53 protein-coding genes, 1 tRNA gene, 1 other RNA gene and 1 riboswitch (2 of these 56 only partly in view) are annotated in these 55,738 nt (G+C 63.9%); of the genes, 28 read left to right on the forward strand and 27 right to left on the reverse strand.

Features of this window, described 5'->3' with window-relative positions; translation table 11 throughout:
• Positions 1-125 carry the final stretch of an HlyU family transcriptional regulator gene (locus ABD906_RS08985; RefSeq protein ID WP_345099242.1) on the forward strand. Its footprint begins 169 nt before the window's first position, so 125 of the gene's 294 nt are visible here — the last part of the coding sequence; its start codon lies off the left edge, out of view; it ends in the stop codon at positions 123-125.
• 137 nt (positions 126-262) lie between these two features.
• On the opposite strand, the gene ABD906_RS08990 is transcribed toward ABD906_RS08985, so the two are convergent.
• From ABD906_RS08990 to ABD906_RS09005, 4 genes are all read right to left on the reverse strand, one after another.
• On the reverse strand, positions 263-721 hold the full coding sequence (locus tag ABD906_RS08990) for an FKBP-type peptidyl-prolyl cis-trans isomerase (RefSeq protein WP_165278597.1): 459 nt from the start codon (positions 719-721) through the stop codon (positions 263-265).
• Between the two features lie 364 nt (positions 722-1,085).
• Positions 1,086-1,499, reverse strand: coding sequence for a VOC family protein (locus ABD906_RS08995; protein ID WP_345099154.1), 414 nt, complete (start codon positions 1,497-1,499; stop codon positions 1,086-1,088).
• Positions 1,500-1,568: 69 nt separating this feature from the next.
• Positions 1,569-2,837 (reverse strand): RNA polymerase sigma factor, encoded by a 1,269-nt coding sequence (locus ABD906_RS09000; protein WP_345099155.1) that lies wholly within the window; start codon positions 2,835-2,837, stop codon positions 1,569-1,571.
• Positions 2,834-3,220, reverse strand: a complete 387-nt coding sequence (locus tag ABD906_RS09005) for a YciI family protein (RefSeq protein ID WP_165278594.1) — start codon at positions 3,218-3,220, stop codon at positions 2,834-2,836. Before ABD906_RS09005 ends, ABD906_RS09000 begins: the two co-directional genes overlap by 4 nt.
• A 136-nt stretch (positions 3,221-3,356) precedes the next feature.
• On the opposite strand from ABD906_RS09005, the gene pyrC reads away from it, so the two are divergent.
• A complete protein-coding gene (gene pyrC, locus ABD906_RS09010) occupies positions 3,357-4,400 on the forward strand; it encodes a dihydroorotase (protein ID WP_165278593.1) in 1,044 nt (347 codons plus the stop codon).
• 124 nt (positions 4,401-4,524) lie between these two features.
• Entirely contained in the window at positions 4,525-5,229 is a 705-nt protein-coding gene (locus tag ABD906_RS09015; protein ID WP_165278592.1) for an orotate phosphoribosyltransferase, read from the forward strand.
• Positions 5,230-5,693: 464 nt separating this feature from the next.
• Here the strand turns inward: ABD906_RS09015 and ABD906_RS09020 are convergent, their stop codons facing one another.
• Positions 5,694-5,936 carry an SMc00767 family acetate metabolism repressor gene (locus ABD906_RS09020; protein WP_165278591.1) on the reverse strand — a complete coding sequence of 81 codons (243 nt, stop codon included), beginning with the start codon at positions 5,934-5,936 and terminating at the stop codon, positions 5,694-5,696.
• 30 nt (positions 5,937-5,966) lie between these two features.
• A complete protein-coding gene (gene aceA / locus ABD906_RS09025; RefSeq protein WP_165278590.1) occupies positions 5,967-7,256 on the reverse strand; it encodes an isocitrate lyase in 1,290 nt (429 codons plus the stop codon).
• Between the two features lie 193 nt (positions 7,257-7,449).
• Between aceA and ABD906_RS09030 the strand changes: the two genes are divergently transcribed.
• Complete coding sequence (locus ABD906_RS09030; RefSeq protein ID WP_345099156.1) at positions 7,450-8,874, forward strand: helix-turn-helix domain-containing protein; 1,425 nt, start codon at positions 7,450-7,452, stop codon at positions 8,872-8,874.
• Between the two features lie 82 nt (positions 8,875-8,956).
• Here the strand turns inward: ABD906_RS09030 and ABD906_RS09035 are convergent, their stop codons facing one another.
• Positions 8,957-9,991 (reverse strand): polysaccharide deacetylase family protein, encoded by a 1,035-nt coding sequence (locus ABD906_RS09035; protein WP_165278652.1) that lies wholly within the window; start codon positions 9,989-9,991, stop codon positions 8,957-8,959.
• A 474-nt stretch (positions 9,992-10,465) separates the two neighbouring features.
• Between ABD906_RS09035 and ABD906_RS09040 the strand changes: the two genes are divergently transcribed.
• The gene (locus ABD906_RS09040; RefSeq protein ID WP_165278588.1) at positions 10,466-12,913 is read left to right on the forward strand and encodes a glycosyltransferase; all 2,448 of its coding nucleotides are present in this window, start codon (positions 10,466-10,468) and stop codon (positions 12,911-12,913) included.
• 142 nt (positions 12,914-13,055) lie between these two features.
• On the opposite strand, the gene ABD906_RS09045 is transcribed toward ABD906_RS09040, so the two are convergent.
• Together ABD906_RS09045 and ABD906_RS09050 are read right to left on the reverse strand one after the other, a co-directional pair.
• Positions 13,056-13,526, reverse strand: coding sequence for a hypothetical protein (locus ABD906_RS09045; RefSeq protein WP_345099157.1), 471 nt, complete (start codon positions 13,524-13,526; stop codon positions 13,056-13,058).
• 203 nt (positions 13,527-13,729) lie between these two features.
• A tRNA-Ile gene (locus ABD906_RS09050) sits at positions 13,730-13,805 on the reverse strand.
• A 121-nt stretch (positions 13,806-13,926) separates the two neighbouring features.
• Here ABD906_RS09050 and ABD906_RS09055 point away from each other — a divergent pair.
• A complete protein-coding gene (locus ABD906_RS09055) occupies positions 13,927-14,652 on the forward strand; it encodes an SIMPL domain-containing protein (protein WP_165278586.1) in 726 nt (241 codons plus the stop codon).
• A gap of 116 nt (positions 14,653-14,768) precedes the next feature.
• Here ABD906_RS09055 and ABD906_RS09060 read toward each other — a convergent pair whose 3' ends face one another.
• The 3 genes from ABD906_RS09060 to ABD906_RS09070 all read right to left on the reverse strand — a co-directional run bounded on the left by ABD906_RS09060 (position 14,769) and on the right by ABD906_RS09070 (position 16,071).
• Entirely contained in the window at positions 14,769-15,122 is a 354-nt protein-coding gene (locus tag ABD906_RS09060) for a hypothetical protein (RefSeq protein ID WP_165278585.1), read from the reverse strand.
• Positions 15,123-15,262: 140 nt separating this feature from the next.
• Positions 15,263-15,628, reverse strand: a complete 366-nt coding sequence (locus ABD906_RS09065) for a nuclear transport factor 2 family protein (RefSeq protein ID WP_345099158.1) — start codon at positions 15,626-15,628, stop codon at positions 15,263-15,265.
• The gene (locus ABD906_RS09070) at positions 15,625-16,071 is read right to left on the reverse strand and encodes a YcgN family cysteine cluster protein (protein ID WP_165278583.1); all 447 of its coding nucleotides are present in this window, start codon (positions 16,069-16,071) and stop codon (positions 15,625-15,627) included. Before ABD906_RS09070 ends, ABD906_RS09065 begins: the two co-directional genes overlap by 4 nt.
• Positions 16,072-16,190: 119 nt before the next feature.
• On the opposite strand from ABD906_RS09070, the gene ABD906_RS09075 reads away from it, so the two are divergent.
• Both ABD906_RS09075 and ABD906_RS09080 read left to right on the forward strand, forming a co-directional pair.
• Entirely contained in the window at positions 16,191-18,206 is a 2,016-nt protein-coding gene (locus ABD906_RS09075; RefSeq protein ID WP_345099159.1) for an OmpA family protein, read from the forward strand.
• A gap of 266 nt (positions 18,207-18,472) precedes the next feature.
• Positions 18,473-19,069, forward strand: a complete 597-nt coding sequence (locus ABD906_RS09080) for a hypothetical protein (protein ID WP_345099160.1) — start codon at positions 18,473-18,475, stop codon at positions 19,067-19,069.
• A gap of 2 nt (positions 19,070-19,071) precedes the next feature.
• On the opposite strand, the gene ABD906_RS09085 is transcribed toward ABD906_RS09080, so the two are convergent.
• The 9 genes from ABD906_RS09085 to pobA all read right to left on the reverse strand — a co-directional run bounded on the left by ABD906_RS09085 (position 19,072) and on the right by pobA (position 28,257).
• Positions 19,072-19,896 (reverse strand): ATP-binding cassette domain-containing protein, encoded by an 825-nt coding sequence (locus ABD906_RS09085; protein WP_165278580.1) that lies wholly within the window; start codon positions 19,894-19,896, stop codon positions 19,072-19,074.
• Complete coding sequence (locus tag ABD906_RS09090; protein ID WP_345099161.1) at positions 19,893-20,882, reverse strand: FecCD family ABC transporter permease; 990 nt, start codon at positions 20,880-20,882, stop codon at positions 19,893-19,895. Before ABD906_RS09090 ends, ABD906_RS09085 begins: the two co-directional genes overlap by 4 nt.
• Positions 20,879-21,760 (reverse strand): ABC transporter substrate-binding protein, encoded by an 882-nt coding sequence (locus ABD906_RS09095; RefSeq protein ID WP_165278578.1) that lies wholly within the window; start codon positions 21,758-21,760, stop codon positions 20,879-20,881. Before ABD906_RS09095 ends, ABD906_RS09090 begins: the two co-directional genes overlap by 4 nt.
• 1 nt (position 21,761) lies before the next feature.
• Complete coding sequence (locus ABD906_RS09100; protein WP_165278577.1) at positions 21,762-23,657, reverse strand: TonB-dependent receptor domain-containing protein; 1,896 nt, start codon at positions 23,655-23,657, stop codon at positions 21,762-21,764.
• A gap of 121 nt (positions 23,658-23,778) precedes the next feature.
• Positions 23,779-23,979, reverse strand: a riboswitch (cobalamin riboswitch).
• Positions 23,980-24,142: 163 nt separating this feature from the next.
• Positions 24,143-25,201: a 3-carboxy-cis,cis-muconate cycloisomerase gene (locus ABD906_RS09105; RefSeq protein WP_345099162.1), complete on the reverse strand. Its 1,059-nt coding sequence runs from the start codon at positions 25,199-25,201 to the stop codon at positions 24,143-24,145.
• Between the two features lie 39 nt (positions 25,202-25,240).
• A complete protein-coding gene (gene pcaG / locus ABD906_RS09110) occupies positions 25,241-25,855 on the reverse strand; it encodes a protocatechuate 3,4-dioxygenase subunit alpha (RefSeq protein WP_165278575.1) in 615 nt (204 codons plus the stop codon).
• A gap of 2 nt (positions 25,856-25,857) precedes the next feature.
• Positions 25,858-26,598, reverse strand: a complete 741-nt coding sequence (gene pcaH, locus ABD906_RS09115; protein WP_165278574.1) for a protocatechuate 3,4-dioxygenase subunit beta — start codon at positions 26,596-26,598, stop codon at positions 25,858-25,860.
• Between the two features lie 28 nt (positions 26,599-26,626).
• Positions 26,627-27,040: a 4-carboxymuconolactone decarboxylase gene (gene pcaC, locus ABD906_RS09120; protein ID WP_165278573.1), complete on the reverse strand. Its 414-nt coding sequence runs from the start codon at positions 27,038-27,040 to the stop codon at positions 26,627-26,629.
• A gap of 44 nt (positions 27,041-27,084) precedes the next feature.
• Complete coding sequence (gene pobA, locus ABD906_RS09125) at positions 27,085-28,257, reverse strand: 4-hydroxybenzoate 3-monooxygenase (protein ID WP_345099163.1); 1,173 nt, start codon at positions 28,255-28,257, stop codon at positions 27,085-27,087.
• Positions 28,258-28,359: 102 nt separating this feature from the next.
• Between pobA and ABD906_RS09130 the strand changes: the two genes are divergently transcribed.
• Complete coding sequence (locus ABD906_RS09130) at positions 28,360-29,295, forward strand: helix-turn-helix domain-containing protein (RefSeq protein WP_345099164.1); 936 nt, start codon at positions 28,360-28,362, stop codon at positions 29,293-29,295.
• Positions 29,296-30,137: 842 nt separating this feature from the next.
• On the opposite strand, the gene aptA is transcribed toward ABD906_RS09130, so the two are convergent.
• Complete coding sequence (aptA, locus tag ABD906_RS09135) at positions 30,138-31,466, reverse strand: omega-aminotransferase AptA (RefSeq protein WP_345099165.1); 1,329 nt, start codon at positions 31,464-31,466, stop codon at positions 30,138-30,140.
• Between the two features lie 62 nt (positions 31,467-31,528).
• A complete protein-coding gene (locus ABD906_RS09140) occupies positions 31,529-32,044 on the reverse strand; it encodes a hypothetical protein (protein WP_345099166.1) in 516 nt (171 codons plus the stop codon).
• 395 nt (positions 32,045-32,439) lie between these two features.
• On the opposite strand from ABD906_RS09140, the gene ettA reads away from it, so the two are divergent.
• Positions 32,440-34,089 (forward strand): energy-dependent translational throttle protein EttA, encoded by a 1,650-nt coding sequence (gene ettA / locus ABD906_RS09145; protein WP_345099167.1) that lies wholly within the window; start codon positions 32,440-32,442, stop codon positions 34,087-34,089.
• 155 nt (positions 34,090-34,244) lie between these two features.
• Positions 34,245-34,634: a response regulator gene (locus ABD906_RS09150; RefSeq protein WP_345099168.1), complete on the forward strand. Its 390-nt coding sequence runs from the start codon at positions 34,245-34,247 to the stop codon at positions 34,632-34,634.
• Positions 34,635-34,857: 223 nt separating this feature from the next.
• Here the strand turns inward: ABD906_RS09150 and ABD906_RS09155 are convergent, their stop codons facing one another.
• A complete protein-coding gene (locus ABD906_RS09155; protein WP_165278568.1) occupies positions 34,858-35,184 on the reverse strand; it encodes a DUF2293 domain-containing protein in 327 nt (108 codons plus the stop codon).
• 129 nt (positions 35,185-35,313) lie between these two features.
• Between ABD906_RS09155 and ABD906_RS09160 the strand changes: the two genes are divergently transcribed.
• Both ABD906_RS09160 and metF read left to right on the forward strand, forming a co-directional pair.
• Complete coding sequence (locus tag ABD906_RS09160; RefSeq protein ID WP_165278649.1) at positions 35,314-36,300, forward strand: metalloregulator ArsR/SmtB family transcription factor; 987 nt, start codon at positions 35,314-35,316, stop codon at positions 36,298-36,300.
• Positions 36,300-37,220, forward strand: coding sequence for a methylenetetrahydrofolate reductase [NAD(P)H] (metF, locus tag ABD906_RS09165; protein WP_345099169.1), 921 nt, complete (start codon positions 36,300-36,302; stop codon positions 37,218-37,220). The genes ABD906_RS09160 and metF overlap by 1 nt, the downstream gene beginning before the upstream one ends.
• 361 nt (positions 37,221-37,581) lie before the next feature.
• Here metF and ABD906_RS09170 read toward each other — a convergent pair whose 3' ends face one another.
• Both ABD906_RS09170 and ABD906_RS09175 read right to left on the reverse strand, forming a co-directional pair.
• Positions 37,582-38,511 (reverse strand): EamA family transporter, encoded by a 930-nt coding sequence (locus ABD906_RS09170; protein ID WP_165278566.1) that lies wholly within the window; start codon positions 38,509-38,511, stop codon positions 37,582-37,584.
• A gap of 181 nt (positions 38,512-38,692) precedes the next feature.
• Positions 38,693-39,490 carry a GH25 family lysozyme gene (locus ABD906_RS09175; RefSeq protein WP_165278565.1) on the reverse strand — a complete coding sequence of 266 codons (798 nt, stop codon included), beginning with the start codon at positions 39,488-39,490 and terminating at the stop codon, positions 38,693-38,695.
• 64 nt (positions 39,491-39,554) lie between these two features.
• On the opposite strand from ABD906_RS09175, the gene ABD906_RS09180 reads away from it, so the two are divergent.
• From ABD906_RS09180 to ABD906_RS09200, 5 genes are all read left to right on the forward strand, one after another.
• Complete coding sequence (locus tag ABD906_RS09180; RefSeq protein ID WP_345099170.1) at positions 39,555-40,931, forward strand: serine hydrolase domain-containing protein; 1,377 nt, start codon at positions 39,555-39,557, stop codon at positions 40,929-40,931.
• Between the two features lie 158 nt (positions 40,932-41,089).
• A complete protein-coding gene (locus tag ABD906_RS09185; RefSeq protein ID WP_345099171.1) occupies positions 41,090-43,414 on the forward strand; it encodes a Tex family protein in 2,325 nt (774 codons plus the stop codon).
• Between the two features lie 318 nt (positions 43,415-43,732).
• A complete protein-coding gene (locus ABD906_RS09190; RefSeq protein ID WP_345099172.1) occupies positions 43,733-43,942 on the forward strand; it encodes a hypothetical protein in 210 nt (69 codons plus the stop codon).
• Between the two features lie 120 nt (positions 43,943-44,062).
• Positions 44,063-44,785, forward strand: a complete 723-nt coding sequence (locus ABD906_RS09195; RefSeq protein ID WP_165278562.1) for a TerB family tellurite resistance protein — start codon at positions 44,063-44,065, stop codon at positions 44,783-44,785.
• A complete protein-coding gene (locus ABD906_RS09200; RefSeq protein ID WP_345099173.1) occupies positions 44,769-45,524 on the forward strand; it encodes a peptidoglycan recognition protein family protein in 756 nt (251 codons plus the stop codon). The genes ABD906_RS09195 and ABD906_RS09200 overlap by 17 nt, the downstream gene beginning before the upstream one ends.
• 103 nt (positions 45,525-45,627) lie before the next feature.
• On the opposite strand, the gene ABD906_RS09205 is transcribed toward ABD906_RS09200, so the two are convergent.
• Entirely contained in the window at positions 45,628-45,825 is a 198-nt protein-coding gene (locus ABD906_RS09205; RefSeq protein ID WP_345099175.1) for a hypothetical protein, read from the reverse strand.
• 22 nt (positions 45,826-45,847) lie between these two features.
• Here ABD906_RS09205 and ABD906_RS09210 point away from each other — a divergent pair, with 22 nt between their 5' ends.
• The 10 genes from ABD906_RS09210 to murD form a co-directional block, all read left to right on the forward strand.
• A complete protein-coding gene (locus ABD906_RS09210; protein WP_378188542.1) occupies positions 45,848-46,375 on the forward strand; it encodes a lytic transglycosylase domain-containing protein in 528 nt (175 codons plus the stop codon).
• A 76-nt stretch (positions 46,376-46,451) separates the two neighbouring features.
• Positions 46,452-46,835, forward strand: an RNA gene (rnpB, locus tag ABD906_RS09215) — RNase P RNA component class A.
• Between the two features lie 467 nt (positions 46,836-47,302).
• Entirely contained in the window at positions 47,303-47,767 is a 465-nt protein-coding gene (gene mraZ / locus ABD906_RS09220; RefSeq protein WP_165278560.1) for a division/cell wall cluster transcriptional repressor MraZ, read from the forward strand.
• Entirely contained in the window at positions 47,764-48,780 is a 1,017-nt protein-coding gene (gene rsmH, locus ABD906_RS09225) for a 16S rRNA (cytosine(1402)-N(4))-methyltransferase RsmH (protein WP_165278559.1), read from the forward strand. The genes mraZ and rsmH overlap by 4 nt, the downstream gene beginning before the upstream one ends.
• Before the next feature lies 1 nt (position 48,781).
• Positions 48,782-49,141 (forward strand): cell division protein FtsL, encoded by a 360-nt coding sequence (ftsL, locus tag ABD906_RS09230; protein ID WP_345099178.1) that lies wholly within the window; start codon positions 48,782-48,784, stop codon positions 49,139-49,141.
• Positions 49,138-50,850: a penicillin-binding transpeptidase domain-containing protein gene (locus ABD906_RS09235; protein ID WP_165278558.1), complete on the forward strand. Its 1,713-nt coding sequence runs from the start codon at positions 49,138-49,140 to the stop codon at positions 50,848-50,850. The genes ftsL and ABD906_RS09235 overlap by 4 nt, the downstream gene beginning before the upstream one ends.
• A 47-nt stretch (positions 50,851-50,897) precedes the next feature.
• Positions 50,898-52,352, forward strand: a complete 1,455-nt coding sequence (locus ABD906_RS09240) for a UDP-N-acetylmuramoyl-L-alanyl-D-glutamate--2,6-diaminopimelate ligase (protein WP_345099243.1) — start codon at positions 50,898-50,900, stop codon at positions 52,350-52,352.
• Positions 52,349-53,782, forward strand: a complete 1,434-nt coding sequence (locus tag ABD906_RS09245; protein ID WP_345099179.1) for a UDP-N-acetylmuramoylalanyl-D-glutamyl-2,6-diaminopimelate--D-alanyl-D-alanine ligase — start codon at positions 52,349-52,351, stop codon at positions 53,780-53,782. The genes ABD906_RS09240 and ABD906_RS09245 overlap by 4 nt, the downstream gene beginning before the upstream one ends.
• Positions 53,783-53,809: 27 nt before the next feature.
• Complete coding sequence (gene mraY / locus ABD906_RS09250; protein WP_345099180.1) at positions 53,810-54,892, forward strand: phospho-N-acetylmuramoyl-pentapeptide-transferase; 1,083 nt, start codon at positions 53,810-53,812, stop codon at positions 54,890-54,892.
• 28 nt (positions 54,893-54,920) lie between these two features.
• Positions 54,921-55,738, forward strand: the 5' portion of a protein-coding gene (murD, locus tag ABD906_RS09255) for a UDP-N-acetylmuramoyl-L-alanine--D-glutamate ligase (protein ID WP_345099181.1). It continues 586 nt past the right edge of the window; only the first 818 of its 1,404 coding nucleotides appear in the window; its start codon is at positions 54,921-54,923; its stop codon lies beyond the right edge, outside the window.

The raw sequence follows: 55,738 nt of genomic DNA on the forward strand, positions 1-55,738 counted from the left end.
GGGTCCGCAAGGAGCACCGCTTCATTCGCGCCGACCGTTTCCCGTCGATCGATCTCGCCGCCGATCACGCGATCCGCAAAGGGCGCCAGATCATCGACGAGATGGGCGAACACATCTTCAATTGAGCGAGGCGCCCGCTTCACCGTGAGGCCAGCGCCGGGCGCGCATCGAAAACGCCCCGCGCGGTGAGCATATCTCACGCCAGCGGGGCGCAAATTTCACGCAGAAGGATGGACGCGCGGCTTGTGCCGTCCGTTCTGCATCAGAACCCGAAACCGGACTTCCCGGGTGACTCGACGATCTCGACCAGCTCCAGCTCGAACGTCAGGTCGCGCCCTGCGAGCGGGTGGTTGCCGTCGACGGTCACGGTCTCGTCCGTAAGTGCGATCACGGTGAGGGGGATTTCCCTGCCGTCCCGTGTGGTGGCCGTCAGGCCAGTGCCGATTTCCAGAGTCAGTTCCGGCGGCAGGGCGCTGCGCGGAATCTCCTGCACCTGGCGCTCGTCCCGCGGACCGTAGGCTTCGTCCGCCGGGATGGTTACGACGGTGGTCTCCCCAACCGACATGCCCTCGACCTGCCGCTCAAAGCCGGGAATTACCTGACCGCTGCCGATCTGGAATTCCAGAGGCTCGCGGCCGCGGGAAGAGTCGAATTCCGTTCCGTCCGCGAGCGTGCCGCGATAGTGGACGCGAACGATGTCGCCCGTTTGTGCCTGTGCCATGAATTGTCTCCCTTCGATGTACCGGACTTCTTGCTGGCATCAAGCCGCGCAAATTCCGCGCCTCACGCGACGCAGACATGAGAGAGGATAGGGCATCGGTTCCCGACGTAAAGGTCGGCGGGTGAATTTATTTTGCCGGGAGGGGGATGAGACCCTCTGATACAGACCGTGCAGGCGCAATCAAAAGACTCTGTCATGCACGGCTGGTTGAAACAATCGGCGTAGTTGCGCCTAATAGCCGCCTGCGCACCTATGTGCCCGTGAGAGGGTGAAACTTAAAACAGGAAAAAGGCGGAGCCACCTTTGCGCTCCGCCCAAATTTGATGGGACGATTCGGGGATGCGAGGCGCAGGCGAAAACCTTCCTATCCCGTGATCGCCCAGCGGAAACCGAACGGGTCGCGGATCTGGCCGTACTTGTCGCCCCAGAACATCACCTGCAGGGGCACTTCGATCTCGAAGCCCTCCACCTTTGTCGCGCGTTCCCACCAAGCTTCCGGATCGTCCACCTTCAGTGTGAGGGTCACCGCGGCAGGCTTTTCAGCGGGATGTCCGTGCTCGGGAAAGGCATCGCAGAGCATGAGCGACCCGCCGTTGATGTAGAGGTGCAGGTGCATCGTGCGGCCCTTGTCGTCGAGCGGAGCGCGGGCTACCTCCCTGGCGCCGAAGGCACGCTTGAAGATCTCCGCGGCCCTCACCGCGCCATCCAGTTCCAGATAGGCGATGATGCCGCCGCGGACCTCCGCAGTCTCACCTGGAGCAACTTCGATTTCCGGCATGGATTCCTCCTCAGGTTTTCCTGAAGGAACGACGAATGGGGATCGCCTGATCCGACAACCACCTTTCGGTCATGGACGGGCGGGCGTCAGGAACTTCCGGCCTGCTTCCAATGCGTCAAGCTGCTGGCGGATGTGTGCTGCTTCCGCCGGCGTGCGGGCAAGCGCAATGGCGCGGCTGAATACCTGCCGCGCCTCCTCGACCCGTCCCAGTTCCTTGAGCAGTGCGCCGCGCACACCGTGGAAGTAGAAATAGCCGTCGAGCTTGACCTTGAGCGGCTCAACGAGGTTGAGCGCCTGCTCCGCTCCGGATGCCTTGAACACCGCGACCGCCCTGTTGAGCGTGATGACGGGGGAGGGGGTCATGCGTTCCAGCGTAAGATAAAGCAGGCTGATCTGGGTCCAGTCGGTCTCTTCCGGACGTTCCGCCTGCGCGTGCAGCGCGGCGATGGCAGCCTGCAGCTGATAGGGACCCGGCCGTCGGTGCCGCACCGCCTTTTCCACCAGCGCAAGCCCCTCCGCGATCATTTCCCGGTTCCAGAGGGTCCGGTCCTGGTTTTCGAGCAGGATGATGTTGCCGTCCGCGTCGAGCCGGGCGGGGGTGCGTGCATGCTGGAGCAGCATCAGCGCCAGCAGCCCCATGATCTCGGGCTCCGAGGGATACAGACGCAGCAGCAGCCGGCCGAGCCGGATCGCCTCGTCGCAGAGCGGTGCGCGCAGGTGTGCCTCGCCGCCGCTTGCGGCATAGCCTTCGTTGAAGATGAGGTAGATCATCGCCGCGACTGCCCCCACGCGCTCGGCACGCTCCGCCGGTCCGGGCGCCTCGAAGGGCACGTCCGCAGCCATGATCCGTCGCTTGGCGCGGGTGATGCGCTGTTCCATCGCCTTCTCGTTGACGAGGAAGGCGGACGCGATCTCCTTCACCGTCAGGCCGGAGACGATCCTGAGCGCCAGCGCGATCTGCTGGGTCGCGGGCAAGTCCGGATGACAGCAGATGAACATGAGCCTCAGGATGTCGTCGCGGTAATGCGAATTGTCGAGCCGCTCCGACATCTCCGCCTCGGCGTCGTCGAGGTTGGAGATCAACCGGTCCTCGGGCAGCTCTGTGGTGCGACTGTCGCGCCGCACGCTGTCGAGCGCCGCGTTGCGCCCGACGAAGATGAGCCACGCGGCAGGGTCGCGCGGCGGTCCCTTCTCGGGCCAGGTCTTGAGCGCCCTGAGGCAGGCTTCCTGGAAGGCTTCCTCCGCCCGGTCGAGATCGCGGAAGTAGCGCAGCAGAGCGCTGACGACCTGCGGCCGCGCCCCAACCAGTGCTTTCTCGATCCAGGCGAGGTCGCTCATGCCGTCTCTGCCGCCTTTGCCTCGACGACGCCCTTCTTGAAGATGCTGATGGGCCGGATCTCGAAGGTGCAGGTTTCGCCCTTCTTGATCGCCTTGGCCGCCTCGATCACCTCCTCGAGGCTGTCGCCTTCCAGTACGTAGAAGCCGAGCAACTGTTCCTTCGTTTCCGCGAAGGGGCCGTCGAGAACCACGTCGCCGTTCGGGCCGCTGCGGATCGTGGTTGCCGCCGAGGTCGGCAGCAGCCGGATCGACGGGCCCATCTTGCCGCGCGCGGCGAGTTCGGCCGTGACCTTGCCCCGCTTCGCCAGAACGGCGTCGTCCTCTTCCTTCGACCAGGAGGTGACGACATTCTCGTCATGGTAACACAGGATCGCATAGAGCATGGCATTCCTCCTCCCTTATGGACGGACGAGGATGCCCCAATCCGACAGGAGTGGCGAGCCTTTTCCACGCCGAAGGCGGCGGTGCGGCCTGCTTTCTCCTTGCGCGGGCGCGGAATCCGGCTATGTGTTGGACCTCATGAAAAAGATCACGATCCGCCAGCCGGACGACTGGCACCTGCACCTTCGCGATGGAACCGTTCTCCAGGCCGTGGCGCCGTACACCGCCCATTTCGGCCGCGCCATCGTCATGCCGAACCTGGTTCCGCCGGTCGTAACCACGGCAGACGCGGCAGCTTACCGCGAGCGGATTCTGGCCGCGCTGCCCGAAGGCAGCAGCTTCCAGCCACTGATGACCCTCTATCTGACGGAGAACAGCTCCGCCGACGACATCGCGGCTGGCTTCCGTGATGGCATCGTTACGGCAGTGAAGCTCTATCCGGCGGGCGCCACGACCAATTCCCACAGCGGCGTGCGCAACATCGAGAAGGTCTATCCCGTCCTGGAGCGCATGGCCGGGATCGGCATGCCACTCTGCGTCCATGGCGAGGTGACGGACCCCGACGTCGACATCTTCGACCGTGAAGCGGTGTTCATCGAGCGGGTGCTGGCGCCCCTACGCCAGCGCATACCGGAGCTCCGCATCGTCATGGAGCACGTGACGACCAGCGATGGGGTCGACTTCGTCCGCGCCCAGAATGGCGCGATTGCCGGCACCATCACGCCGCACCACCTCATCATAAACCGCAACGCGATCCTCGTGGGGGGCATCCGTCCGCACTACTACTGTCTGCCGGTTGCCAAGCGCGAGAAGCACCGCCTGGCGTTGCGCGCCGCGGCGACCTCGGGCGAGGGAACCTTCTTCCTCGGTACCGATTCCGCCCCGCACATCGACCCGCTCAAGGAATGCGCCTGCGGCTGCGCCGGCGTTTTCAACGCGCCGAACACCATGGCCTGCCTGGCCCATGTCTTCGAGCAGGAAGGGGCGCTCGACCGCCTGGAGGCTTTCGCCTCGCTCAACGGTCCGGCATTCTACCGTCTGCTGCCGAACGAGAAGCGCATCACCCTGGTCCGCCGCGACGAGCCGGTGACCATGCCCGCGAAGATCACGGCAGGCGAGCACACGATCACCGTCTTCGACCCGATGTTCCCCATCCACTGGGAGGTCGAGGACGCGGACTGACGCAACCGGCGGGCGGATATTCGTCCGTCCCCGCTGCGCACGGAGATTTCTCGAGCCCGCGCCCCTGGGCACGGGAGCACAGTAACTGCCGCGTCTGCGGAAAAACGACTACGGAGACACCTTCATGTTCGCCAACACCTTTCCGGACAAGGCGCTGATTGCCGAGACAGTGGCGCGGATGCTGCTGGAGATCGAGGCCGTCCATATCCGGGCCAACGAGCCCTACACTTTCACCTCCGGCCTGCGTAGCCCGGTATACACCGACTGCCGCAAGATCATTTCCTATCCGCGCGTGCGCTCCGCCATAATCGACCTGGGCATCTCCGTCATCCTGCGTGACGCGGGTTTCGAGCAGTTCGACGCGGTGGCCGGTGGCGAGACGGCCGGCATTTCCTACGCCGCCTGGATCGCCGACCGCCTGGGCCTGCCCATGCTTTACGTGCGCAAGAAGCCGAAGGGCTTCGGCCGCAACGCCCAGATCGAGGGCGATCTCAGGGAAGGCGCCCGCGTCCTGCTGGTCGAGGATCTGACGACGGATGGCGGCAGCAAGCTCAAGTTCGCCGAAGCGCTCCGCAACGCCGGGGCCACCGTCAGCCACACCTTCGCGCCCTTCTACTATGACATTTTCAAGGACACGCCGGCCCGTCTCGAGGCTGCCGGTATGAAGCTGCACTACCTTTCGACCTGGTGGCATGTGCTGGAGGTCTGTCGCAAGGAAGGCCGCTTCCCGGGACAGCTGGATGAGGTGGAAGCCTTCCTCAAGTCGCCGCTCGAGTGGTCCGCCGCGCACGGCGGCATCTCCGAGCTGCCGACCCGCAAGGACGACTGACCGGCCCGCCGCAATCTGGCGTTTGAGACACGGCATGACATCCCGAGAAGGCGCCCCGCGGCGCCTTTTTTAATTAAGAAAAAATGGCCCCTGCCGGGAGTGCAGGGGCCTAGGGAGCGTCTGAGGAAGAACGAGCGAAAGTGGTGACCCCCGCGTTGACGATATTGCCTCCGGCGCGGGATCGGCCGCAGGACTTGTCCGGGCAGGTTAGGGACGCGGCGTGTGCCGGACCTGTCCTGCTGAAGCCGCCTGTGCTGTTGGCTCAGGACGGGCACGCGGCACAGGTGACATGCCGCATGGCCAATGGGAGAGACTGATTTTCCGGTGAAACCCACCTGAGGGTTTCCTGTTCGCGGTTCCGTGAAGAATTGGTGCCAAGTTTCCCGGAAACCGCTCGGAATCGCTTGGGGCTTGGTCAGGCGCGGAGGAAGGCCGCACGCTTCCGTGAAGCCTTCCGCGAGCGGTCAGTGGGCTGAAGGGCCCTTGGCCAGGAAGACTGGGACGAGGAGATCGCCCCAGCTTCCGTCGCCACCATGGAAGCGCGACGAGCGCACGAGCTCCACGGTCAGGCCCATCTCCACGGCCTTGATCACCGACTGGTTGAGACGGTGCAGGTCATTGGCCAGCGCCCGGACCGCTGCCTGCTGATCGGCATCCATGGCGATTGACTGTTCCTCGGCACGCTCTTTGACGTGTGTGCGTTGCATGGTGGTCTCCCTTCAGGAGTGTGATGATGTTTACTCGGCCGCTGGCTTGAACTGGGCGGCTTCGGTCGACTCGGCCAGAGCCGTGGTCGAGGACTCGCCGCCGGTGATTGCCAGCGACACGAGGTCGAAGTAGCCCGTGCCAACCTCGCGCTGATGACGGGTGGCGGTGTAGCCGTGAGCTTCCGCCTCGAACTCGGCCTGCTGCAGCTCGGAATAGGCCGCCATCTGGCGCTCCTTGTAGCCGCGGGCGAGCTCGAACATGCCGTAGTTCAGCTGGTGGAAGCCGGCGAGCGTGATGAACTGGAACTTGTAACCCATGGCCGCCAGCTCCTTCTGGAACTTCGCGATCGTGGCGTCGTCCAGGTTCTTCTTCCAGTTGAACGACGGCGAGCAGTTGTAGGCGAGCATCTTGCCCGGGTAGTGCTTGTGCACGCCCTCTGCGAACTTGCGCGCCTGCTCCAGGTCCGGCTTCGAGGTCTCGCACCAGATGAGGTCGCAGTAGGGCGCATAGGCGACCGCGCGGGCAATGCAGGGCTCGAGGCCGTTGCGGACGCGGTAGAAGCCCTCCGCCGTGCGGCCGGCGTCGTAGTCCACGAACGGACGGTCGCGCTCGTCGATGTCCGAGGTGAGCAGCTTGGCGGCCTCGGCGTCGGTGCGGGCGACGACGAGGGTCGGCACGCCCATGACGTCGGCGGCGAGGCGCGCGGCCGTCAGGTTGCGGATGTGCTGGGAGGTCGGAATCAGCACCTTGCCGCCCAGATGGCCGCACTTCTTTTCGGAGGCCAGCTGGTCCTCGAAGTGAACGCCAGCGGCACCCGCCTCGATGAAGGCTTTCATGATCTCGAAGGCGTTCAGCGGGCCGCCGAAACCGGCCTCGGCGTCAGCGACGATCGGAGCGAACCAGGTCTCGACCGACAGGCCATTGCCCTCGGAGACTTCAATCTGGTCAGCGCGCTGCAGCGTGCGGTTGATGCGGCGACAGAGCTCTGGCGCGGAGTTGGCCGGATAGAGCGACTGGTCCGGATACATCGCCCCGGCCGTGTTTGCGTCGGCAGCAACCTGCCAGCCGGAGAGATAGATCGCCTTCAGGCCGGCACGCACCATCTGCATCGCCTGGTTGCCGGAGAGCGCGCCGAGTGCGTTGACGAACGGCTCCTCCTGCAGGAGCTTCCAGAGCCTGTTGGCGCCATGCTCGGCCAGCGTGTACTGGATCGGCATGGAACCGCGAAGGCGCTTGACGTCTTCGACGGTATACGGGCGCTCGATGCCTTCAAAGCGTCCCTTGGGAGCGGACGGAACAAGGTTGTAAAAGTCTGTCATGCTGCGGCTCGTTATATCGGTTGGCGAAAATCTGTGACAGGATTTACGCGAACGCCGTCGCGACTGTCAGCAAAATTTCGCATTGCAGCATGGAAAATCGGGTTGTTCTGTCGAGTTTCGTCAATCTCTTCTTGTAAACTTGTCAAAAATGTAAAACACTCTGCGCACCAAGGCTCGTGTCAAATTTGTAAAGATGATTGCGCAGAAGATCTTTGCCGGGGCTCGCATCCGTCGCATTCGGGTCTCGAAGGGGCTTACACAGACGGCGATGGCGGAGGCGCTGGGCATTTCGCCGTCCTACCTCAACCTGATCGAGCGCAACCAGCGCCCGCTCACCGTACAGCTCATCCTCAAGCTTGCCTCCGTCTACAAGGTCGATCCGGAGGAGCTTCACGGCGAGGGCGCAGCGTCCCTGAGCCAGCTGCGCGAAGTCTTTGCCGACCCCCTGCTTTCGGGCGAGCTTCCCGGCGAGCATGAGCTGGTCGAATTTGCCGAGGCCGCTCCCAATGCCGCCACTGCGCTCGTGAAATTGTACCGCGCCTACCGCGAGCAGGCTGAACGTCTGTCGGATCTGTCGGAGGTTATTGCGGCCAATCCTGGAGCGAGCACCATCGCGGTTCCGCGTCTGCCGGCCAATGAAGTGCGCGACGTTCTGGAAGCCCGCCCCAACCATTTCGCCTCGCTCGAGGAGGAGGCGGAGGCCTTTGGCCGTATCCTGTCGCCGCAGGACGATCTGTCGGCTGCCCTCAGGCACTGGCTTCAGCAGGAGCACGGCATCGCTGTCCGCGTCCTGCCGGTCTCGGTGATGCCCAACTGGCGCCGTCGCTATGACCGCCATTCACACCGGCTGTTCCTGTCGGAGCGCCTGTCTCCGGCAGACCAGCTGCGGGAGCTCGCGATCGAGGCCTGCCTCATTCGCATGCGCGCGGCCATCGCCGCCGAGATCGACGCCCTCAGGCTGTCCAGCGACGAAGCGCGCCGTCTCGCCCGCTTCGAGCTTGCCCGCTACGCCGCGCATGCGCTGATGATGCCCTATGCAGCTTTCCTCAATGCCGCTGAGCGGCAGCGCTACGATATCGATGTCCTGGCCGCGCGCTTCCGTGTCTCCTTCGAGCAGGCCGCGACGCGCCTGACCACGCTCGCGCGGGAAGAGCGTGCGGGCATTCCGTTCTTTATGATGGAGATCGACCACGCCGGAAACCGTCTGCGCAGGGCAGGGGCGGAGGGCTTCCCGCACGCCCGCTTCGGCGGGGCCTGTCCGCGTCTGGCCGTCTATGCCGCCTTCGCCGAGCCGGGCCGCATCATTCCCGAGGCGGTGCAGATGCCGGATGGCGAAATGTTCTTGACCCTTTCGCGCACGGTGGACGGCCCCTATGCTGGTTTCGAGGTGCGGCCACGCCGCACCGCCATTCTGCTCGGCTGCGAGCTGTCCTACGCCGGCCAGACCGTCTACGGCGGCGCGCTCAGCCAGGCCTCCCTGGAAGCGCCGCTTCCGGTTGGCCGTGCCTGCCGCCTGTGCGAGCGTCAGGGATGCCTCTCCCGCGCCGAGCCTCCTGTCACCCGCCCGCTCGGCCTCGACGAGATGGTCACTGGCTTCAGCGCGTTTGACTTCCAGTAGGGATGGGACAGTTTCAGGAGCCTGAGACAGGGCCCGTCCTGCGGTTTTGGGCATCCCCCGCAAGAGGGCCGCGTGCCGCGTGTCAGGCGAAACGGAAGGGCAGGCCGGAAATCAGGGCCCGGACGTACCGCCGCTTCTGGTAAAGGCCGTTGAGAGAGACCCGGTTGAAGGCGGTGGGGGTCTGCAGGTTTTCCGGCCGCAGCATGCCGGGCTGCGTCGTGACGGCCATCGGCACGCCGAGTTCTGCCGCGACCCTAAACTCGCGTTCGCCCGCGGCGGCCGGGAAACCGTAAGGATAGGCGAAGACTCGCGGATACCGGCCGACATATCGCTCCACCGCCTGCATCGACAGCAGGATCTCCTCGCGAAGGCGCTCCTCGCTCACCCGCCGCAGATTGGGGTGTGTGACCGTATGTCCGCCGAAGCGGGCGAGCGGGTCCTTGTCGAGATTCGCCAGCTCCGATGCGTCCATGGTCAGGTCCGCGGTGATCCCCAGCGGATCGATGCCATGTTCCATGGCCAGCACGTCCAGTTCGGCGACGGCCTCGTCCTCGTCCTGTGTGGCGACATAGGCGACGAAGCGCTCGAAGGCCGCCTGTTTCTGTCCCGCGGTCTCGAGGTCGATGGTTTCCAGCCCCTTGCCGAAATTGAAGCGGATCCGCTCCGCCTTGCGTAGCAGCGCTTCGGCCGTCTCCCACCACAGCGAACGCGTGCGTTCGACAAATCCCTTCGTGATGAAGATCGTGTACGGTACGCCGTACTTGCGGAACACCGGCGCGGCAAACTCTGCATTGTTCCGGTAGCCGTCGTCGAGGGTAAAGCTCACGAAGTGCCGCTTGTCCGCCGGGTTGGCCAGCAGTGTGGGGAGATCCTCTGCGGCCACTGGCGTGAGGCCGCATTCCAGTGAGACCTGGATGGCTTCCTCGAGGAACTCCGGTGTGACCGTCAGGATTGCGTTTGGATCGAAGTCTTTCTTCTCTTGGGGCCGCACGTGATGGAGCGTGAAGATGAGTCCGCGTCCGCGCGCTTTCGACCGCAGTGCCCCCGGCATGAGCAGGTTAATTCCCTCCAGTCCGGCGCGAATGATGGTGTAGCGCAGATCCTTCAAGATGCTCATGGCCGCTTGATCCCCCTGCTTCTTGCCGTCCCGCTGCCATCGCCTACAGGATCGCGGCACTAAGGTCCACCCCACGGAACGTCGCAAGCTTGACAGGGATTGTTCCACCTCGGGCAATGGCCTGCTGTTTGCTCTTCGGATGATGAGCACCGAGTTTTGGTCGCCTTGGCGCCTGCTTTCCCAGTTGATCAACAACCGATGAACTGGGTTTGAATGATCAGCGGTTGTATGGGGTTGATTTTGCTGGTTGTGCCTGCTTAAAAAAAAGGCGCACGGGCTTCGGTTGGCTGGCCGATCGCCTGTACTTTAAGATTAATTGTGATGTATCATAAACTATTTGTTTTTGAAATATTGTCTTATTGGAAGGCAATAATGTTAGGGAACTATAATTAAGCGTGTGGATATTTGAGTAATACTACATTCGGGAGATTTAGATGGCGGCCAGACACGAGAACGAAGAAAGCTAATCTGGATATGGTTGAGAACGTGGGTTTGTCCGTGCGGTTCGTTCAGACGATGGCTTCGCAAGCGCCAATTCGTGTCGCTCGTCTGTTCGGCTGGTACGTCAGGGAATACGGCTTCGCGGATGGCTGCCGCAAGGCGGCGATGGAGGTCCGTGCGCGGCTCCGACATATCCAGGCTGAAAAAAAACGTCCCAAGCAGTATCGCGAACATCAGCAAGCTTTGACCCAACATCTGCAGCAGTACCTCCAGGCGCCACTTGGCTGGCGCATGCAGCGTATCGCCGATGCGGTTGGAGACTGGCGCAACTATAAAGGCGTGGTTCTCGCCCCGGTCGGCTATGACCTGGGCCTGAAGCAGCGGCCCGATCACATCATGCACGCTCTGGTAGAGGAAGGTTATCTATGCCTCATGCTGGAGATGAATGACAGGCCGCGGGAAATTGTCTGCCGGCAACCCGGCCTCTACGTCAGTAACCTTTGGGAGGATGCCGTGGCCTTCTTCCGGGAGGCCGCGCCGATTCTCTACATCCATTATCCGAAGTTTCGCCTGTTTCAGGAGTTTCTGCCGGGCGCGCGCATCGTCTACGATGTCCTGGATGATGAAGCGACCTTCTCGGAGAATGGTGAGTACCTTCAGTCCGATCACCGCTTTCTTCTCTCCGTGGCGGATACGGCTCTTTTTTCTTCCAAATATCTCTTTGAAAAAAATAGAAAAATTGCCAACAAGCCACTGCTTCTGGAAAACGGTGTCTACATCGACGACTTCCGGTCGTCCGACGCCGATGGAACGCCGCGCTCCGATGACGGTGTCCTTCGCGTGGGGTATCACGGCGTCCTGACCGAGCTGCTGGACGTGGATCTCCTGGGCAGAATTGCTGATCTTCCGGGCGTCGAGCTGGTGCTCGTGGGGCCTGTGGCAGCCTTTGACGTTCCGGCGCTTCCGAAGGTGCAGGAGGCGTACGAAGAGCTGTTCGAGCGCTCCAATGTCAGGCACCTGGGCAAGATCCCGTATGATCAGCTCCGTTCCTACCTCGCAGAAATCGATGTGGGCATCGTTCCGTTTCGCCCTGGCGCGGCGACGGACGGTGTTTCGCCCCTCAAGCTCTTCGAGTTCCTGGCAGCGGGAAAGCCCGTCGTGGCAACGCGCACCAAGACGTTGGAAGAGTATGCGGATATTATCGAGGTGGGGTCTCCTGAGCAGGTCGTGGCCTGGGTGAAGGAACGCTCCTGGCGACGGGTTTCGGCTTCCGACCGTGAACCTGTGCTGAAGCGTCACGACTGGCGGCATCTGACGCGCCCTCTGCTGGAGCGCCTGGCTGAAAGGGAGGTCCGGGTCCCGGCTCGCGCAGGACGGCCGCCGGAGCGTGTGGACATCATCAACGTCTATTTCTTCGACTGGAAGGGGGAGGTGCTGTTTCGCGGCGGCGCCGAGCGCTACGTGACCGATCTGACCAGGATCTGCGGGGAAATGGGCCTGAAGCCACGCATCCTGCAAAGCTCGCAAGTCCCCTTCGAGCGCAGTTTTCGTGGGGTGCCGGTCATCGGCATTCCCGTAGGCGGAGCCTGGAACTTGGGCAAACTGTCAGGCAACTTGGAACGCCATACGATGGATGCCGATCTGGTGATCGCCTCGCCCATGGACTTGGCATGCGGCCTCAGTGCCAGCAAACGCATCGTGGGTATCAACCACGGCATCCACTGGGATGCGACCACTAACCGCTTCTTTGTGGAGCAGAATACGGTGCTCCGCAGGCAGATCGTGGAAGCTCTGCAGCGCTGCCGCGCCGTGACTTGCGTCGACACGAACTTCATCAACTGGATCCGCACAGTGGACTGGGACCTTGGACGGCACCTCCACTACGTTCCGAACTACGTCAATCACGAGCAGTTTCGCGCGGTTGACAAGGACTTTGACGCGAGGGTTCTGAAGATACTCTTCCCGCGGCGGATGTGCGAGCCGCGCGGCCTTTACCTCACGATTCAGGCTTTCGACAGGTTGCTCGCGGAGAGACAGGACATCCATCTCACCTTGTGCGGGCAGGCAGTCGGCGAAGACACACGCGCCACCCGCAGCTTCATGGCACGTCACCCTGGCAGGGTGGACTGGATTGAGCGGGACATGGACGAAATGGGCGAGGTATACGCCGAGCATCACGTTGTGTTGATCCCGACCTTGTGCAGCGAGGGTACCTCCCTGTCCTGTCTCGAGGCATTTGCTTCCAACTGCGCTGTGATTGCGACCAATATCGGTGGCCTGCCGAATCTCGTGCTTGACGAATACAACGGCTTGCTGATCCGGCCCACAGGGGACGATTTGCAACGCGCCGTGACCCGGCTTGCTGATGACCGGGCCCTTGCCGCGGATCTCGCCCGGCGCGCACAGGCTGTTGCTCAGAACTTCTCGTACGAGAGATGGTCGGAGAGCTGGAAGCAGATCCTCCGATCAGTGATGTGGTAAGGTTCGCGCAAGATCCTGACCGCCATGCCGTGCGTAGAGCGCGGTGCTCGATCAGGACAGGGAACAGGATCCATCAACTTTCCGCTTGTGAGCGAGGCCGCAGGTTTCTGCGGCCTTTCGGACATAGCGTGAAATTCGCCGGTTACCGGCAGGCCTTGTCCGCCAGCGCGCGGGCCTGATTGTTGGTCTTGACCAGCCCAAGGCGTCCGCCTGTGCCGGAAAGATCGGCAACCACCAGGCGCTCGCCCTCCGCCGCATAGACCCGGATGATGGCGGCGCAGGGTTTGCGACCTCCCTTTTTCATGCGCCACTCGTGTTTCTGTCCGAAGGCGCGGGGAGCTCTTGTCGAAAGCTCAATGATGCCGGCATGGGTCCCGATGGTGCGGCCCCCTTCGTCATAGTAAATCTCAACCTTGCCTTCCACGTAGTAGAGGACGGCCTTCACGCCGCCGGGTCCGGTACATTCGAAGATAAACTCATCATCGCGTTCAAACGGAATCGGACATTTTTCGACGTCGGTATAACTGGAGATCAGTTGAGCAGCTTCCGTGGATGAAACCATCGTCACAACGCCAAACGACAGAAGGGCCGCTGCAACAAATTTATTGATCATTTTCCCTCGCCCAAACCCCAAAAGGTATTCCTCAAATCAGGGCAGAGACGTCACGCGAACGATCTGCGTCGGCGACGCCTCACTACCAACGTTATCATTTTGAGTATTGGATTGGCGTACCCCGCGTGGGTGTTTTGCGTGCGCCCCACACCTAATTTCAGACCGCCCCGCACCTAAACAAAATCAATGGCATAATGTCGGGGTGGTGGGCCCGGAGGGACTCGAACCCCCAACCAAGCGGTTATGAGCCGCCGGCTCTAACCATTGAGCTACAGGCCCGGCGAACCCTGATTAGATGCTTTCGCTTTTCCAGACAAGGGGGGCAGGAGACAGCCGTGCCCCATTCGGTCCATAATCACAACTTAGACCCGAGTCGGTAGAGGTAATCGGAGCACTATGTATGACGCGGTCCCTTTTAGCGCTTGCCTTTGTGGTCCCTCTCATCGCCGCGGCGCCGGCATTTGCTCAGGAGAGTGACATGCGGCCGAAGATTCACGTCACAGGAGAAGGTGAGGTCCGCGTCGCTCCCGACACGGCGCTTGTCACCCTGTCCGTCCTCAAGGAGGCTGCCACGGCCCGCGAGGCCATGGACGAAAACAACGCTGCGATGGCCGCCGTCATTGCCGCCCTTAAGGAAGAGGGGATCGAGGCCAAGGATCTGCAGACCAGCGGCCTGTCGATCAATCCCCAGTACGTTTATCCCGATGGCAAGAACGGAGAGGACAAGCCGCGCATCACCGGATACCAGGTCACCAACACGCTTTCGGTGCGCGTGCGCGACATAGAGAAGGTAGGCGCGGTCCTGGACCGTGCCGTTTCCCTCGGCGTGAACCAGGGCGGCAACATTGTCTTCACCAATGACGATCCGGCGTCGGTTCTGGGCGAGGCACGGAAGAAGGCCGTGGAGGATGCCATGGCCAAGGCCCGCGAACTGGCCGAGGCCGCCGGGGCCGAGGTCGGCAAGGTGCTCCGCATTACCGAAAGCGGGGGCACGCCGCCGCCCATGCCGATGATGAAGGCTGCTCGCATGGAGGCGATGGTCGCCAGTGCCCCGGTTCCGGTCGAGGCGGGCGAGAACGCCTATCGCGTTAATGTCAACGTGACCTTCGAGCTCCTGCAGAACTGATCGGCTTTCAGAATGAATAATGAATAAGGAAGAGCCGCCGGATGGGCCGTCCGGCGGCTCTTTTCGTCTGGTGAAGGAGGGTTGAAGGGGCAGGGATCGTGTGATCGGTCTGGCGATTAGTGCACGCGGATGACCGGGCAATGCGGCGCGCGGGCGAACACGACCACGTCCCGGCCATGGCGACCCCGACCTGCCACGTGGATCGCGCGACGATCCTCGCGAACGATCCGTGCCCGGTGAAGACCCATGCCGCGGGCCTTGTGCAGTGCTTCGCGGGCGGAGCAGGCGGGCGGACGGCGATGGTGATGTCCACCCCAGCCGGGACCGCGATGGCCATCGCGGACGGTGATGGTGGCGCCGTGCGAACCGATGCTGAAGTAGACGCCTTCCGCATTGGCGGCGGGCACAGCGGCGAGGGAACCCAGGCTGACGACGGCTGCGAGGGCGATGGTCTTGATCTGGCGGAACATTGTCTCACTCCCGTGTTCGGAACTTCGATGATCCAACCATACGAAACCAAGTCTGAACCCAGCGCGAACCAAACGTTAATGTTCGGTTCATCTCCCGGACGCGAGCGCCGCCTTCCAGTTCTCCATGTTGATATACGTGGTCACACGCGTAATGACGCCGTCTTCCACTTCGAAAAAACATGCCGCCCGGTACGCTGTAGCTCTGGCCTGAAGCTTCGGGGAGACCTTCGCGGGTCGACGTGTAAGTTCCCGTAAAGGTGACCTCCGCCGCAGCGCGGAAGCCCCCCCGGCGCTTCCATGATCTCGATGTCCGCGTAGCGTTCCGTGAAGTGGCGGGCGAGCATGCCCCAATACCAGTGGAAGCGGTCCCTGCCGATTTCCCGCGAGCCTTCACGCGTGTCCAGGATCACGTCCTCGGACAGCAGCGCCAAGGCTGCCTCCATGTCGCTCGCGTTGAGTGCCGCGAAGAAAGCCTCGATGGTGCTCCGTGCCGTCCGTTCGCTCATGGTTCCTCCTCCAGCAGATAGGGCAAATAGTCCTCGGGCTGGTTGAGTTCCGTCTCAAGAATTGAAACGCGTCCGCGAACGGATACGCCGGCGAGATGGACCGTTTCGCGGTTGCCGGAAACAAGGTGGTGCCACCAGTAGAGGTCCTTGCCTTCCGCTACCAGTTTGTAGGCGCAGGTGGAGGGCAGCCAGCGCAGCGTGCGTACTTTCTCGGGCGTCAGCTGTACGCAATCGGAGACCGTGGCGAGACGGTTTTCGTAGTGGCGGCAGCGGCAGGTTTCGGCATTGAACAGGCGGCAGCCCACCGAGGTCCAGTAGATGTCGCCGGTATCTTCGTCCTCGAGCTTGGCGAGACAGCACTTGCCGCAGCCGTCGCAGAGCGACTCCCACTCCTGCGGGGTCATCTCCTCGAGCGTCTTTGTCTTCCAGAAGGGTTCGGTCATCCGCCGCATGTGGCCTGCCCTGCGCTGCCCGTCAAGGGGCCTGGAGACGCTTTCCCGAGCGGAACCATTCGCGCAACGGAGGGTTTGCATCCCGAAGGGATTTCCCACTGGAGGATGTGATGAAAATTTCCAGAAGCTTGCTCGCGGGATCGGCCCTGTGCCTCCTTGTTCCGGCGTCCGCCGCGCTGGCGGAGCAGGCCGGTCAGCGGCAGGATCCGCTGATGCTGGCACAGGCGGAGACACCCGAGGCTCCGGCTGCGGAATGCCCGCCGGGAACCACTGCGGCGGGAGACGGCTGCGTACCCGCCCAGTCGCCGGCCGTTCCACCTGCCGCCCCGCCGGAGGAGACCGCGCCCCCCGAGGACCAGGACGCCGCACCTGCCGAACCGGAAACTTCGCCAGATGCCGAGCAGCCATCCGCGCCCGTCGGGGAAGAGGGGCAGCAGGACCAGCAGCAAGCGCCGGAACCCTCAGAGCCTGAGGTGCCTGTGCCTGAGGAACGTCCTGCGCCGGAGCCGGAGGCGGAGCCCGAACCGGCGATGCCTGAGCAGCCGCCCGCCAGCGAGGAAGCCGAGCCCGCGCCAGCCGGGGCTGGTCGAGGGGAAGAGGCTCCGGCCAGCGAGCCAGGTTCTCCTGACGATTCTCCGGCCGTCGAGCCGCCCGCAGATGTGGCCCCCGAAGCCTCGCCGGACGAACCGGCAGAGGCTCCGGGCGAGGCGCCCGCTTTGCAGCAGTCCGAGCCTCCGGCTGACGTTGCACCGGAAGAACAGCCATCCGGACCGGCGCCTATTCCCACCCCGGCGCCTGATGCACCCCGGCAGGCTCCCGTAGACCAGCCGTCCGGTGAACCCGCGACTGAAACGCCCGCTGAAACGCCCCCTGAGGCCGCTCCTGAAGCGCCTTCCGACGCTGCACCGGCCGAAACCGGCGAACCTGCCCCTGCCGGGGGAGAACAACCGGTCGAGAGTGGGCAATCGGTCCTGCCGGAAAACGCAGCCCCGGTGCTCGATAGCCAGAAGGAGCAGCCCGCCGGACAGTCAGGGCAGGACTCTGCACAGCCGCCCGCGAGTGAACCGGCAGGCGAACCTGCACAGGCGGGGGAACCCGCCCCGCCGCCGCAGTCGGATGCCGAAGCCCAGCAGCTTCCGGAGCCGCCCGAGCAGATCGAGCAGGGCATTCGTTCGGTCATCGAGGAAGAGGGCCAGCGGCTGGATCTTGGCCAGACGCCAGAGGACCGGGCAATGCGCCGGTCGGAGATCTTCGAGCGTCCGCGTGAGGGCAGGGTAGTGCAGCAGTTCAACGACAACCGCACGATCGTCGAGATCGACAACCACGTGTATGTCCGCGGCTCGGACTATGGCCGTCTCGTCCGCCAGGATGATGCGGTCTACTACGAGGAGCTGCGCGGCGGCCGTGTGCGCGAGGTTGTCGAGCGCCGCGACGGTTCGCGGCTGGTCACCATCCGCAATCGTTATGGCGACGTGATCCGCCGCGTTAGGGTCCTTCCGGACGGCCGCGAGGTGGTGCTCGTCTATGTCCCGGATGACCGCTATGAGAACATGCGGCCCTTCCGCGATCCGGGCCGCGACCTGCCACCGCTTCGCCTAACCATTCCGGTCGAGGAGTACATCCTGGACGCCGGGCGGGTGAACGATCCGCAGGCATATTATGCCTTTCTCGCCGAGCCTCCGGTCGAGCCCGTCGAGCGGCTTTATTCCATCGACGAGGTTCGCTACTCGGCGCGCCTGCGCGACAAGGTTCGCCGCATCGATCTTGACACCATCCAGTTTGAGTTCGGTTCCGCCGCGATCTCCGACACCGAGATCGGCCGTCTGGAGAACCTGGCGAACGCAATCATCGAGATGTTGGAGCGTAATCCCGCCGAGACCTTCCTGCTGGAAGGTCACACGGATGCCGTGGGATCGGAGACTGCAAACCTGGCGCTCTCCGACCGAAGGGCGGAGTCGGTGGCCGTGGCGCTAACCAATGTCTTCGGCATCCCGCCGGAGAACCTGGTGACACAAGGATATGGCGAACAGTATCTGAAGATCAACACGCAGGAACCGGAGCGCGAGAACCGCCGCGTTGCCGTCCGCCGCATCACGCCGCTGGTGGCGCCGGTCGCAAACCGCTGACGCTTACCAACCTGACCGGCGTCCTCCGGCGCCGGTCACCTGTTCCACCAGCCAGTGAGGCTCCCGGCAGCCTCATTGCGTGCGCGCTTTTTCCTTGGCGCCGAGAGTCAAGTGATATAACGTTTGGCTGAAGGGGATCTTGCTCGAGATCCTTCAATAGCTCTCGGTGCTGTGGAGCGGATCGTTCCGCGCAGGCCCTCGAGATGCAAGGGCGAATGGGGACGTAGTCGCGTCTCTTGAATTCGCGTTGTGTGCGGGGGACGACCATGGGCACGAAAGAACAGGCTGGACCGGACCGGGTGGAGCGTCGCGGCGATTTGCCCGAAGGGGCTGACGGGCACCCCCGGGATCTGCCGCCCGCTTCGCAGCCAATTGGCTCCAGACAGGTTCCCAGCCAGGCTGCGGCCAATACCGGCCACATTCCCCGCTTTTTCTCGACCGACGAAGCCTTGGCCCGGCTCGACGCCGCAAGCCGCCCCGATCGGGCCGCCCGCCATTCGGCCGTCTGGTACTGGCCGTTTCTGCTCGGGGCGCTGGGCGCCGTGGTCGTTGCCGGGTCCATGATGGCCTGGCTCGGCGAGATGCCGGTCCTATCGCCGCAAACCGTGTCCGGTACCCCGTCCGAGGGAGCCCCCTTGCCCTTCGTACTGGTGAGCTTTGCCGAGGGGGTCAGCATGTCCGACGTGACGAAGACGTTGGAGGGACTGGGCCTGGAGTTCATGGCGGGACCCTTTCCCGGTGGCGTCTACCGCGTGGCGGTCCCGGCAGAAACCGTTTCGGATTACGACACGCTCGTGAAGGCGCTCGAAGCGGACCCGGTGATCAGCTGGATCGTGATCGGCCGCAGGCCGCAGGCGGGTTAAACCTAGTCCCGGCCGGGATCGCTTTCCTTTGGGGCGGGCCCGGGTTGTCTGAGCCCCGCTTCGGTGAGCCCCGTGGGGGCTAGCACCAGCCCGTCCCCCTCGCGGGCAATATGCGCGCGGATTCCGAACACCTCCGCCAGCCGCTCCGGCTGCATCAGCTCTTCCGGAGCGCCGCAGCCGGCGATATCTCCGTCCTTGAGCAGGATGAGCCGGTCGCACCAGCGCGCGGCAAGCGTGAGGTCATGCAGCGAGACGAGCACCATCCGTCCCTTGCGGGCGATGCGGCGCAGAGCGTCCATCATCATTATCTGGTGCGCGGGGTCGAGGCCTGAGGCGGGTTCGTCTGCCACCAGCAGCGGCGTGTCCTGTGCCACCGCGCGCGCGGCAAGCACGCGGGCCTGTTCCCCGCCGGAAAGCTCCGTCGCCTTGCGCCCTGCGAGCTGTGCGACGTCCATCAGCGCAAGCGCATCCTGCACGGCCTGATGATCCGCCTCCGTCATACGCTGGCCGAAGGCCCGCCAGGGCAGCCGCCCGAGCGCCACCGTGTCCCGCACGCTCATGGGCCAGCTGATTATCCGCGTCTGCGGCAGATAGGCGATGAGACGTGCCCGCCGCTTCGGCGAAAGTTGCGGCAGGTCCTGGCACAGAAGCCGGATGGAACCGTAAGCCGGGTACTGTCCCGTGATGGCCCGCATCAGCGTCGATTTTCCCGCACCGTTGGGCCCAAGAAGCCCCACAACCTCGCCGGGCTCGACGGCAAAGCTCACCGAACGCAGGATGCGCCGTCCGGAGAGCTCCACCATGACATTCTTGACTTCCAGCGTCATGCTGCCTCCCTCCGTGTCCGCACCACCAGCCAGAGGAAGAACGGCGCGCCGATGAGGGCGGTCACCACGCCGACATTGAGCTCACCCGCCGGCAGCACCACGCGGCAGACCGTATCGGCGGCCAGCAGCAGCGCACCGCCCCCGAGACCGGAGGGGAGCAGCAGCCGGTTCGGCACCCCATCCGTGAACGGCCGCAGGAGATGCGGCACCACCAGGCCGACAAAGCCGATGCCGCCCGCGACCGCCGTCGCCGCCCCCACGCCGAGGGCAACCCCCAGCACTATCATGGCGCGGGCCCGCGGCAGGCTGATGCCCAGACTTGCCGCAGCCTCCTCGCCGAGCGAGAGCGCATTGATTGTCCGCCCAGAGAGTGCGATCAGCAGCCAGCCCGTAATCATCAGCGGCAGCGCCAGCCAGACATGCTCCATCGACCGGTCTTTGAGCGAGCCGAGCAGCCAGAAGATGATCTCGTAGCTCGCGAACGGGTTGGGCGACAGGTTGAGCACCAGCGAGGTGAGCGCTCCCGCTAGGCTGGAAAGCGCCACGCCCGCAAGAATGAGCGTGAGCGTCGAGCTGCTTCGCGCAGCAAGTGCCAGAAGCAGCGCCACGGCGATCAGCGCGCCGAGCAAAGCTCCTGCGGGCAGGGCATAGAGCGTGTTCCCCGCGAGCCCGAGATAGAAAAGGATCACCGCCCCGAGGGAAGCCATGCCGGAGACGCCGATGAGGCCGGGTTCGGCCAGCGGGTTGCGGAGGAAGCCCTGCAGCACGGCGCCCGACATCCCCAGCGTGAAACCGATGGCGAGCGCCAGGATCGCGCGCGGCAGGCGGATTTCCCGCATGATGATGCCGCCGACGTCGCTTCCCCCCGCGATGATGCCGGTAATCGAATCGGTGATGCCGAGCCCCGCGGATCCTACCGCCAGCGAGACGAGGAAGAACAGCACCACGAGGCCGAGGAGCCCCAGATTGAGTGCGGCGGGCTTCATCGGGAAGCCTCCGCCGGGCAGGGGGCGATCTCCTGGCGCAGTTCGGCGAGCCGCTTCACCGCATCAATGATGAGTGGTCCGTTACACGCCCACGACCCCGGTGGCAGGAATGCGTCGATCCGCGATTGCAGGTGCTTCAGCGCCGGATGTTGCGGCACATAGGCCCCGAGCGTGGGCGCATCGTCCTCATGCGACTGCACGACGATGACGTCGGGTTCCTCGGCAATCGCCAGTTCCAGCGGGAAGGGCGCAGCCCCCACCAGTCCAGCCTCGGCGGCAAGGTTGCGGAAGCCGGCGGCGCGGAAAACCGAATCGGCGAGCGTATCCTTGCCCGGCGACACTCCGTTCTGCTCGAAGGCGAGGATGGTGGGTTTCGGTTCGCACTGCCGCCGCTCGATGGCCTCGAGCGAGGTGGAGAAATCTGCCGCGAGCTTCTCCGCCTTCTCCTGCTGCCCGAGCAGATCGCCCATCCGCCGGATTTCCCCCGGGATCGTCTCCAGTGTCATGGCGAAGTCGAACTCCTCGACCGGGATGCCCACCTTGCGCACGAGGTGGGTGGTGTTGTGCTGCGAGAAGGTACCCGTCAGCACGAGGTCGGGCTGTTCGAGAAAGACCTCCTCCGCCAGGCCGTGGTTGACCGGATAGTTCTGCGCCTCCCGCCACATGGGCGAGATGGACCGGTCGCGCGCGAGAAACGACACCGAGACGAGCTGACCGGGTGCGGCCAGCGCCATTGCCAACTGGTCGGTGCAGAGGTTGAGGGACATGACCCGCTGGGGCGCTTCGGCGGCGCCGGCCGTGTCCGGGGCCAAAGCGGCTCCGGCCATAACGATGGCGCCAGCCAGAAATTGCAGTGCTGACCAGCGCCCGTCACTCATGTCAGAAGCTCGCCTTGATGCCAGCGAAAACGGACAGCGGTGCCGTGTTGTACCCGTCCACCACCTGATAATGCTGATCGAGCAGGTTTTCGGCACGAACATAGAACTCCGTGTTCTCGTTCGGCTTGTACGCGATCTTGGCATTGATCAGGACATAATCGTCAAGATCACGGATGCGGGAGCCGTCATTCCTGTAGTCGATGGTGTCCAGTACGATTCGCGCCGAAGCGGAAATCGTCCATTTCTCGGCCGGGCGAATGGTGGCGCCAATACGGAAGTCGTTCCGCGGGACCCGGACCTGCCTGCTTCCGTCAGCCTGCCTGGCGTCGGTATAGGTGTACGATCCGGTGAGATCCAGCCAGTCTGTGGCGGCATAGCGCAGCGAGGCTTCCACGCCGCGCGAGCGCAGGCGGCCGCCGCGCTCCTGGCTGTACCGACCCCGCCAGGTGTTGGGATCGGTCATCACCCACTCGATGTAGTTCTTCACGTCGATCTGGAAGTAGGTGACATCGGCGACCAGCTTGCCATCCAGCAGCGTCTGCTCCACGCCGGCATCGAAGCTCAGGCTCGTTTCCGGCTGCAGGTCCGGATTGCCGGAAGCGCCGTTGTACAGTTCGTACAGGCTGGGCGCGCGATAGCCGGTGCCTACGGAACTGTGGAGTCGGGTTTCCGTATCCTCGAACCGGTAGGAGCCCGTGGCACGCCAACTCGCATGTCCGCCGAAGGTACTGTGGTGATCGTAGCGCGCCCCGAGCGTGACGGTGAGGGGATCGATGGGGGAGTAGATGGCCTCCGCCCAGCCGCCTACCAGATTGGCGCTGCGATGGATCCCCTGTGACGTGTCGGCTGTGAGGTGCTGCCAGTCTGCGCCGAAGTTCACTTGCACATCCGGTGTCACCTCGACCGATCCCATGTAGTCGATCAGGGTGCGGCCACCCCGGAACGTATCGGTGACGAAATATTCCGGAGCGGGGTTGGAAATGCTGTCACGATCGGTCCGGCTGTGCTGGATCGAAATGGTATTCTTCAGCCGTCCATCCAAGAGCGTGAATTCTGCGCCAGCTCGCCCCGCAATCTGGCGGTAGGTTGAATATGCGAGGCTGTCGGACACCACGAAGTCCGGTGCGGGATAGGCATCGTCGAACCTGGTGCGGCTGTCAATGATGAGTCCGCTGGCAAACAGCGTGAGATCCGGACTGACCTCATAGCGGCCGGCCACGGTCCCCGTGATGTTCTTGAACCCGTCATTCTCCGTCCCGCGTGCGGCGGCCGAGAACCCGTCCGTGTGAAGTCCCGCCAGGGCAAGGCCGAACTGCCCCTCGTCCGATCCGGCGTCCAGCCGGTAGGTGCCGAGCACCGTCCCGTGCGATCCGCCTTCGACGCCGATGCGGTGGTGTGTTCCGACCGTGACTCCGCCGAGCGTCTGGATATCGACCACGCCGGCAATCGCTTCCGATCCGTAGAGCGTGCTCTGCGAGCCCCTGAGAACCTCCATGTGGTCCATGATGCCGGCAAGAAACTGCCCGTGATGGGACTGCACCTTGGTATAGGTCACGTCCGAGACATCGATGCCGTTGATGAGTGTCTTCACATACTCGCCCGGCAGTCCGCGCACCATCAGCGTGCTGAGGGACCCCTTGCCACCTTGGCTGGCGATGGTCACGCCCGGCACGGTCACGAGGTAGTCGCTGACGGTCGGCAGTGACTGCTCCTCGATGGTCTTCTCGTCGATCACCGTGACCGAGGAGCCTATTTCGCTCGCCTTGGCCGGTGCGCGGTTGGGGGTGACGACGATCGTGTCGAGCCTGAGTTCCTGCGCGGCAGCCGGCAGGGCGGCAACGACGAGCGAAATGGCGGACGTGGCGAGAAGAGAATGGAATCGAATGCGCGAGGACACGGCTTGCCCCTCCAGAAAACGGTTGTTCCCTGCTGGACGAAGGGGTTGGTGTCCCGGCTTCGCCAGCGATGACTTGCCGTCACCACTGCGAAGACCACAGCCCCGGAAGCTTCCCGCATCCGGTAGGTGACGCCTCAAGGCAGGTTTCCTGGCTCGCGTTTCGTCGGTGTCTCCGCCTTCCCGGACTTGCGTCCAGTGGCCTGTGGAGAGACCTCCACGCTCACAGTTGCGGGAGCAGCTACGGCTTGCGGGCGAAATGCCCTCCGTATTCCCTTTTACCCGTACGCCCGGGGCGCACGGCACCTTGAGTATTCCGCGATATAACGAATGGAACGGCACGGGGTCAATCCGCCTGAGCGGTTCCAGGAAAAGTGGGCACCGGTTTTCCGTCCGGAACCGCGACAGAGAGACAAGCGGTTCCAGGAAAAGTGGGCACCGGTTTTCCGCCCAGAACCGCGACGGAAAACAAGCGGTCCCAGAAGGGCTTACCCTCGCACGAATGAGATGGAGCGCGCCAGCGAACCTGCCAGCCGGAGTGCCGCGGCGGTTGCCACCACCATCTGCGGCAGGATCATCCATTCGAGCGTCCAGGCCGCGCCCGACCGCTCGTTCTCGTGGACGAGCGCGTGGTGCATGCCGGAAAGAAGCGTCGCATTGAACCGCGCGAGCGTCACCAGCACCTCGGCCGGAACCGGGTTCTTTTTGTGCGGCATGGCCGACGAGCCGCCTCCGGTGGCAAGCTCGATTTCGCCCATTTCGTTCTGCGCCATGAGCGCGGCATCCTGGCCGAACTTGCCAAGGCTGCCGGTGATCAGCGACAGCGCCGAGGCGTAGGCGGCGATGCCGTCGCGTTCGGAATGGCGGGGATGGTCCACTGCCCGCAGGCCAAGCTCCCCGGCCATGTCGGCCGTCACGGCCGTTCCCCTGTCGCCGAGCTTTTCCAGTGTTCCGGCAGCTCCTCCAAAGTGGAGCACCTCGACGTCGCCGCGGCTCTCGGCGAAGCGGGCGCGGTCCCGAATCAACGGATCCCGCCACGAGCGAATCTTGCGCGCCGCTGTCACCGGAATGGCCGCCTGCATGCGCGTGTGCGCCATTACCTCAATGTCGCCATCCCGCGCCTCGAGCGCCTGGAGCGCGTCGATCACGTCCTCGATCCGCCGGTCGATGATGTCGTTGGCCTTGACGAGCCGCAGCGCCAGCCCCGTGTCGATCGCATCCTGGCTGGTCGCGCCGAAGTGGAGATGGGGGCGGAATTCTTCCTTCATCCGTGTCCTGAGCTGCTTCAGCAGGGCAGGGATGATCACCCCGTCGTTGCCGATACCTTCGGCGAGTGCGTCGACGTCGGGCTCGAACCCGGAGCAGGCCTGTTCGATGGCTGGCACCGCCCCGGCGGGGATCACGCCGTGCCTGGCTTCGGCCCGCGCCAGCGCCAGCTCGAAACGAAGCATGGAGTCGATGTCGGCTTGGACGGAAAAAAGTGCCGCCGCCTCGTCATCACCAACCAGCTTGCGGAAGAAGAGATGATCGATGGCGGCGGCGCTCATGGGTTTCTCACGGATGTTCGGTTTCGACAGGCAAACCCGTCAGAGGTCGAAGAAGATCGTTTCCTTCTCGCCCTGCAGGTAGATGTCGAACTTGTACGTGTTCCCCTCGCGCGGCGCAATCAGGGTAGGCACGCGGTTCTGATGCTCAATGCGGGTGAGCACCGGATCCTGCTTGTTCGCCTCTTCCTCGTCCCCGAAATACATGCGGGTCTGCAGCGCCAGGTTGATGCCGCGCGCCGCGATGAAGAAGTTGATGTGCGGCGCCTGCAGGCGGCCGTCATTGAAGGGAACACGGCCCGGCTTGATCGTGCGGAATACCATTTCGCCGGTTTCCATGTCGGCCGGCTTGCGGCCCCAGCCCATGAAGTTGGGATCGGCATTGCCGCGCGGATCGTTGGGCGAATTGTAGATGCCGTTCGCATCCGCCTGCCAGATCTCCACGAGAACGTCCCTGAGCGGCGTGCCGGTGCCATCGAAGACGCGCACCTTGACGTCGATCCGCTCGCCCTTGGTATTCTCGTTGATCATCTCGCTGCCGAGATCGGACGGATAGATGCCCTCGATCCCGAGGAAGTTGGGCGTGAGCCCGATATGGACGTAAGGGCCCGCCGTCTGGGAGGGAGTCTCCTTAAGCCTGAACAGCTCCTGCACCATGATCAGTTACCCTCCTTCCGGTTCTCGAAGAGCGTGGAATTGCTTCCGCGCAGCACGATGTCGAACTTGTAGGCGCGAGAGTCGAACGGCACCGTCGCGTCCATGTCGAGCTTGGCAATGAGCCGCTCGATCGCCCGCTCGTCCGGGATGGTGCGCACTATCGGGCACTTCCAGATCATGGGATCGCCTTCGAAATAGAACTGCGAGATCAGGCGCTGCACGAACCCCGGTCCGAAGACGGAGAAGTGGATGTGCGCCGGACGCCAGTCGTTGACGCCATTCGGCCATGGATAGGCGCCGGGCTGGATCGTGCGGAACCAGTAGCGGCCTTCCTCGTCGGTCACCGTGCGTCCGCAGCCGCCGAAGTTGGGATCGAGCGGCGCGAGGTAGGTGTCCTTCTTGTGCCGGTAGCGGCCGCCGGCATTGGCCTGCCAGATCTCGACCAGCGTGTTGGGCACGGGCCGGCCGTTCTCGTCCAGCACGCGGCCATACACGACGATGCGCGGGCCGATGGCGCTCTCGCCTGGCTTCGCGTAGTTGACGGTCAGGTCGTTGTCGAGCTCGCCCAGCATCGAGTGGCCGAACACCGGTCCCGTCACCTCCGAGAGCGTGTTCGGGAACGAGATCGGCGCATAGCGCGGCGAGCGGACCACCGTGCTGCGGTAGCCCGGGGCGAAGGACGGGGGATGCCAGGTTCTGTCTCTCTGGAAGAAACCCCGAACCTCCGGAATCGAGTTTTTCATATGTCTCCTCCTGCGTTCTGGAATCCGGTCAGGCTCCGGACTCCTTGTTCTCACTCTCCTCCCGCTCCATTGCGGCGAGGGTCTGTTTGATGATCTTGATCGCGTGGTTGGCCGCCGGCACGCCGGCGTAGATCGCCACGTGCAGCATCGCCTCGCGCAGGTCCTCCGGCGTGGCGCCGGTGTTGCGCGTTGCCCGCACGTGCATGGCAAGCTCATCGTGGTGGCCGAGCGCGGCGAGCAGCGCGATGGTGACCATCGAACGCTCCCGCTTCGTCCAGTTCGGGCGCGTCCAGACGTGCCCCCACGCGGCTTCCGTGATGAGTTCCTGGAAGGGAGCGTCGAACTCGGTCTTGCTGGCCTCTGCCCGGTCGACCCAATCGTCGCCCAGTACGGAGCGCCGTGTCGCCATGCCCTGTTCGTAGCGTCTGGATTTTTCGGTCATCGGTCTTCGTCACGGATTCCAGTGGGGGAAAGGCTGTCTGCTGCCTAGTAGGGCAGGCCTACGTAGTTCTCGGCGAGCGACGTCTGCGCGGCGACGGACGAGAACAGATACTCGAGCTCGGCGTGCTGGATCTTCTGGCCGAACGCGCCATCGTCCGGGAACAGATGCAGCGTCTTGGTCATCCACCAGGAGAACCGTTCCGCCTTCCACACGCGCGCGAGCGCCCTCTGCGAATAGGCGTCGATGCCGGCCTTCGACTTTTCCTGATAGTATTCGCGAAGCCCGTCAAAGAGATAGCGGATGTCGCTCGCAGCCAGATTCAAGCCCTTGGCGCCCGTCGGCGGCACGATGTGGCCCGCATCGCCCGCCAGGAACAGCCGCCCGAAGCGCAGCGGCTCGGCCACGAAGGAGCGTAGCGGGGCGATGGACTTCTCGATCGAAGGCCCGGTCTTCATTGCCTGCGCCTGCTCTTCGGGCAGGCGGCGGCGGATCTCGTCCCAGAACCGGTCGTCCGACCAGTCCTCGATCTTTTCGTCGAGCCCGACCTGCACGTAATAGCGGATCCGCGTGGGCGAGCGCATGGAGCACAGCGCGAAGCCGCGCGGATGGTTGGCGTAGATGAGTTCGTGGCTCACCGGCTCCACGTCCGAGATGATCCCGAGCCAGCCGAACGGGTAGACCCGCTCGTAAGTGGTGATGGCCCCCTCGGGCACCGACTTGCGGCTCACCCCGTGAAACCCGTCGCATCCGGCGATGAAATCGCAGTCGATCCGGTGGGTTACACCATCTTTCTCATAGGTGACATACGGCCTGTCACCGTCGAAATCGTGCGGCTGCACATTGGCCGCTTCGTAGATCGTGACCCCGCCCGTCGCTTCGCGCCGGTCCATCAGGTCATGGGTGACCTCGGTCTGGCCATAGACGATGACGCGCTTGCCGCCTGTGAGCCCGTGCAGGTCGATGCGATGGCAACCACCATCGAAGGCGATGGAGAAACCGTCGTGCTTGAGACCCTCCCGGTGCATGCGTTCGCCGGCGCCGGCTTCGTCCAGCATGGCAGCCATGCCTTCCTCCAGCACGCCCGCGCGGATGCGGCTCAGCACATAGTCCTTGGTGACGCGTTCGAGAATGATGTTGTCGATGCCGGCGTCCGTAAGCAGCTGGCCGAGCAGCAAACCCGATGGACCCGACCCGATGATCACAACCTGGGTACGCATGTCTCCTCCTCGTCGATCCTAATGTGTAGCGTCCGATCAGGGCGCACAATGGACAAATTGGGCGAATTGTTGCACTTTTCGATCACTGGTCGGGAGGAGCGCATGAGCGCCAGCAATGTACCAAGCTATCGCCTTTACCGTCAGGGGACGGACGAGCCGGGCGATTTCTGGCTGCACGGCGAAACGCTGTCGCAGCGCAGCCGGTTGCACAATTGGGAGATTTCCCTGCACCGCCACGAGGGCCTCTTCCAGCTCTTCGTGCTGCAGGAGGGCGAGGGGAAACTGCTGGAGCCGCGCCGGCACCAGTCCTTTGCCGCGCCCTGCGTGATCTACATCCCGCCCGGTGCGGTTCACGGTTTCCAGTATGCGCGCAGCTCCGAGGGGCTTGTATTCACCATTCTGGAAGACCGTCTGCCGCCCGTGCGGGCGGCCGATCAGGGCATAGCCCGCTTCCTCGCCGAGCCGCGAATCGTTCTGCTGTCCGAAGACGGAAACGAGGACCGGCTGCTGATGGATCTCGCAGTTCGCATCTTCGGCGAATTCCAGGACGTTCGTCTGGGTTCGAACCTCCTTCTGGAGGCGATGATCACCGAGTTGGTCCTGCGGCTTGCCCGCCTGCAGCTCGATGAGGCGGGCGGCGAGGCGGCTCTGTCGGCGCGCGAGCGCGACCGACGCCGCATGCACCGGCTCGTTTCGCTGATTGTGGCCCACTGCCGGGAACATCGCCCCGTGAGCTTCTATGCCGAAAAGCTTGGCCTGTCGGTGCCGCACTTGAACCGCATTGTCCGCAGGGAGTCGGGCGCCAGCGTTCAGGAGCTCGCGGCCTTCCACCTGATCCGTCTGGCCAAGCGCGAACTGGTCTTCACGCCCACGCCGGTGGCGGGCGTGGCCTATTCCCTGGGCTTTCAGGATCCGGCCTACTTCAATCGCTTCTTCAAACGCGAGACGGGCATGACGCCCGGTCAGTACCGCGAGGCCGAACGCCGCCGCCTTGCCGGCGCGCGGGCTGTGCAGGACAGCATTGAACAGGTGGAATAGCAAGCCCCTCGGCTTGGAGCCCCGCTGAAGCCGCGGGCATCGGCTGTGCCTGAGCCGCACGATCACCACGCAATCTCACCAATGGGCATCTCACCGATGGGTGGGGATTGCCCGACGCGCTCCACGGAGGGGGATTGCCCGATTTGCTCCACGAAGGGGGCGGCAGGTTATCGCCTGGCCAGCCCTCAGCCTCGCTTTGCCCTGCCGCCTGCTTTGGCCCCGCCGGAAGGCTTGGCTGCCGTACCGGACTTCGCGCCGCTTGCGCTGGACTTCGCTCCGGCCGTCGCGCTGCTCGGCTTCGATCCGGTTCCAGACTTGGTGCTGGACTTCGGTGGTGACTGTCGGTCGTGATTCTTTGTCTTTTGGCTCTCCAGATCTGCGGCCGCGTCCGCGCGTCTCTTCTCCCCTGCATCCCGCTCCGGCTTGCGCCGCCTGACGTGGCGACGCGACCGGAAGACCAGGTATCCCAGGAGACAGACAGCGAGGGCGCCGGCGATCACTGCAATCTGGATGGGCTCGAAATCCCAGCTCTGCATCGCCAAGTGGTCCCCGTCAGGCAGCTGTGCGCATTCCCGTTCCGGGAATGCCCGATGATGGAAGTCTCACATGATCTGGCATTGTTCCCCCCTGCCAGCTTATGTGCAAACTGGCTCCTGCTTATCGGTGCCCGCCGGCATCCGGCTTTCGCCGTCGTGTGCGGCAGGGGCGGCTGGCCGCGACCCACCCCGCGCGCCCTGAAACGGGCAACCCGGGCCCGGAATGAAGTGAGCCGGACTGCCCGTTAAGGCGGTCCGGCTCGACATTGGTCTTTGCCTGGCCGGCTGTCCGGCCCGAGGTTTTGGTCAGTCGATGGACTTCAGGATGCTGCGCAGGGTGTCGCCGATCTGGTCGATGTGCTCCTTCTCGATGATGAGCGGCGGCGACATGGCGATGATGTCGCCCGTCGTGCGAATCGTCAGGTTGTTCTCGAAGGCCTTCAGGAAGGCGGAGAAGGCGCGCTTGGTCGGCTGTCCCTCGATCGGCTCAAGCTCGATGGCACCGACCAGTCCGATGTTGCGGATGTCGATCACATGCGGCAGGTCGCGCAGCGAATGCAGCATGTCCGCCCAGTACTGGCCGATCTCGCCCGAGGCGCGGGTAAGCAGCCCTTCCTCGCGGTAGGTCTCCAGCGTGGCGATGCCGGCCGCGCAGGCAAGCGGATGGGCCGAGTATGTGTATCCGTGGAAGAACTCGATCATATGCTCCGGCCCGGTCATGAAGGCGTCGTAGATCTCCTTCTTCACGAACACGGCGCCCATCGGCACCGCGCCGTTGGTCACGCCCTTGGCCGTCGTCATGATGTCCGGCGTCACGCCGAAAACTTCCGCCGCGAACGGCGCGCCGAGGCGGCCGTAGCCGGTGATCACCTCGTCGAAAATGAGCAGGATACCATGCTTATCGCAGATCTCGCGCAGGCGCTTGAGGTAACCTTTCGGCGGGATGAGTACGCCCGTGGAGCCTGCCACCGGCTCGACGATGACTGCCGCGATGGTCGAGGCGTCATGCAGAGCGGCGAGCCGCTCGAGCGCATTGGCGAGGTCTTCGCCGCCATGCTCGGGCTCGCCGCGGGAGAAGGCGTTGAGATGGGGCAGGTGGGTGTGCGGCAGGTGGTCGACGCCCGCCACCAGCGTTCCGAACATCTTTCTGTTCGCCACGATGCCGCCCACGGCGGTGCCGCCGAAGTTGACCCCGTGATAGCCACGCTCGCGCCCGATCAGGCGCACGCGCGAGCCTTCACCCCGCACGCGGTGATAGGCGAGAGCGATCTTCAGCGCCGTTTCCACCGACTCGGAACCTGAGTTGGTGAAGAAGACATGGTCCATGCCCTGGGGCGCTATGTCCACGAGGCGGTTGGCCAGCTCGAAGGCAAGCGGATGGCCCATCTGGAAGGGCGGGGCATAATCCATCTCGGCCGCCTGGCGCTGGATCGCCTCGGTGATCTTCGGGCGGCCATGGCCGGCGTTCACGCACCACAGTCCGGATGTCCCGTCCAGCACCTTCCTGCCGTCGTCGGTGAAATAGTGCATGTCCTTGGCCGCGACGAGCATGCGCGGCGCCTGCTTGAACTGCCGGTTGGCCGTGAAGGGCATCCAGAAAGAGCTGAGGTCGTTCGGCCGGGTTCGTTCCAACATGTTATGGGCCTCCTCCATTGGAAAGGTTCGGTGGGCAGACGGTAGCATTCTGCCGGACGCGGTCAAGCGAGCGTGTTGCGCTCCGCTGCGCCATCCAGCGCATCCTCGATCCAGGCCGGGAAGATGTTCTTCAAGTCTTGATTCAAGTTGCTGAGAAAATGAATCCGCTTTTCCGTGCAAGTACTTCGTTCGGGATTCAAAAAACCTTTTCTGAACAGCGGATGTCGGGCTTCAGGAAAGGGAATCACGAGTATGTCAACGTGCCGTGAAAGCTGTTTCAACCGTTCCGGCGCAAGCAGGTGGTTGAGGCCGATCCGGATGATCGCCTGTCCCACCGTGGGCGGCGTTTTGCCGGCTTCGTGCAGGATGCGGCTTGGAACGTCCGATCCCAGGCGGAATCGCTCCCATCGTAGAAGCCAATGGTAAACGGCCCGTTGCAGCGGCGGCATGTAGTCGGCGCGGGCGAGCATTGCTCCGGCGAACCGGTTGGGCATTGTCCGCAGCAGGGCGACGGCGAGGGCTGCGTCGAAGCCATGGCCCAGGAGGAAGACGGGTCGCTTCGCGCCGTGCTCGTCCATTGCGCCCGGCGCCGAGACGGCCCGTTCCAGGACCGCGTTCGCTGATGGTTTGGCGTGCGTGTCTGTGGCAAGGACCGTCGTCTTGATGCCCGCTGCGGTGAGGGCGGAAACCAGAGCCTCGGCTTCGTCTTCTGGCATTTCCCCCGGCAGGATGAGCGCTGCGGCCCGGACGCAAGGCTTCTCCTGTACCGTCATGGCGATTGCCTGCGCTGTCTGCAACCTGTTGTCCTGTGGCGGCTGTGTTGAATTCCCACGCAAAGTTGCTCCCGGCGACGCTTTAGCCTACATACGCGGCAGGTTGTGATCCGGAGCAGGGAAGAAGGACCGGCATTATTTGCCAATAGGTTCTTTTGTCGGCCTTGCTTCTGACTTTAACACTGGAGCGTACCTGCCCTATGGCGCGTCAATTCATCTATCATATGGCTGGCCTGAGCAAGGCCTACGGACCGAAGAAGGTCCTCGATAACATCTATCTGTCGTTCTACCCCGATGCGAAGATCGGCATCCTCGGCCCGAACGGCGCGGGTAAGTCGACGGTCCTGCGCATCATGGCGGGCATCGACAAGGAATACACGGGCGAGGCCTGGCTGGCCGAAGGCGCCACCTGCGGATACCTGCCGCAGGAGCCGCAGCTCGACCCGTCGCTGGATGTCTTCGGCAACGTCATGAAGGGCGTCGCCAAGAAGAAGGAGATCCTCGACCGCTACAACGAGCTGATGATGAATTACTCGGATGAGACGGCGGACGAGGCGGCCAAGCTTCAGGACATCATCGACAGCCAGAACCTCTGGGACCTCGAGTCCCAGGTCGAGATGGCGATGGAGGCGCTCCGCTGCCCGCCCGGCGATGCCGACGTGACCAAGCTTTCCGGTGGCGAGAAGCGCCGCGTGGCGCTCTGCCAGCTGCTGCTCCAGCAGCCCGACCTGCTGCTTCTCGACGAGCCGACCAACCACCTCGACGCCGAGACCACGGCGTGGCTGGAGAAGCATCTGCGCGAGTATCCCGGCGCCGTGCTGATCGTGACCCACGACCGTTACTTCCTCGACAACGTGACGGGCTGGATCCTTGAGCTCGACCGCGGCCGCGGCATTCCCTACGAGGGCAACTACTCGGCCTACCTGGAAGCCAAGGCCAAGCGCTTGGAGCAGGAAGCGCGCGAGGAAGCCGCCCGGCAGAAGGCGCTGGCGCGCGAGCGCGAGTGGATCGCCGCGTCCCCGAAGGCGCGCCAGGCCAAGTCCAAGGCCCGTATCAAGGCTTATGACGAGCTGGTCCGCGCCGCGGCCGAGCGCCGTCCGGGTGACGCTCAGATCATCATCCCGGCCGGCGAGCGTCTGGGTGACCGGGTGATCGAGGTCGAGAACCTGTCCAAGGGTTATGGCGACCGCCTCCTGATCGACAACCTGACCTTCAAGCTTCCGCCCGGCGGCATCGTAGGCGTGATCGGTCCGAACGGCGCCGGTAAGACGACGCTGTTCCGCATGCTCACCGGCCAGGAGCAACCCGACAGCGGCACGATCCGTATCGGCGAGACCGTGCGCCTTGCCTATGTCGACCAGTCGCGTGACTCGCTCGATCCCAACAAGACCGTGTGGGAGGAGATCTCCGGCGGCGCCGACGTCATCAAGCTCGGCAAGCACGAGGTCAACTCGCGGGCCTACTGCTCGGCCTTCAACTTCCGCGGCGGCGACCAGCAGCAGAAGGTGGGCTCGCTTTCCGGCGGTCAGCGCAACCGCGTGCACCTGGCCAAGCTCCTCAAGGAAGGCGGCAACGTCCTCCTGCTCGACGAGCCGACCAACGACCTCGACACCGAGACGCTGGCCGCCCTCGAGGACGCGCTCGAGAACTTCGCGGGCTGCGCGGTCATCATCTCCCACGACCGCATGTTCCTCGACCGTCTGGCCACCCATATTCTGGCCTTCGAGGGCGATAGCCATGTGGAGTGGTTTGAGGGCAACTTCCAGGAATACGAGGCCGACAAGATCCGCCGTCTGGGGCCCGATGCGGTCAACCCGAAGCGCGTGACCTACAAGCGGCTGACGCGTTAACCCGATCGAAATTTCGTATCACGGATCATTGTGACCGGGGCGGAACCTTTCCGCCCCGGTCTTGTTATTTGATATAACTAAATCGGTTCCGGGCGTCTGCCGGAACAGTGGTCAGGTTTCCTTCAGCCGGCCGAAAAGAAGTGGATGTTGGGATCTTGGGTTCATCATTGAACAATTTGCGGGTGCTCGTCGTCGAGGATGAGGCGCTTGTCGCCATGAACCTCGAGATGATCCTTGAAGATTTGGGGTGCCGGGTCGTGGGGCCGGTCATGCGGTTCGACCGTGCCGTCGCCATGGTCGAGAGTGGTGTCAACGCCGACGCGGCCATCCTGGACGTGAACGTTGCGGGCAGGGAAGTCTTCCCGATTGCCGACCTCCTCGGGGAGCAGGGCATTCCCCTGGTCTTCGCCACCGGATACGACAACTCGACGTTTCCTGAACGGTGGCGTGAGAGTCCTGCCCTTCGCAAGCCCTACACCACGGACGACGTCGAACGCGCCCTGAAGCGGCTGCTTGCGATTGCCGAGGCGCGCAATCCTATGTGAGTCCCCGCTGTCGTCCTGCGGGACGCTCGCAAGCTCACTCAAATCACTCAATTCCCTTCGTTTGTGAACGCATGCGACACTCATCCTGAGCTAGTCGAAGGATGAGCTTGTTGAAGACGCGGGAAGTCGCCGTGTCTCATCGTCCGGCCCTTTGACGGATTGGGATGAGAAGAAGAGCGGCGATTGTCGTGCAAAGTCACGACGCCCACGACGTTCCTGAGCGTCAGGCGTCCTCGGTTTCCATGTCCTCGGGATCCAGCAACCGCGTGGCGCGCCAGCGGGTCAGGACCTCGTTGATCTGGTCCACGACGAAATAGCGCGCCGAATCCCGGTCGTATCCTTCCGCCAGCAAATCGTCGTAATCGGTGTGCGCATGCCGCACGTAGGCGACCGTCGCCAGCCACACGGCGACCGACGGCGGCAGCCCCCTAAGCTTCCTGTCGTTGGCGGCCGTGCGGATTGCTTCGATATCCGCATAGGGTGCCTGTGGCAGGAGGGTGCTGAGCGCCTTGGCCACCGCTCGTTGCCGGCCCGTCGATACGGCCTTCATACCAAACGTCCCGCTTGCCACAAATTTAACATGATGTGTGTCTTGTCTTTCATAGGAATATGACATAAAGATATCTTTATGTCTTTTTGAGGGAGCGCGCAGGTGCAACAGTCACTCGGGCTTGAAACCATGGTCGATGTATTGAAGTCGGCTGCAGAGCAGAGCCGGCTGCGCATCCTCGTACTCCTGAATCAGACGGACCTGACGGTTTCCGATCTTACCGAAATTCTCGGGCAGTCACAGCCGCGCGTGTCCCGGCATCTGAAGCTGCTGCTGGAGGTCAGCCTCATCTCCCGTTACCAGGAGGGTTCGTGGGCGTTCTTCCGCCTTTCCGATGAGGAAAACAGCCGCACTCTGGTCGACGGCCTGCTCCGCCGCCTGGATCGGCGCGACCCGGTGATCGCCCGCGATCTCGAGCGCCTGGAAGGCATCAAGCGCCGGCGCCAGGAAAAGGCGGCGGAGTACTTCGCCCGCAACGCCTCCAGCTGGGACGAAATCCGCTCGCTCCATGTTCCGGATGCGGCCATCGAAAGTGAATTGCGGACGCTGGTGGGCGACCGCCCGTTCCAGTCCATGGTCGATCTCGGCACAGGCACGGGCCGCTTGCTGGAACTGTTTGCGCCGCTCTATCGCCGCGGCGTTGGCATCGACCTGTCGCGGGAGATGCTCGCGGTTGCCCGCGCCAATCTCGACCGCGCCGGCATCGCCCATGCCCAGGTGCGCTTCGGCGACCTCTACACGCCGCCGGTGGACCGCAATGCCAACGATCTCGTCACCATGCACCAGGTGCTCCATTACCTGGAGGACCCGGCGGCGGCGATCTACGAAGCGGCGCGGCTGTTGCGTCCGGGTGGCCGCCTGGTGATCGTCGACTTTGCCCCGCACGACCATGAATTCCTCCGCGAGGAGCATGCGCACGTGCGTCTCGGCTTCAGTGACCGGCAGATTGCCGAGTGGCTCGCCGCGGCGGAGCTCGAGCTTGAGGAAACGCGCGAAATAGCCCCCGGCCGCGATGTTCCGAACGGATTGACGGTGAAGCTCTGGCTTGGCCGCGATCCGCGCATCGAGATCGCGGATCCCGCAATAACAAGAACCGAAGACAAGGAATTGGCTTGATGTCCAGCTATCGCTTCTCCCGCCGTCCCGACACGGGTGCACGCCTCAGGGTCTCTTTCGAGTTCTTCCCGCCGAAGACGGAGGAGATGGAAGCGCGCCTGTGGGAGACTGTCGTACGGCTGGCCCCGCTCAAGCCGGAATTCGTGTCCGTGACCTATGGCGCCGGCGGCTCGACGCGCGAGCGTACTCTGCACACCGTGCGGCGCATCCTGACCGAGACCGGTCTTACGCCTGCCGCGCACCTGACTTGCGTGGACGCCACGCGCGAGCAGGTGGACGCGGTGATCCGTGAGTTCGCCGATATGGGCGTCAAGCGCTTCGTCGCGCTGCGCGGTGACTCCCCCGCCGGCGTCGGCCAGCCGTACCGGCCGCACCCGGATGGCTACACCAACGCCGCCGAGCTGGTTGCCGCCCTCAAGCGCCACGGCGACTTCGACATCACCGTCTCCGCCTATCCGGAGAAGCACCCCGAGAGCCCGGACTTCGCCACCGACATCGACATGCTGAAGCGCAAGGTCGACAACGGTGCAACGCGGGCGATCACCCAGTTCTTCTTCGACAACGACCTCTACGAGCGCTACGTCGAACGCGTCCGCCGCGCGGGCATCTACATCCCGATCGTGCCAGGCATCCAGCCGATCCACAATTTCCGGCAGATCACCAACTTTGCCAGCCGCTGCGGCGCGCATATCCCGGCGTGGCTGGCGGAACGCTTCGAGGGATTGGAAAACGACCCCGAGACTCACCAGCTGGTTGCCGCCGCGGTGGCGGCGGAGCAGGTGCTGGATCTGGTGGAGCGCGGCGTGCGGGACTTCCACATCTACACGCTGAATCGCGCCGGCCTGCCTCTCGCCGTCTGCCAGATGATCGGCATCCGCCCTACGCCTGAGGCGGTGGCGGAAGAATCCGCTGCCGCCTGAGCCGGAGATCGCTGCATCTCGATATTTCGGCTCGATGGGAAAAAGTAAGAGCCAAAAAAGAAAGGCCGGAATGAACCGGCCTTTCGCGTGCATGAATCTTTCCCCATTTCTGCGTTAAGGCAGGACCCCCATAATCACTGCGCCGACGAATGCGAATGCGGCACAGATTGCCAGCACGTTGAGTGGACGTGTAAGGCCCATACATTAGCCTCCTATGCAGATTACGGGACGATTCTAACGGCTGGATGACATTTGCCAAGAATGCAATTTGCCCGATCGGGGGGACAAAGAAACGAATTTGCCTTTTAACCGCTTGATCTTCTTGCGTTAACCTTCCCGATCGATCTCGGTTCACAATTCGTTAATGGACTGTAGGGCGGATCCGCACCCGCCCGTCGCCGACGAGCAGGCCGAAGCCGATCAGCGCCATGCCGGCGATCTCGAACGATTCGAGATGCTCGCCGAGGAACAGGGCACCGAGCAGGATGGCGCTCGCCGGAACGATGAGGGTCACCAGCGAGGTGTTGGTTGGTCCCACCGTCTGCAAGAGCTTGAAGTAGATGAGATAGGCGAAGGCGGTGGTAACCAGCGAAAGGGCCAGCACCGAGCCCCAGGCCGTCGCGCTGGCGTTGAAGAAGCTGTCCGTGCCGTAGAAGATAAGCACGATCGGGACCATGATGATGGCGCTTGCGGTGAACTGGCCCGCTGCCACCACCGGCGCCGGAATGTCGCTGAGGCGGCGGGCGTAGGTGGCTCCGAAACCGTAGGAAATGGCGGTTCCGATCAGCGCGAGCTTGGCCCACAGAGGACCGCCGAGACTTTCGGCGAGACCCGGTCCGATCATCACGGCCGTGCCGAGGATACCGAGCAGGATGCCTGCGATCTTCGTCATGCTTAGCCGCTCTTCCACCCGGAAGAGCTGCGCGATGATGGCGGTCCAGAACGGCGTCGTCGCGTTGAGAATGGATGCGAGTCCGGCGCCGATTTCGGTCTGGCCGATGAACATGAGCGAGAAGGGGATCACCGCGTTGATGGTGGCCAGCACGAAGAAACTTCCCGCCCTGGGAAGCGCCAGCCGGAAGCTGGGACCGGTGAACAGCAACCACACCTGCAGTGCAATGGCCGCCAGTGCCACTCTGATCATCACGAGCGGAAGCGGCGGAATCTCCTGAACGGCGATGCGGGCGAAGAAGAATGAGCCTCCCCAGATTGCACCGAGGAGGAGGATGAGGCTCCAATTCTGCATCGAAACGGACGAGGTCGGCCGCGAGTTGATGAAAGCTTCATCCATGGCGGGGAGTATCCTTGGAGTGTGAGCGGGAAGCGGTATCCGAAAACAATTGTTACGGCAACGGATCAGCTTGAAGCATATGTGGTCCGTTCCGCCCACCCGATTTTGGATGAAACCGGCTTTCCGCTGGCCGTTCAATGGCATGGGCCGTGCGGGCGCTCTTGCGCCCTTCTCAAAAGACTTACCGGGTGTGATCCTTCAGCCACTTCAGCCAGGCGCTGCGGCTGCCGTTGAAGACATTGATGTCGGCGTCGCCCGTGATGCCGGGCAGGATTCCCGTGCCCGTATACTGCCAGAAGGTCCAGGGATGCTTGCCGTAGAGGTCGTCCGGGTGCGCTGCGACCGAGCGCAGCCAGAACTGGTAGCCCTTGAACTGCGCGAGTTCGTTGCGGTCGAAGAAGTCGATTGTCGTGTAGATGATCGGCCGCCTGCCGTAGTGCTTCTCGATCGCGTTCAGAAACACCCGCATCTCCGCCCTGACCGTCTCTGCAGGGGGACGCAGCTTGCAGGTGGGGGAGAGGTGGTTCCATTCCATGTCGAGCACCGGCGGCAGAGCGTTCGCGTCGCGTGGCACGTGCCGGATGAACCACTGCGCCTGTTCGATTGCCGGCCGGCAGAAATAGAAGAAGTGATACGCACCGCGCGGAATGCCGGCCTGTCTGGCGGCGGCCCAGTTTTCGTGGAATCTGTCGTCCAGCCGGTCACCGCCCTCGGTCGCCTTGATGAAGGCGAAGGCAATGCCGGCCCGCCGCAGTGCATGCCAGTCGACGTCGCCCTGATACTTCGATACGTCTGTTCCGTGAATCGGATAATGCCACGGAGTATGGCCGTCCCACGGGTGTGGCTTGCGGTCCTCGAACCGCGGCCCGTGCCCGAGCGCGCCGGGCTCTGAAGTGGCGGGGACAAGGTCCTCGAACTGGAGGGTGGCGCAGGCGGAAAGCCCCAGCGCAAGGCCGAGCGAGATTGCCACCAGCCTCATGGGATGGATCATGACAGACCAGGCCCCGAATCATTCTTTGGTATCTCAATTTCGGGAGTAGGGCATGCGGATAGCGATTGCCATAGTCAAATGGCTGGCGGTCGGGCTGGCGGCCGCGGTCGCGTGGCTCTGGATCGCGCCGCCGGCTCTCTTCCGGGTGGGGTCCGGCTACGCGGCGAAGATCGTCTGCTCGAACGTATTCATCGCCGGCCGGGAAGCGGATGTTGTCCTTGCCGATGACGTGCAGGCGCCGGGGAAACCTCTCCTGCGCCTGATGCGCGTTCGCGTTGATCGTGAGAGCGGACTCGTCGAAGCCGGTCTGCTGGGAATCATCGGAGGCGGCAGGGCAGTTTACCGGGAGGGGCTTGGCTGCACGGTGCTTCCGCGTGGTGTTTTACCGAAGCAGCTTGCTGCCCCGCAACGAATGCCTGCACAGGAACGGGAATGGCCTGCTTCCCCGGACGCGGCCATCTCCGCGCTGCTTGGGGACGATACGCTCGCCGGACCGGGCATGCGCGCGGCCCTCGTCATCCATGATGGCCGCATCATCGCGGAGCGCTACGGCGAGGGCTTCGGTCCAAACACGCCGCTGCTCGGCTGGAGCATGACCAAGACAGTGATGGCAGCGCTTGTCGGCGCGGCGGTGGGCGAGGGGCGTCTGAACGTCGGCCAATCGGGTCTGTTTCCCGAATGGACGGACGACAGTCGCGCGAAGGTCACCATCGCCGATCTGCTCGGCATGGAAAGCGGTCTCGCCTTCAACGAGGACTACGGCCACGTCAGCGACGTGACCCGCATGCTCTACCTCGAGCCGGACATGGCGGCATTCGTCGCGTCCCTGCCTGCCGAGACGGAGCCCGGACGCCGGTTCCGCTACTCGAGCGGCACCACTGTGTTGCTGTCGCGCGTCTGGCAGAACGCCTTCCCCGACGATTCCGCTGCCATTGCATGGGCTTACCGGACGCTCTTCGATCCCCTTGGCATGAGGAGCGCGGTGCTGGAGGCGGACGCCAGCGGCACGGCGGGCGGCTCGTCCTACCTCTATGCTACCGCACGGGACTGGGCCCGCTTCGCGCAGATGCTGCTGGATGACGGCATCTGGCGGGGCAGGCGCATCCTGCCGGAGGGATGGGTGGAGTGGATGCGCGCGCCGGCGCAATCCTCGCGCGGCTCCTATGGCCGTCATGTCTGGCTGCACGGACCGCGCCGCGGTCCGGCAAGGGGGCAGGCGAACCCTGATGCTCCCTTCGATCTTCCGCCCGATGCCTTCTGGATGATCGGCCACGACGGCCAGACGATCGCCATCATCCCGTCCCGGCGGCTCATCGTTCTGCGCATGGGGCTTACGCCCGGCTGGCTCGACTATCCGCCGCAGGCGCTGGTCGGGGCGGTGGTGAAGGAGCTCGATCGCCGTTTGCCGGTTGATGAGTCGGTTCAATGACTTGGCCGGATTTCCTGCCGGGCCGATTCATGGAGTTAAAGCGGAGATTCAATCGTTCGACCTGCCGCGGACCGCATGAAATGCACAGGAGTTTTGTCCGTCTGCCTTGAGGTGACCGCTTTGGCGGCTATTTTCGCCCGCTTCGGAAAAGAGGTATCATGGAACAGTTGCAGCAACGCCATGCGGCGATAATCGGTCAGGAGATTGGCGCGGGCGCCGGTCAGGTTCTGGCCGCCATCAAGCTTCTCGACGAGGGGGCGACGGTTCCCTTCGTCGCGCGTTATCGTAAGGAAGTGACGGGCGGGCTGGACGACACGCAGCTTCGCACGCTGTCCGAGCGGCTCTCCTACCTGCGCGAGCTCGACCAGCGGCGCGAGACGGTGCTGAACTCCATCCGCGAACAGGGTAAGCTGACCGAGGATCTGGAGAAAGCGATCCTCGCGGCTTCCACCAAGGCGGAGCTGGAAGATCTCTATCTGCCCTATAAGCCCAAGCGCCGCACCAAGGCCCAGATCGCCCGCGAGCGCGGTCTGGGGCCTCTGGCCGACGCCATTCTCGAGAACCGCGCCGCCGAGCCTGCGAAGCTTGCCGAAGCCTACATCACCGACGAAGTGCCGGACGTGAAGGCGGCGCTGGATGGCGCGCGCGACATCGTTTCGGAACTGATTGCCGAGAACGCCGAACTGGTCGGCAAGCTGCGTGCCTATATGAAGGAATATGGCGTCCTCCGCTCCCGCGTCGTCGAGGGGAAGGAGGAGCAGGGTGCCAAGTTCTCCGATTATTTCGACCATGCCGAGCCCTGGGCGGGCGTGCCGAGCCACCGTGCGCTGGCCATGTTCCGTGGCCGCAACGAGGAAATCCTGTCGCTTGACATCGAGTTGCCGGAAGGCGAGGGCGGTCTGCCGCCGTCCGCCCCGGTGGAGGCGATGATCTGCGCCGCCTACGGCATCGCCGGTGCGCTGCCGGGCGACCTCTGGCTGCGCGATGTGGCCGCCTGGACCTGGCGCGTGAAGCTGTCGCTTCGCCTTGTGCTCGATCTCATGGGCGATCTGCGCGAGCGTGCCGAGGAGGAGGCGATCCGCGTCTTCGCCCGCAACCTCAAGGACCTGCTGCTCGCAGCTCCCGCGGGCTCCCGCCCGACCATGGGCCTCGACCCCGGCATCCGCACCGGCGTGAAGGTCGCCGTGGTGGACGGCACCGGCAAGCTGCTCGCGACCACGACCATCTACCCCTTCCAGCCGCGCAATGACGTGGCCGGCGCGCATGCCGAACTCACGAAGCTGATCTTCCAGCACAGGGTGGAGCTCATCGCCATCGGCAACGGTACGGCGAGCCGCGAGACTGAGCGCTTCGTCGCTGACCTCCTTGCGAAGCTTCCCGCGCCGAAGCCCACCAAGGTGATCGTCTCTGAGGCTGGCGCTTCCGTCTACTCTGCCTCGGCGCTCGCCGCCTCCGAGTTCCCGGACCTCGACGTGTCGCTGCGCGGCGCCGTCTCCATCGCCCGCCGCCTGCAGGACCCGCTCGCCGAACTGGTCAAGATCGAACCGAAGTCCATCGGCGTTGGCCAGTACCAGCACGACGTCGATCAGTTCCGCCTGGCGAAGGCGCTGGACGCGGTGGTCGAGGACGCGGTGAACGCCGTCGGCGTTGATCTCAACATGGCCTCGGTGCCGCTGCTTGCCCGCGTGTCGGGCCTCGGACCCACGCTGGCGGAGGCCATTGTCGCCTACCGGAATGCCAACGGCGCGTTCCGCAGCCGCATGGACCTTCTCAAGGTGCCGCGTCTCGGCCAGCGCACCTTCGAGCAGTGCGCCGGCTTCCTGCGCATCCGCGATGGCGATGAGCCGCTGGACGCGTCTGCCGTCCACCCGGAAGCCTATGACGTGGCGCGCCGGATCGTTGCCGCCTGCGGACGCGACGTCCGTTCCCTCATGGGCGACAGCGCGACGCTCAGAGCGCTCGATCCCCGCCAGTTCACCGACGAGCGCTTCGGCCTGCCGACGGTGAAAGACATCATCGCCGAACTTGAAAAGCCCGGCCGCGACCCGCGTCCCGCCTTCAGGACGGCCGCCTTCGCCGAGGGAGTGGAGGAGGTGAAGGACCTGCGTCCCGGCATGGTGCTGGAGGGCACGGTCACCAACGTGGCGGCCTTCGGCGCTTTCGTTGACATCGGCGTCCACCAGGACGGCCTGGTTCACGTCTCTCAGCTTGCCGACCGCTTCGTGAAGGACCCGCACGATGTGGTGAAGGCCGGCGACATCGTGAAAGTGCGCGTGCTCGAGGTGGACCTCAAGCGCAACCGCATTTCGCTTACCATGCGCAAGGATGGCGGCGGCGAGCCTCGCGAACGTGGCGCCGCGTCGGAACCGCGCCAGCGCGGCTCCTCCCAGAAGCAGGCGTCCGCGCCGAAGCCGAGCCAAAGTGCCTTCGGGGCGGCCTTCTCGCAAGCTCTTGCGGCCGCCAGCGCGAAGAACCGCAAGTAGTAGGGGACAGCGTCCTGCGGGCGCCGGCCCTCGCAGATGATGGCGCGGGTGCCTGCATGAACATGAAACGATGCATGGGCTCCGCCGCTGCCGTGGCGGAGCCTTTTCCTTTGGCCGTCCTTCTCTGGCACATTCGAACCTCACCGTCGCCTGAAGGTGGCCCGCTGCCTACCGATGGCCGGCTAACAGTCTCAAGGCCTGTAACGTTCTGAAATATAACTATTTGTTATTGAAAGTGACGAAACCGGGCAGGCATTTCGCACATTCCCGCCACGACCGCCCATTAGCGTTGGGCTCGCAAGAGATAGGAGATGTGTGATGAGTAAACTGCTTACTGCCCTGGTGACGGGGGCGGCCCTGATGGGTCTCGCCGCCTGCGGCGATACAGACTCGACGACCACACAGGGCGTTGATCAGGCCACGCCTCCGCCTGCGGCTGCTCCGGACGCGACGCCGCCGAGCGCAGCCCCACCGCCCGATGCGGGTGGGATGGATAACAACACGATGCCGGGCTCTCCGAACCCGTAACGGCCCGCAAAAATACCTTGAACAAGGATTGGCAGAAGCAGGGTGGAGTTTTCCGTCCTGCTTCTGCCTTCTGGTTTTTGCTCCCTCGTCACGCGCTTCAGATCGCTTTATGGTGAGGACATGACGATCCTGAAGCACATAGCCCAGCTACTCGCCCGCGCGTCCGACGGCGTTTACAGCCTGGTGGCTGCCGTCCGCGAGATGTTCCACCATGACCCGGAGCTCCGCCGCAGGGTGGCGTTCTCCGTTGCGTTGATTGCGCTTTCGGCCAAGATGGCCAAGGCGGATGGCGTCGTGACCGTCGACGAGGTGAAGGCCTTCCACGAGTTCTTCCACGTTCCGCCGGGAGAAATGGCGAACGTCACCCGGCTCTACAACCTTGCCAAGCAGGACATCGCGGGCTTCGAGACCTATGCCCGCCAGATGGCGTCGCTATGTTCCGGTGACACGCACGAATGTGCCATGCTGGAAGACGTGCTGGACGCGCTGTTCCATGTCGCCAAGGCTGACGGCGTGATCCACGAGCGCGAGCATCGCTTCCTCGTCCGCATTGCCCAGATTTTCGAGGTCAACGAGCACCACTTTGCCCAGATCGAGGCGCGGCATATGGTTCCGGGCAAGGCGGACCCGTACGTTCTCCTCGGCGTGTCTCCCGATGCCCCGTTCGACGAGATCAGGAAGCGCTATCGCAAACTCGTGGCGGAAAACCATCCCGACCGCCTGATCGCCCGGGGGGTGCCGGAGGAGTTCATCGTCATCGCCAATGGGCGTCTTGCCGCCCTCAACGAAGCCTATGAACGGCTGGAACTGATGTTGCGCGGGAAAAATGAACTTCGAGCCTGACTGCAAGACCGCCCGTGTCCGCCCGTCACCGAACTTCGGCGAGCGGAGGGACGGCAAGACGCCGGACACGATCATTCTGCACTACACAGGCATGGCGACGGCCAGTGGCGCGGAAGACTGGCTCTGTGATACGCGCAGCCAGGTTTCCTCCCACTATCTCGTTTATGAAGACGGCGGGGTGGTGCAGATGGTGCCTGAGGCACTTCGTGCCTGGCATGCGGGCGTGAGTTGCTGGCAGGGCGAGACGGACCTCAACTCCCGCTCGATCGGCATCGAGATTGCAAATCCCGGCCACGACCTCGGCTACGAGGACTTTCCGGAAGCGCAGATCGCGTCGGTCATCAATCTGTGCAAGGGCATCATGGAGCGCTGGTCGATCAGGCCGGAACGGGTGCTTGCGCATTCCGACATCGCGCCCTCGCGCAAGATTGATCCGGGGGAGAAGTTCCCCTGGCGGCGCCTGGCGGAGGCGGGCATCTGTGTTTACGTCGAGCCGGCGCCGCTGGTTCCCGGACCGATCCTGGCGCCGGGGGTGGAAGGCGAGGAGGTGCTGGCCCTTCAGCAGGATCTCGCCCGCGTGGGATACGGCGTGCCGACGGATGGTGTTTACGACTCCGAGACGGCCATCGTGGTGAAGGCGTTCCAGCGGCGTTTCCGTCCGGAGAGGATCGATGGCGTGGCCGATCCGTCCACGCTCGCGACATTGCGGAAATTGTTGATGGAACTGCCTAAACTGTAATAGTTCGATCCTGTACCCGTTAAAAACTGAAACACTAATTTATCAACTATGCCCTTTTTTTCCTGAGTTTCTCTTTAGATGAAGCCGCACGCGGTGGGGCGTACTATTGCGGCTCGTAATCTGTACGAGCCAACAAAATATTGGTGCATTCGTAAGACGGAAAAATGATTGCAAAGAAACGTGTTGCAATGGCGGTCGCCGTTGCGCTGCCGCTGAGTTGTATTTCGTTTGTTTCAATGATGGGGATGGCCGAAGCCGCTGCAAGCGGCGGAGCTGTCGCGCAGTCCACGGCAAGACGCACGGACGCGCTTCGCCAGATGTATATGGCAAGACGCAAGCCGAGCGTCGGCGATGCCGCGGCTGTTTCGCCTGACCGGTCGAAGGTCAAGCGGCCCCGGCGGTCTGACCGTACTCCGAAGCGGCCTTCCTCCAGGCGTCGATCGGCGAGAGGTTCCTCCCAGCCATCCGAAAAGGTGGCGGAATACCGGACCCTGGTAAACCGCTTTGCCCGCGAGTACGGGGTTCCGGCGGATCTGGCGCACGCGGTCGTTCTGGTCGAGAGCAACTACTTCCCCAATGCGAAGGGCAGTGCGGGCGAGGTGGGACTCATGCAGATCAAGCCTTCCACGGCCCGCATCATGGGGTACCGCGGCAGCGTTAGCGGCCTCTTTCACCCTGAGACGAACCTCAGGTTCGGCATGAAGTATCTTGCCAAGGCGTACCAGCTCGGCAAGACCACTTGCGGCACGATCCTGCGATACAATGCCGGTCACGGGGCCAAGCGCATGAATCCCGTGTCTTCGGCGTATTGCGAGAAGGTGAAGCGCATACTTGGTGGCAAATCCCGATGAAACGAACCGTGAATACCCGGCCCAGTTACGGAGCCGGGTATTGCGCCCGCGGGGCGCTTTCCTTATCTGGAGTTTGCCAGCTGGCCGGACGGCCGCGCGCGCAAGTGCCGAAAGGCCGCGCGTGAGGAAAGTCCGGGCTCCATGGAACACGATGCCGGATAACGTCCGGCGGGGGAAACCCTAGGGAAAGTGCCACAGAAAGCAAACCGCCCCGCTTGCGGGGTAAGGGTGAAAGGGTGGGGTAAGAGCCCACCGCGCGACTGGCAACAGGAGCGGCACGGCAAACCCCATCGGGAGCAAAACCGAATAGGAACGACGCGAGGGTAACCTCAGGCAGTTCCAGCCCAGTCGTTCGGGTAGGTTGCTAGAGGTCGGCGGCAACGCCGATCCCAGAAGAATGGTCGTCACGTCACCGCTCGCGGTGGCCTTACAGAACCCGGCTTACAGGCCGGCTGGCATTTATCTCACTCTGTTTCATCACATCGCATTCTGTCCGCTTGCTCTTCCCACGGAATGCCGTGATCGCGTGGTCCGGGGCAGGTCGGAGCGCGTCCAGACCCTCCTTTCGCTCGCCCGGCCCGTTCGTTGCGCAAGGCCCGGTAATTTTTGAACACCGGCTCATCCGGAAGCCTGCGCGTTTCACCATTCGTTAGTCTTAACGTTGGATAACAGTTTTTGCAGTGCCGATGCGTGGCAGATTTCGGTTGGGGGATAATCCCATTGACGCCCATAATACCCCATGTTATCCCAAGAAATCAGTTCGCTTACCGTGATTTGGGGATTGTTTCGGTCGCTGCGCAGTCAAGAACGGCGCGCGAAAGCGGTCTTCCGTTGTTCGTTTGGATCGGCCTTTCCGCCGGTCGGCGTCGGTAGCTTCGGGCATTGGCAGGCACGGGGGCTTCTCCCCGGCGATGGTAGTGGCAGGGTATGGATCGGTTCCTTTCCAGTGCTGTGAACAGGATAGATGCGAAGGGGCGCGTCTCTGTCCCGGCGCATTTCCGCGCCGTCCTGCAGAAGCGCGGCTACACGGAACTCTATGCCCTGCGTGCGCTGGACATTCCGGCCATGGACGTCGGCGGCCTCGACCTGCTCGACCGTTACGAGCAGAGGATCGCGGCGGAGGATCCCTTCCTGCAGACGGCGGACGACATGTCCTTCTTCATTCATGGGGATGGCGCTTTCCTGAAGGTGGATCAGGAAGGCCGCATCACCGTTACGAATTTCATCCGCGATCACACCGGCATTACCACGGAGGTGGCCTTTGTCGGTCGCGGCCATTTCTTTCAGATGTGGGAACCGGAGCGTCTCAAGGCGTATGGGGCGGAGGTGCGCGCGCGGCTCTTGAAGCTGCGGCAGCAGGGCTCTCACGGTCTCAGGGACGGTGCCCAATGAGCGCGGCTTCCGGCAATGCGGGCGGCGACGGCAAACGCAGCCACATCCCGGTCCTTTTGCAACCGGTTCTCGATGCCCTGAAGCCGGCGCCCGGTAAGATCATTGTCGACGGCACGTTCGGCGCCGGCGGCTACACCACCGCCATTCTCGAAGGCGGTGCCGACGTGGTGGCGATTGACCGCGATCCCGATGCCATCGCCGCGGGCGCTGCTCTGGTCGAGAAGTACAAGGGTCATCTGCGGCTCGAAGAAGGGCCGTTCTCTGCGATGGAACGGCTCGTCGGCCAACCTGTCGATGGCGTCGTGCTCGACATTGGCGTTTCCTCCATGCAGCTCGACCAGGCCGAGCGCGGCTTTTCCTTCCGCTTCGAGGGGCCGCTCGACATGCGCATGGCCCGCTCCGGCCTGTCCGCCGCGGATGTCGTCAACCGCTTCAAGATCTCGGACCTGACCCGCATCTTCGGTCTTCTGGGCGAGGAGCGTCATGCCGGCCGCATCGCCCGCGCCATCGAGAAGGCGCGCGCCGAACGCCCATTTGCCACGACGCTTCAGCTCGCAGAGCTCATCGAGAAGGTTGTCGGTCGCAAGCCGACCGACAGGATCCACCCGGCCACGCGCGTCTTCCAGGCGCTGCGCATTTTCGTCAACGACGAGCTCGGGGAGCTTGCCCGCGCGCTCTTCGCCGCCGAGCGGCTGCTGAAACCCGGCGGCGTTCTTGCCGTGGTGACCTTCCATTCACTAGAGGACCGGATGGTGAAGCGTTTCTTCGCGGAGCGCTCGGGCGGGAAGGGCGGTTCGCGCCATCTGCCCGCCGCGGGCGGCGCCGCGCCCGCCTTCGAGAAGCCGGCGAAGGATGTGGAGCCGGACGAAGCGGAGATCGCGGCAAATCCGCGTGCCCGCTCGGCGCGGCTGCGTTCGGCCGTGCGCACTGCCGGGCCAGCCGGCCGCGGCGATTTCTCGATTTTCTCCATGCCAGCCCTGTCGCTCACGGCTGGAAACGACGGAGGCAGGTGACATGCTGTTCCGGACCAGGGACGTGGCGATGATCGCAATCATGCTGTCCGCGGCCGCGTTCACCTACAAGACCAAGCACGATGCCGAGGCGCTGCGCAAGCGTATCCATACCCTGGAAAGCCAGATCCAGGCGGAGAAGGATGCGATCGACGTGCTGAAAGCCGACTGGAGCCTGCTCGTCCAGCCGAACCGCCTGCAGGATCTCGCGGAAACCCATGAGGCCGAGCTCGGCCTGCGACTGGTCGAGCCTCAGCAGATCATCACCATGCAGGAGCTGCGGAACATTCCGTTCCGCCCGGCTCCGGATATCGTGGCGCAGGAAGACAAGGACCCGACGGTCACCGGTGGAGTGGAGAGATGAGCGTGCTGAATCCCTTCAGGCTTCGTGCGCGCCGGGACAACGGCGCATCTTCATCCATCAAGGTCAAGGCTCGCGGCGGCGGTGCGCGCTCGCGCGGCCGTCTCATGCTGGCGATGGGCGTCGTCTTCGCCGTCTACGGCGCCATCGGCGCACGCCTGGTCCAGCTCGGCATGACCGGCGAGCCGGTCGTCAACCTGCCGCAGAGCCGGCCCACCGCGTCGCGGCCCGATATTCTCGACCGCAACGGCCTGGTGATGGCCACCGACATCAAGACGGCTTCGCTCTTCGCCGAGCCGCGCCGCATCGTAGACATCGACGAGGCGATCGAGAAGCTTCAGACGGTCCTCCCGGACCTCGACTACGACTCGACCTACCGCAAGCTCAACAGCCAGGCCGGTTTCGTATGGCTGCGCCGGCAGCTGTCGCCGCGCCAGCAGGCCGACATCCTCGCGCTCGGCATTCCGGGCCTTGGTTTCCGCACTGAGAAACGCCGCTTCTATCCAGGCGGTCCGACCGCCTCGCACATCCTGGGCCTGGTGAACATCGACAACCAAGGCATCGCCGGCATCGAGAAATACATCGACGACCAGGGTCTGGCCGACCTCCAGGCTCTGGGGCTCGCCGGTCCCGACACGCTCGAGCCGGTGCGCCTTTCGATTGACCTGCGCGCCCAGCACGTTCTGCGCGACGAGCTGGAGGCTGCCCTGGAACGCTATCACGCGGTGGCGGCTGCCGGCACGATCATCAACGCGCGGACCGGCGAAGTTGTCGCCATGGCCTCGCTGCCGGACTACGATCCGAACAATCCGTTCAACGCGCTGGAAAAGGACCGCCTGAACCGCGTTTCCGCTGGCGTGTTCGAGATGGGTTCGACCTTCAAGCTCTTCACCACCGCAATGGCGCTGGATTCCGGCAAGGTCAACCTCAACAGCAGCTTCGACGCCTCAAAGCCGCTGCGCATCGGCGGCTTCACCATCAACGACTTCCACGGCAAGCGCCGCGTGCTGACGGTGCCTGAAATCTTCATCTATTCATCGAACATCGGCACGGCCAAGATGGCCGAGGTGGTCGGTGTAGAGGGGCATCGCGCCTTCCTGAAGAAGGTGGGCCTGCTCGACCGCATGAAGATCGAGCTTCCGGAAGTGGCTACGCCGACCGAGCCGAAGGAGTGGAAGCGCCTTCATTCGATCACGATTTCCTACGGCCACGGCGTCGCGACCACGCCTTTGCAGACGGCGGTCGCGGCCGCGGCGATGGTCAATGGCGGCAAGCTCATTCCGCCGACCTTCCTGCCGCGCACTGAGGAGGAGGCCCGGGAAATCGCCCAGCAGGTGATCTCGCCCGAGACGAGCGCTAAGATCCGCTACCTTTTCCGCCTCAACGTGGAGAAGGGCTCGGGCTCCCGCGCCGAAGCGCCCGGCTATTTCGTGGGCGGCAAGACCGGCACGGCCGAAAAGGTGGTGAACGGCCGCTATTCGAACAACAAGCGCTTCAATGCCTTCATTGCGGCCTTCCCGACCAATGATCCCGAATATGTCGTGGCGATCGTGATCGACGAGCCGCAGCCGGAGCGCCCGGGCATTGGCGCCACGTCGGGTCTGAACGCGGCGCCCGTGGCCGGCAACGTCATTCGCAGGACTGCGGCGATGCTGGGCGTGAAGCCGGATTTCGGGCAGGAAAATTCGGCGGTGCTGGTTTCGTACCAATAGTTTCCTTCGTAAGATGGGGAAAAGGGCCAAGAGAGTCGCCAATCATGATCAAGCTGGCCGATTTTGCCGATATCCTGCCACATGTGGGATCAATATCCGGTGATATGGATGTTACCGGTCTTTCTTTCGATTCCCGCCGCGTTCAACCTGGCGACCTCTTCTTCGCTCTTCCCGGAACGAAGGCGGATGGTGCGGCATTCGTCGCGGATGCTGTCAGGCGAGGCGCCGCGGGCGTGGTTGCGGCAAGGGGCGCGATCCGCTCACCCCTGTCCGTTCCGCTGATCGAGGTTGACGATCCCCGTCGCGCGCTGGCGCTGGCCACCGCGCGCTTTTTCGGTGCGCAGCCAGAGATCATGGTGGCCGTCACCGGCACGGCCGGCAAGACGTCGGTCGCTTCCTTCACGCGCCAGATCTGGGAGCAGGCGGGCTTCGCCGCAGCTTCCATCGGCACCACCGGCGTCGTGGCCCCCGGCCGCGACGAATATGGCGAACTCACCACGCCCGATCCGGTTTCCCTGCACAAGCTTCTCGCCGAACTGGCGGCGTCGGGCGTGACCCATGCTGCCATGGAAGCTTCCAGCCACGGCCTGTCCCAGCGTCGCGTCGATGGAGTGCGGTTTGCCGCTGCGGCCTTTACCAACATCGGCCGCGATCACATGGACTACCACCCGACGGTCGAGGAATACCACCAGACCAAGATGCGCCTGTTCGACACGCTCCTGCCGCCGGGCGCGCCGGCCGTTGTCTTCGCCGACGATGCCTGGTCGCAGCCGACCATAGAGGCGGTCGAGAGGGCAGGGCGCAAGCTGCTGACGGTTGGCCGCAACGGCACCTTCATCGCATTGAAGCGGGCGGAGCACGAACGTCATCGCCAGCATGGCGAAGTCGAGCATGAAGGCCGGCTCTATGAGATCGAAGTGCCGCTGGCAGGCGAGTTCCAGCTCGCCAATGCGCTGGTGGCCGCCGGTCTCGCCATCGCCACCGGTCTCGACGCGGCGACGGCCTTCAAGGCGCTGAAGCATCTCAAGGGCGCCTCCGGCCGCCTTGAGCTCACCGGCACCACGAAGGACGGGGCACAGATCTATGTGGACTACGCCCACAAGCCCGAGGCCCTGGAGAATGTGCTGAAGGCGGTCCGACCCTTCACGACGGGCCGCGTCGTCGTCGTGTTCGGTTGCGGGGGCGACCGCGACCGCGGCAAGCGCCCGATCATGGGTGACATCGCGCGGCGTCTGGCCGATGTGGTCATTGTTACCGACGACAATCCGCGCAGCGAGGATCCCGCCGCTATCCGGGCCGAGATCCTGGCCGCCGTTCCCGAGGCCCGGGAGATCGGCGACCGGCGCGAGGCCATTCGCACGGCGATCGCCGGGCTGCGCACCGGCGACACGCTGATCGTCGCCGGAAAGGGGCATGAGCACGGCCAGGAGATAGCCGGCCGGAAGTATCCGTTCTCTGATCACGAGGAAGTCCGCAAAGCCTTGGAGGAAATGGGCCAGTGACTTTGCTCTGGACCACAGACGACCTGATCGCGGCCATGGGCGGTCGTCCCTTCGGGAATCTGCCCGAGGGCATCACCGGCGTCTCCATCGACACGCGCACGCTGAAACCGGGCGAGGCCTTCTTTGCCATCAGGGGCGACCGTTTCGACGGGCACGACTTCGCCACCCACGCCATGGCGGCGGGGGCAAGCGTGATCGTTGTGTCTGAAGAGCGTCTGCCCGCGCTGGGTCGCCTGGCCATTGCGAAGATCGTCGTCCCGGACGTGCTGCGCGCGCTCGAGAAGCTCGCGGTGGCCGCCCGCGCCCGCAGCCGCGCGCGCATCGTCGCCGTCACCGGTTCCGCCGGAAAGACGACGACCAAGGAAATGCTGCGCACCGCTCTGCAGGTCGCTGGTCCCGTTCATGCGGCAGAAGGTTCCTTCAACAACCATTGGGGCGTGCCGCTGACGCTTGCCCGTCTGCCCCTGGACGCGCGCTATGGCGTCTTCGAGATCGGCATGAACCACGCCGGTGAGATCGAGCCGCTGGTCAAGATGGTTCAGCCCCATGTGGCCGTCGTCACGATGGTGGCCGGCGCCCATCTCGGACACTTTTCCAGCCTGGAAGACATTGCCCGCGCCAAAGCCGAGATCTTCTCCGGCCTCGTGCCCGGGGGGCAGGCCATCATCAACCGCGACGATCCCCGCTGGAACCTGCTCGCCAAGATGGCGATGGACATGGGCGTCGAGAACGTTTGGGGTTTCGGCGAGAATCCGCGCGCTCAGTTCCGTCTTGTTTCGTGGGAGCCGGATGACACCGGCGCGATCATCACCGTGCGGATCGCCGGGCAGGAGATCACCGGACGCATCGGCGCGCCGGGCCGTCACATGGTTCAGAACGCGCTTGCGGTCCTCGGCGCAGGCTATCTGGTCGGCGCCGACGTTCCCGAGATGCTGAACGCCCTCGCCATGTTCCAGCCTGCCGAGGGGCGCGGCCGTCGCTACCGCCTGCGCCATCCGGACGGGGGCGACTTCACGGTGATCGACGAGAGCTACAACGCCAACCCCGCCTCCATGCGTGCTGCGCTTCAGCTGCTGAGCGCCGCTCCGGTGCCGGAGGGTGGCCGCCGCATCGCGGTTCTTGGCGACATGCTCGAACTCGGAGAGCATTCCGCCCGTCTGCATGAGGCTCTGGGCGAGCTGGTCTCGCAGGCGAAGGCTGACCTTCTGCTGATCGCTGGCGATGAGATGAAGGCGCTCGCGGCCAAGCCGCCCGCCGATGTGCATGTGGAATACCGGGAGACGGCGGCCGATCTTGAGCCGATTCTTCTTCAGACCGTGCGGCCGGGAGACACCATTGTGGTCAAGTCGTCCAAGTCGGCTGGCTTTTCAAAACTCGTGAAAGCCCTTCTTGCGCATTTCCCGCCGGTGGATGCGGCGGACGATGCGTGAATGGAAAAGGGCGGGGATTAAACAACAATGTTGATGTTTCTGGTTCAGCTGTCCGACACGGTCTCGGCCTTCAACGTCTTCCGGTACATAACCTTTCGGACGGGCGGAGCGCTGATCACGGCGGCATTCATCGTCTTCCTTTTCGGGCCTGCGATCATCGACTCGCTGCGCATCCGCCAGGGCAAGGGCCAGCCGATCCGCGCGGACGGTCCCCAGACGCATTTCAAGAAGGCCGGCACGCCGACCATGGGCGGCCTGATGATCCTCTCCGGCATCCTTGGCTCCTGCCTTCTCTGGGCCAATCTTTCCAGCATCTATGTGCTCGTGGTGCTGATGGTGACCGTCGGCTTCGGCGCCATCGGCTTCTACGACGACTACATGAAGGTCACCAAGCAGTCCCACCTCGGGGTATCGGGCAAGGTTCGCCTGGCGATCGAGTTCCTGATCGCGGGTCTCGCAGCCTGGATCATCATGCGATCCGGCCAGGCGCCGTTCTCCTCGACGCTGACCTTTCCCTTCTTCAAGGAACTGTTGCTGAATCTCGGCATTTTCTTCATTCCCTTCGCGGCCTTCGTCATCGTCGGCGCGGGCAATGCCGTGAACCTGACGGACGGCCTCGACGGACTCGCCACGGTGCCGGTCATGGTTGCTGCGGCCTCCTTCGGCGTGATCGCCTATCTTTCGGGTAACGCGATCTTTGCCGACTATTTGCAGATCCACTTCGTACCGGGCACCGGCGAGCTTGCTGTGGTCCTGGGCGCGGTGATCGGCGCCGGACTCGGCTTCCTCTGGTTCAACGCGCCGCCCGCCGCCATCTTCATGGGCGACACCGGCTCGCTGGCGCTCGGCGGTCTTCTCGGCACGGTTGCGGTGGCGACCAAGCACGAGATCGTGCTCGCCATCATCGGCGGCCTGTTCGTCGTGGAGGCCTTCTCCGTCATCATCCAGGTGACTGTCTTCAAGCTCACCGGCAAGCGCGTGTTCCTGATGGCGCCCATCCACCACCATTTCGAGAAGCTCGGCTGGACGGAGAGCCAGGTCGTGATCCGTTTCTGGATCATCGCTGTGATCCTGGCCCTGGTCGGCCTGTCCAGCCTTAAGCTGCGCTGATGAAGAGACACGCAAGGAGCATGCGTCCGTGATTCCGGCCACGACCTGCAAGAACAAGAAGATTGCCGTCTTCGGCCTTGGCGGCTCCGGTATGGCCACCGCCCGGGCGCTTGAGGCGGGCGGCGGGGACGTGGTTGCCTGGGACGACAATCCCGACAACGTGCGCAAGGCCGAAGCCGAGGGCTTCGCCGTGCGCGACATGCACGATCTGGATTGGTCCGGGATCGCCTCGCTGGTGCTCTCGCCCGGCGTTCCGCTCACCCATCCGCGCCCGCACTGGACGGTGGATCTTGCCCGCGCGGCAGGGGTCGAGATCATCGGCGACATTGAACTCTTCGTGCGCGAGCGCAAGGCGCTGGCGCCGGAAGCTCCCTTCGTCGCCATCACCGGCACCAACGGCAAGTCGACCACCACGGCGCTGATCGCCCACGTCCTGCGTTCGGCGGGACGCGACACACAGCTCGGCGGCAACATCGGCACCGCCATCCTGACGCTGGACCCGCCGGCGCCTGCGCGCCACTACGTGGTGGAATGCTCCTCCTATCAGATCGACCTGGCGCCCGGCATCAACCCGACCGTCGGTATCCTGCTCAATCTCACGCCCGACCACATCGATCGCCATGGCTCGATGGAGAACTATGCCGCGGTCAAGGAGCGCCTGGTGGCGAAGAGCGGCACTGCCATCCTCGGCGTCGACGATGACTACTGCCGCGCCATCGCGGACCGTCTGGAGAAGGCCGGGCGCAAGGTCATCCGCATTTCCGTGAAGGAAACGCTCGCCGAAGGTCTCTACGCCGACGGTCCACGCCTGATGCGCGCCGCGCGGGGCGGGGCGGAGGAGCTTCT

The organism is Chelativorans composti (assembly GCF_039541695.1).
Taxonomy (GTDB): Bacteria; Pseudomonadota; Alphaproteobacteria; order Rhizobiales; family Rhizobiaceae; genus Chelativorans; species Chelativorans composti.

Coding starts and splice junctions, on each gene's coding strand:
- ABD906_RS08990 (WP_165278597.1), bottom strand. CDS start 721: ATGGCACAGGCACAAACGGGCGACATCGTTCGCGTCCACTATCGCGGC.
- ABD906_RS08995 (WP_345099154.1), bottom strand. CDS start 1,499: ATGCCGGAAATCGAAGTTGCTCCAGGTGAGACTGCGGAGGTCCGCGGC.
- ABD906_RS09000 (WP_345099155.1), bottom strand. CDS start 2,837: ATGAGCGACCTCGCCTGGATCGAGAAAGCACTGGTTGGGGCGCGGCCG.
- ABD906_RS09005 (WP_165278594.1), bottom strand. CDS start 3,220: ATGCTCTATGCGATCCTGTGTTACCATGACGAGAATGTCGTCACCTCC.
- pyrC (WP_165278593.1), top strand. CDS start 3,357: ATGAAAAAGATCACGATCCGCCAGCCGGACGACTGGCACCTGCACCTT.
- ABD906_RS09015 (WP_165278592.1), top strand. CDS start 4,525: ATGTTCGCCAACACCTTTCCGGACAAGGCGCTGATTGCCGAGACAGTG.
- ABD906_RS09020 (WP_165278591.1), bottom strand. CDS start 5,936: ATGCAACGCACACACGTCAAAGAGCGTGCCGAGGAACAGTCAATCGCC.
- aceA (WP_165278590.1), bottom strand. CDS start 7,256: ATGACAGACTTTTACAACCTTGTTCCGTCCGCTCCCAAGGGACGCTTT.
- ABD906_RS09030 (WP_345099156.1), top strand. CDS start 7,450: ATGATTGCGCAGAAGATCTTTGCCGGGGCTCGCATCCGTCGCATTCGG.
- ABD906_RS09035 (WP_165278652.1), bottom strand. CDS start 9,991: ATGAGCATCTTGAAGGATCTGCGCTACACCATCATTCGCGCCGGACTG.
- ABD906_RS09040 (WP_165278588.1), top strand. CDS start 10,466: ATGGTTGAGAACGTGGGTTTGTCCGTGCGGTTCGTTCAGACGATGGCT.
- ABD906_RS09045 (WP_345099157.1), bottom strand. CDS start 13,526: ATGATCAATAAATTTGTTGCAGCGGCCCTTCTGTCGTTTGGCGTTGTG.
- ABD906_RS09055 (WP_165278586.1), top strand. CDS start 13,927: ATGACGCGGTCCCTTTTAGCGCTTGCCTTTGTGGTCCCTCTCATCGCC.
- ABD906_RS09060 (WP_165278585.1), bottom strand. CDS start 15,122: ATGTTCCGCCAGATCAAGACCATCGCCCTCGCAGCCGTCGTCAGCCTG.
- ABD906_RS09065 (WP_345099158.1), bottom strand. CDS start 15,628: ATGAGCGAACGGACGGCACGGAGCACCATCGAGGCTTTCTTCGCGGCA.
- ABD906_RS09070 (WP_165278583.1), bottom strand. CDS start 16,071: ATGACCGAACCCTTCTGGAAGACAAAGACGCTCGAGGAGATGACCCCG.
- ABD906_RS09075 (WP_345099159.1), top strand. CDS start 16,191: ATGAAAATTTCCAGAAGCTTGCTCGCGGGATCGGCCCTGTGCCTCCTT.
- ABD906_RS09080 (WP_345099160.1), top strand. CDS start 18,473: ATGGGCACGAAAGAACAGGCTGGACCGGACCGGGTGGAGCGTCGCGGC.
- ABD906_RS09085 (WP_165278580.1), bottom strand. CDS start 19,896: ATGACGCTGGAAGTCAAGAATGTCATGGTGGAGCTCTCCGGACGGCGC.
- ABD906_RS09090 (WP_345099161.1), bottom strand. CDS start 20,882: ATGAAGCCCGCCGCACTCAATCTGGGGCTCCTCGGCCTCGTGGTGCTG.
- ABD906_RS09095 (WP_165278578.1), bottom strand. CDS start 21,760: ATGAGTGACGGGCGCTGGTCAGCACTGCAATTTCTGGCTGGCGCCATC.
- ABD906_RS09105 (WP_345099162.1), bottom strand. CDS start 25,201: ATGAGCGCCGCCGCCATCGATCATCTCTTCTTCCGCAAGCTGGTTGGT.
- pcaG (WP_165278575.1), bottom strand. CDS start 25,855: ATGGTGCAGGAGCTGTTCAGGCTTAAGGAGACTCCCTCCCAGACGGCG.
- pcaH (WP_165278574.1), bottom strand. CDS start 26,598: ATGAAAAACTCGATTCCGGAGGTTCGGGGTTTCTTCCAGAGAGACAGA.
- pcaC (WP_165278573.1), bottom strand. CDS start 27,040: ATGACCGAAAAATCCAGACGCTACGAACAGGGCATGGCGACACGGCGC.
- pobA (WP_345099163.1), bottom strand. CDS start 28,257: ATGCGTACCCAGGTTGTGATCATCGGGTCGGGTCCATCGGGTTTGCTG.
- ABD906_RS09130 (WP_345099164.1), top strand. CDS start 28,360: ATGAGCGCCAGCAATGTACCAAGCTATCGCCTTTACCGTCAGGGGACG.
- aptA (WP_345099165.1), bottom strand. CDS start 31,466: ATGTTGGAACGAACCCGGCCGAACGACCTCAGCTCTTTCTGGATGCCC.
- ABD906_RS09140 (WP_345099166.1), bottom strand. CDS start 32,044: ATGGACGAGCACGGCGCGAAGCGACCCGTCTTCCTCCTGGGCCATGGC.
- ettA (WP_345099167.1), top strand. CDS start 32,440: ATGGCGCGTCAATTCATCTATCATATGGCTGGCCTGAGCAAGGCCTAC.
- ABD906_RS09155 (WP_165278568.1), bottom strand. CDS start 35,184: ATGAAGGCCGTATCGACGGGCCGGCAACGAGCGGTGGCCAAGGCGCTC.
- ABD906_RS09160 (WP_165278649.1), top strand. CDS start 35,314: ATGGTCGATGTATTGAAGTCGGCTGCAGAGCAGAGCCGGCTGCGCATC.
- metF (WP_345099169.1), top strand. CDS start 36,300: ATGTCCAGCTATCGCTTCTCCCGCCGTCCCGACACGGGTGCACGCCTC.
- ABD906_RS09170 (WP_165278566.1), bottom strand. CDS start 38,511: ATGGATGAAGCTTTCATCAACTCGCGGCCGACCTCGTCCGTTTCGATG.
- ABD906_RS09175 (WP_165278565.1), bottom strand. CDS start 39,490: ATGAGGCTGGTGGCAATCTCGCTCGGCCTTGCGCTGGGGCTTTCCGCC.
- ABD906_RS09180 (WP_345099170.1), top strand. CDS start 39,555: ATGCGGATAGCGATTGCCATAGTCAAATGGCTGGCGGTCGGGCTGGCG.
- ABD906_RS09185 (WP_345099171.1), top strand. CDS start 41,090: ATGGAACAGTTGCAGCAACGCCATGCGGCGATAATCGGTCAGGAGATT.
- ABD906_RS09190 (WP_345099172.1), top strand. CDS start 43,733: ATGAGTAAACTGCTTACTGCCCTGGTGACGGGGGCGGCCCTGATGGGT.
- ABD906_RS09195 (WP_165278562.1), top strand. CDS start 44,063: ATGACGATCCTGAAGCACATAGCCCAGCTACTCGCCCGCGCGTCCGAC.
- ABD906_RS09200 (WP_345099173.1), top strand. CDS start 44,769: ATGAACTTCGAGCCTGACTGCAAGACCGCCCGTGTCCGCCCGTCACCG.
- ABD906_RS09210 (WP_378188542.1), top strand. CDS start 45,848: ATGGCAAGACGCAAGCCGAGCGTCGGCGATGCCGCGGCTGTTTCGCCT.
- mraZ (WP_165278560.1), top strand. CDS start 47,303: ATGGATCGGTTCCTTTCCAGTGCTGTGAACAGGATAGATGCGAAGGGG.
- rsmH (WP_165278559.1), top strand. CDS start 47,764: ATGAGCGCGGCTTCCGGCAATGCGGGCGGCGACGGCAAACGCAGCCAC.
- ftsL (WP_345099178.1), top strand. CDS start 48,782: ATGCTGTTCCGGACCAGGGACGTGGCGATGATCGCAATCATGCTGTCC.
- ABD906_RS09235 (WP_165278558.1), top strand. CDS start 49,138: ATGAGCGTGCTGAATCCCTTCAGGCTTCGTGCGCGCCGGGACAACGGC.
- mraY (WP_345099180.1), top strand. CDS start 53,810: ATGTTGATGTTTCTGGTTCAGCTGTCCGACACGGTCTCGGCCTTCAAC.